Here is a 57,671-nt window from a genome sequence, read left to right on the forward strand (position 1 = left end):
GAAAGAAGTTCGGCGAAGGAAAAACTATCGAATAACAGCGCAGCATTTACGCTGGGCAATGCATGAATACATCAAGTTGGTTCACACTGCTGGGAGACCTGAATTATGAGGGGATCCCCCAGCGCCCGCATAATGGGCGGATTATGCTTGGCTAAAATCAGCGAAGAACGAGCGCCAGCCAAGCGTAAGGCGTCCATTCATTAATGCGTTTGTTATGTGCTCTCAGCTAACCAGTTACAATTCTATGCTTTTGTTTGACTGGTTCGGATAGTGACCAACCCATTTCTTTAGCAACCAGCTTGGCAAGTGACCTAATTTCATCCCAATTAGGATTTTCATATAGAGCACTATTTTCAAGGTACATGGCTGAGAATTGCGTACCTGAATGCTGAATAATGAAAACATCTAACGCTTCAATAGATGCTGCTTGTTCAGGTGTTAAGTCGCTAACTTTCAAGTTGTCTAAGCATTCACCAAACTCAAGAACCAACTCATCGCCAACAGCCGAGAAACTTGGATAAAGTGCCTCTTGGACTTTTGCTGATGCAGCAAGTGCCATAATCGAATTTTTCAGGTTATCCATATTTCTACCGGAGCACATAACATTTTATTAGTGCGCATGCGCGTTTACCTCGTTGGACCAGTGAAAACGCGCACAGTTAACTATCTGTATGTAATGAACTTATCAGCGTTTTGCCGCTTTTCATATAAGTAATCCATCTGGGAAAACGCGCATGCGCGTTTTCCAAACCTATTATCTATTTAACAAATCATCTAAGCAGTTGACTTTAAAGATATTAATTTAAACTTAAATGAGAAAACGTGCACGAACATAGAGCGAAAATCGTTCAAAACCCTAATGATTTTAATATGACTGTATACTGATCCAGTTTTTAGATTCGCTATTCACACCAAATACCGCCAAATCGAAGAGACAATAGATACCGAGTGTAGATGCATCTGCGGACGTCGATGGCAGGGATGCCATCGTCGAGCCTACAAGGAAGTATTCACGGCGTGTAGCAGATGTATCTGCACAAAAGCGAGCCGCAGGCTATTAATTACAGCGAAGGTACGACCTTCAATCGCCTCTCCAGCATCCATGCAGGTCTGAAGACGTACAGCATGTCACCAAATGCTAATCAAACAGGACGCCCTAATGACTCCCCTGTTTGTTCCATTTACGAATGACGTTTCCATGCTTATCACGCCAACCTTCAATTTCGGGAGTTGAAAGAAGGTACGCATGAAAAGTAATGATTCCGAGTGTCTTACGAACTCTCTCGGCCCAAACAACACCCGCAACAGCGCCGACACCAGCTGTGCCGTAGCAGATATTTAAGGCGGTTTCGAAGTCAAAAAGATAAAATCCAAATACACTCAACATACAAAAAATTGCGGTTGCAGAAAGTACGATTTGAAAGTACAGCCATGCAAAGATTAACCAAGCGGTTAGATCTAGATAGCCTTCCAGTGGTTTCATGATCAATTGCTTCAGAAAATTCATATAACTCCATTTATTTATTTCTGAATCTAACTCTTACCAGCTAACGCCTACGCATGCCTTACTCCCTATACCACCAAAGACTCGGCATCACTCTCACACGCTAAGCGATACTCATAGGCGGATTCCGCCGATTGGATAGTCTCGGAAATAAGCGTTTCGAATATCTCCATTTGCCCTGCGGGGATCAACTGATTCTGGATCTGTTTGCGTTTAGCCGAGTCAAACAAACGCTCGGCTAACCAGCCCACTAGATAGAGGAGAGAAAGACAGCCACCAGCGGTTGCTATGTTCCCCTCTATCACCAGGGGTAGATCCTGAACATCACCGCCCATACCTTGTAGAACCGCCTTAGCATCAGGGTTTGTCGTTTGCTTCTTCCCCTTCAGTAACCCCAGCTCATGAAGCACAAAGGAGCCCGCACATATTGAGCCAATCAACTGCCTGCTCGGGTCGAGTTTTAAGGCAGACATAAAATTCTCATCTTGCAACGCCGCGGGAATACCTCGGTAACCACTGGTGATGAGGACGACATCTTGCTCCTTTACCTCAGACACATGACCGTCAGTCTTCACCGTCATCCCTAGCTGTGAATGATGCTCAGGTTTAGTGCCGAGTATCCTGACCGTCCAGCTATCAGAGGTTCTTCCCAGCAAGTCATTCATCAAAAAGAAATCTACGTCGGTAAAGTCATCAAACAACACGATGCCAACTTTATACATAATCCCTGTACCCTTAACCACTTAGCTATGAATCGAATCACTCCTTACTGTGAATTAGCTATATCTTTGTAGCCGCATGCTAGCGTGAACATCAAAGAGGCGACACCCAGCCGCCTAAAAACCAATTTATTCAATAGCGGCAATTGGTTATCAGAGTTATATCTCACAAACAACTAAGAAAGCACTCAAAAAAACCGAGCCTCCCCCAGTTCAAACCCAGATATCGAAAAATTCAGCCTTACGACTTATTCATTCAAAGGCACCACGCCAGCAATAGACAATGCCAAATCGAAGAGACGATAGATACCGAGTGTAGATACGCCGGTGAGCTTCCGAAACAGGGATGTTTCGGTAGAGCCTAAAGGGATTTATTCACGGCGTCTCACAGGCGTATCTGCACATCCCTCGCCGGGCAGGCGTTAAGTAACCATGAAGGTACGAACTTCAATCCCCCCTCCAAGCACCATTTCGGCAAGCGCTACAGGCTAAAGAAAACCAATTTGATCTACCCCTGCCCCTGCATCAGCGCAGTAATAAACTCCCGCAACCAGCGGTTGGCGTTATCCTGATCGGCGCTGCGATGCCAGTAGAGATGCCACTCTATCGGCTCCACCTCGAAGGGCAGCTTAAGCACCTTAAGGTCGGTATTTTTCGCCAGGCTCTCGGGTACTGTGGTCGCCAGATTCGTCTCGGCCACCAGCTTGGGCGCGGCCTGATGATGCTTGGTGCGTACCTGAATGTTGCGATGCTTACCGAGACGGTTAAGCGCGGCGTCGACATAACCTACCCCCTGACGGCGGCTGGAGACATGAACATGGGAGAGGGCCAAATACTGCTCCAACGTCAGGGAGTCGCCAACCTCAGGATGATCCTTCCTCACCAGGCACACATAGGGCACAGTAACCAGTGGATGATGGTAAAGGTCGGGATGGGTGACTATGGGGGCGTCGATGGCCAAATCCAGCCTGCCGGAAACAAACTCCTTGAGCATCTCCTCCCGCGATACCGGATAGCTGGAGATAGACAGCCTGGGCGCATGCACCTGCAAGGCGGCAAGCAGGGATGGCAACATGGTCTCTTCGGTCACATCGAACATTCCCAGCTGAAAGTGATGCTCTGCAAGCAGGGGGTCGAAGCTGTCCCCAAGCTGCATGCTGCTGCTCAGCAGCTTCAGGGCTTCACGCACCTGGCCTATCATATTTTCTGCCACGGGCGTGGGCATCATGGCCTTGGGAGTGCGGATAAACAGGGGGTCGTTGAGGCTGGTTCGCAGGCGGCTCAGAGCATTACTAACCGCGGGTTGAGTGATACAGAGGCGCTCCGCTGCCCGGGTTAGATTGCGTTCGGTGTAGATGGCGTCGAACACCACAAACAGATTCAAATCAACATTTTGCAGGCGCATAGACGCTCCCGTTGGCAGCTGGATATATACATCACATGAATAGCAAGGTATCAAAATAATAAAGTACGTAAATATTAGTACAGCCACTATACTTTTTTCAACGCAAAGATCGCCAACGAACGGTCTAAACCATTATTAAAGATGCGAGGATTGAGCATCAATCCGCTACTAGTTTAGGGAGCCCAAGATGAGAGAAGCCGTAATTGTATCCACCGCCCGCACCGGGATGGCAAAGTCATTTCGCGGATCGTTAAACAACACCAAGTCCCCTACCATGCTGGGCCACTGCATCAAGCACGCCGTCCAGCGCGCCGGGGTCGAGGGCGGCGAGATAGATGATGCCATCATGGGCACGGTGCTCACCGCCGGCACCGCCGGGATGAACATCGCCCGCAACGCCGTGCTTGCCGCCGGCCTGCCTAACACCGTCTCGGCCCAGACCATAGACCGTCAATGCTCATCGGGCTTGATGGCCATCGGCATGGCCGCGAAACAGATCATCGTCGATCAACAGCAGATAGTGGTTGCCGGCGGCCAGGAAAATATCACCGCCGTACAGAATGAATATATGAAGTGGGCCGCCGATAACGCCGACCCCAAGGTGATGCAATTCGAGCCCCACGCCTACATGCCAATGCTGAAGACCGCCGAGCACGTGGCCAAGGTCTATGGCGTCAGCCGCGAGGCTCAGGACATTTATGCCTTGATGTCGCAGCAGCGCACCGCGGCCGCCCAGGAAGCCGGCTACTTCGACGACGAAATCGTGCCCTTCACCACCACCATGGCGATTCAGGACCGCGAGACCAAGGCGATCTCCTACCAGCAGGTGACCCTGGACCGCGACGAGTGTAATCGCCCATCGACCACCATGGAGAGCCTGCAAAATCTGTCGCCTGTGATCGAAGGTGGCTTCATTACTGCGGGTAACGCCAGCCAGCTCAGCGACGGCGCCTCCGCCTGTGTGGTAATGGAGCGTAAACTGGCCGAGCAGCGAGGTCTGGCGCCACTTGGCATCTACCGCGGCATTGCGGTGGCTGGCTGCGCGCCGGAAGAGATGGGCATAGGCCCCATCTACGCCATCCCTAAGCTACTGAAACAGCACGGCCTGACCATAGATGATATCGGGCTGTGGGAGATCAACGAGGCCTTCGCGGTGCAGGCGCTCTATTGCCGCGACCATTTGGGCATCGATCCCGCCCGCTACAATGTCAACGGCGGCGGTATCTCTATCGGCCATCCCTACGGCATGACAGGCTCGCGTCTGGTGGGCCATGCGCTCATCGAAGGCAAGCGCCGCGGCGTCAAATATGTGGTCGTCGGCATGTGTATCGGCGGCGGCATGGGTGCGGCCGGCCTGTTTGAAGTCGCCTAACAGGGCTCGGAACAAGACTGATGGCAGCGCTATATCTTATCCGGCACGGTCAGGCCTCCTTTGGCAGCGCCAACTATGATCAGCTCTCAAACCTGGGCACCCAGCAGTGCCTCTGGTTGGGTGAGTACCTCAAAGAGCGCAGCGTCCGCTTCGAGCGCATCATCTGCGGCGATATGGCGCGCCATCGCCAGTCGGCCGAGGCGATCTGCCAAGGGCTTGAGCACAGCCTTGAATTTGAATGCCACCCTGGCTTCAATGAGTTTGACTTTGTGACGCTACTGAAAGGCTTCGGCGAGGCAGCCCCGCAGCACGCCATCAGGGATTGGCGCAATCCCCGCGAGGTGTATTCCTGCCTCAGGCTCGCCATGTTGGCCTGGTCGGAGAACGCCCTGCCCGCCGAGGTGGCGCTGGAAAGCTGGCAGGACTTTCAGCAAAGGGTGGCCGACGGGCTGGATTTTGCCCGCAGTCAGTCTAAGGGCAACACACTGGTTGCCACCTCGGGCGGCGCCATCAGCGTTGCCCTGAGCCAAATCATGGGCTTTGGTGCCCAGACGGTTATCAACTTAAATTTACAGAGCAAGAACTCGGGGATCACCCACTGTTATTTCTCTGAAACTACCACCTATGTTACTGGCATCAATGCCACCCCCCATCTGGATCGCCCAGACCGATGGGATTCGGTCAGCTACAGCTAAAGGAATCTACCATGAACTTCGAATTCTCACCCAAAGTACAAGCGCTGCGCGAACGTCTGCTGGCCTTCATGGATGAACACATCTACCCCAACGAATCCTTGTGGGAGCAACAGGTCGAAGAAGGCGATCGCTGGGAGTCACCGGCCATCCTTACCGAGCTGAAGGCCAAGGCCAAAGACGCCGGCCTATGGAACCTCTTCCTACCCCAAGTCTATGGTGAATTCAGTCCAGGCCTGACTAACCTTGAATATGCGCCCCTGGCCGAGATCATGGGCCGAGTCTACTGGGCCTCAGAGGTGTTTAACTGCAGCGCGCCAGACACGGGTAACATGGAGGTGCTGGCCCGCTACGGTAATAAGGAACAACAGGAACGCTGGTTGCAGCCCCTGCTAAATGGCGAGATCCGCTCGGCCTTCTCCATGACAGAACCCGATGTCGCCTCCTCCGATGCCACCAACGTCGAGACCTCCATCGTCCGCGACGGCGACGAGTATGTGATCAACGGCCGCAAGTGGTATATCTCAGGCGCCTGTAACAATCACACCCAAATCCATATCGTGATGGGCAAGACAGACCCCGATAACAGCAACAAATACATTCAGCAGTCTATGATACTGGTGCCGGCCAACACCCCTGGGGTCAAGGTCGTACGCCCCATGAAGGTGTTTGGCTATGACGATGCCCCCGAGGGCCATGCAGAGGTGATTTACGACAATGTCCGCGTGCCGGTAAGCAACATGCTGCTGGGTGAAGGACGCGGCTTCGAAATCGCCCAAGGCCGCCTCGGCCCAGGCCGCATTCACCACTGCATGCGTACCGTGGGCCTGGCCCAGCGCGCGCTGGAGCAGATGTGTGAACGGGCCGAGACCCGCATCGCCTTCGGCAAGCCACTGAGCAAGCAACAGTCTGTACGTGAAACCATCGCCAAGTCGGCCTGCGAGATCGAGCAGGCACGCCTGCTGACCCTCAAGGCGGCGGCCAAGATGGATCAGGGCGGCAACAAGGCCGCCAAAGACCTGATCGCCATGATCAAGATTGTCGCCCCCAACATGGGCTGCGCCGTTATCGACCGCGCCATTCAGATCCACGGCGGCGGTGGTCTGAGTCAGGACTTCTTCCTGGCCAAGGCCTACACAATAACCCGCTCCATCCGTCTGGCCGACGGCCCGGACCAGGTGCATATGATGCAGCTGGGTCGTAACCTGGCCCGCGACATTCATGCCGCTCACCTCGGCAGCCAAAATCAGGAAGCCGTATCATGAACCGCGCCGTAGAGAGTCTGGATCTCGACACACTCCAGCCCTATCTCGAGGCCCATGTAGCCGGCTTTAAGGGGCCAATGCAGATCGAGAAGTTTGCCGGAGGCCAGTCTAACCCCACCTTCAAGCTGACGACGGCGTCTGGCACCTATGTGCTGCGCCGCCAGCCACCAGGCAAGCTGCTCAAATCCGCCCATGCGGTGGATCGCGAGTACCGGGTGCTCAAGGCGCTGGCCGACACAGATGTGCCGGTGGCCAAGGTGTATCACCTCTGTGAAGACACCAGCGTCATAGGCTCAATGTTCTACCTGATGGAGTACTGCGAGGGGCGCATCTATTGGGACGCCGCCCTACCCGAGGTGAGCCGCGAGGAGCGTGGCCAGCTGTACGATGAGATGAACCGGGTATTAGCGGCGCTGCACAGCGTCGATATCGACAAGGTGGGCCTTAGCGATTACGGCCGGCCCGGCAACTACTTTCAGCGCCAGTTCGACCGCTGGAGCAGCCAATACCGCGCCTCGCAGACCGGTCATATTGAGGCGATGGAAGCCTTGATGACCTGGCTGGGCAGTAACATTCCACAAGATGACGGCCGGGTATCACTGGTTCACGGCGACTACCGACTGGACAACCTGATGTTCCACCCAACTAAGCCAAAAGCCGTCGCCCTGCTGGACTGGGAGCTCTCGACCCTGGGCCACCCCTTTGCCGATCTTGGCTATCTCTGCATGCAGATGCGCATGCCTGCCATAGGCACTGTGTCTGGCCTTCGCGGTAAAGACCTGGCCGAGCTTGGGATCCCAGATGAGCAGGCCTATGTGAACAGCTACTGCCAGCGCACCGGCATAGACAAGATAGACAACTTCGGTTTCTACATCGCCTTTAGCTTCTTCCGCCTGGCCGCCATCATCCAGGGCGTCGCCAAGCGTGCCATCGATGGCAATGCCTCCAACAAGAACGCCGCCGAGCTGGGCCAGCATGTAGGGCCACTGGCGGAAATGGCGCTGGAAGCCATCGCCGATCAGATAAAGGAGTAACGCCATGGATAATAAATCACTGTTTGACCTAAGCGGGCGTATCGCCCTGGTAACCGGTGCCAGTCGTGGCATAGGCGCCTCCATCGCCGAGCTGTTGGCCGCCTATGGCGCCCATGTGATTGTCGCCAGCCGCAAGGCCGAAGGTTGCCAGGCGGTGGCCGAGCAGATCATCGACAATGGCGGCAGCGCCGAGGCGATGGCCTGTCATGTGGGGGATCTCGAGGCCATCCAGGCCACCTTCGAGCAGATCCAGGCCAAACACGGCAGGCTGGATATCCTGGTCAACAACGCCGCCACCAACCCCTACTTCGGCCATATTCTCGATACGGATCTCAATGCCTTCAACAAGACCATGGAGGTGAACCTGAGGGGCTACTTCTTTATGTCGGTCACCGCGGGTCGCATGATGCGCGAGCAGGGCCACGGGGTGATCCTCAACACCGCTTCGGTCAATGCGCTGCAGCCCGGGGAGATGCAGGGGATCTACTCCATCAGCAAGGCGGCCGTGGTCAGCATGACCAAGGCCTTTGCCAAGGAGTGCGCCCCGCTTGGGATCCGCTGCAACGCCCTGCTGCCCGGTTTCACCAAGACCCAGTTTGCCGGCGCCCTGTTCAGTAACGACAAGATCTATCAGCAGCTGATCGCCAGGATCCCCATGGGCCGCCACGCCGTGCCCAACGAGATGGCTGGCGCCGTGCTCTACCTAGTCAGCGATGCCAGCAGCTACACCACGGGCGAAACCTTGGTGGTAGATGGCGGCCTGACGCTCTAACAGAGGAAGAATCAATGCAGTCGAATTTTGAAGGTAAGGTGGTGCTGATCACAGGCGCCGCCAGCGGTTTTGGCAAGCTGCTGGCCCAACGTTTGGCCCCTCAGGGCGCCAAGCTGGTGCTGGGCGATATTAACGAAACGGCGCTCGACACCCTGTGCAGCGAACTGGGTGAGTGCGCGGTCGGTCTGCGCTGTGATGTGAGCATAGAGGCCGATCAGCAGGCCCTGGCTCAGCTGGCCGAGGATAGTTTTGGCCGCCTGGATATCGCCATCAACAATGCCGGTATCTCTGCGCCCATGAAGAGCCTGCTGGACACCACAGAGGCCGACATGGACCTTAGCTTCGCCATCAATACCAAGGGGGTGTTCTTCGGCATGAAGGCGCAGATCCCCCTGATGCAGCAACATAAGTGTGGGGCGATTTTAAATGTCGCCTCTATGGCCGGCATTAACGGCGCCCCCAAGCTGACCCCCTACGTGGCCGCCAAGCATGCCGTGGTGGGCATCACCCGCACCGCGGCGCTGGAGTTTGCCGCCAAAGGCATTCGGGTCAACGCTATCTGCCCCTTCTTCACCCCGACGCCTATGGTGACCGAGGGGGTAGATCCCGCGCTAATCGAGCAGCTGACCCGCGCCGTGCCCATGCGCCGCCTGGCCGATCCAAACGAAGTGGTCAGCGCCATGCTGCACATGGTCAACCCGGACAACGGCTTTATGACAGGCCAGGCCATTGCCATCGATGGTGGCGTCTCTGCCATCTGATCCTCATTCACAACAATAACAAGGGTATCCCTATGACGAACGCCACCCTGTATCAAATTCATGGACGCACCGCCGTCATCGTACTCAACCAGCCGCCGGTCAACAGCCTGGGGCTGGCGCTGCGCACCCACCTGCTGGCCGATCTCAAGAGAGCCGAAGCCGATGAGTCGGTCGACGCCATAGTGCTCGCCTCCTCGGGTAAGCTGTTTTGCGGCGGCGCCGACATCAGTGAATTCTCTTCCGAAGACGCCCTCGCCGAGCCCAACCTGCCTCAGGTCTGCGATGCCCTGGAGAACTCTCCTAAGCTGGTTGTCGCCGCCGTGAACGGCCTGGCGCTGGGCGGCGGCTGTGAGCTGACGCTGGCCTGCGACTATCGCATCGCCCTGCCTGCGGCCAAGCTGGGCCTGCCCGAAGTTAATCTCGGCATCCTGCCCGGCGCCGGCGGCACCCAGCGCCTGCCCCGCATCGGTGGCGTTCAGCTGGCCCTTGAGATGATCACCAGTGGTCGTCCCCTCACAGCCGCGGCTATGTTACAAGCAGGCGTGATCGATAATTTGTATCAAGAAGGCGGCGACTTCATCCAGGCTGCGGTCGACTTTGTCCAAGAGCTGGTCGCGCAGCACAAGCCTAAGCGCAGCTGCTTCGAGATGAGCGTGGACACCAGCAAAGTCAGCAGCGAGATCTTTAACGAGTTTCGCGCCGCCATTGCTAAGCGTAGCCGCGGCTACTACGCCCCCGAGCGCTGCATTCAGGCGGTGGAAGCGGCTTGTGAACTGCCGCTGACCGAGGGCCTTAAGCGTGAGCATCAGCTCTTCATGGAGTGCCTGAATACGCCCCAGGCCCGCGCCCAGCAACATCTGTTCTTCGCCGAGCGTGGCGTTGCCAAGATCCCTGGCATAGACCCTAAAACCACGGCGACCCGCGAGATCCGCAAGGTGGCGGTGATAGGCTCTGGCACCATGGGCGGCGGCATCGCCATGAACTTCATCAACGTAGGGATCCCCACACAGCTCCTGGATCTCAACGGCGAGGCCCTTGAGCGTGGCCTTGGGGTGATCCGCAAGAATTACGAATATACCCTGAAGAAGGGCAAGCTGAGTCAGGCTCAGCTCGATGAGCGTATGGCGCTGCTCAGCGGCACCACAGATTATGCCGACATCGCCGATGTCGACCTGGTGATCGAAGCCGTGTTCGAGAAGATGGAGATCAAGAAGCAGGTATTTAAGACCCTGGATACCACCTGTAAGCCCGGCGCCATACTGGCCACCAACACCTCCACCCTGGACGTGGACGAGATAGCGGCGGTGACCTCGCGGCCTCAGGACGTGCTCGGCCTACACTTCTTCAGCCCGGCGAACGTGATGAGGCTGCTGGAGATAGTGCGCGCTAACAAGACGGCGCCGGATGCCCTGCTCACCACTGTGCAGCTGGCACAGCGGATCAAGAAAGTTCCTGTGGTCTCAGGCGTCTGCTGGGGCTTTATCGGCAACCGGGCGACCGACTCTTACCTGCGTGAGTCCATGTCGCTGATCCTCGAAGGGGCGAGTCCGGCGCAGATAGACAAGGTACACTCAGAGTTCGGTATGCCTATGGGGCTGCCCTCAATGGTCGATCTCGCGGGTATCGACGTGGGCATCCTGACCCGGGAAGATCGCAAGGCATTCACCACAGATCTGGACCCCAGCCACTTCGCCATACTGCACAAGCTCTACGCCAAGCAGCGCTATGGCCAGAAGACGGGTCGCGGCCTCTATATCTATGAGGGACGCGACAAGCAGGAGGACCCGGAGGTGTTGGAACTGGCCGCAGAGGCCGCCAAGAAGTTCGGCGTGACCCGCCGCTCGCCTGAGCAGATAAGCGACCAGGAGATCCTCGAGCGTACCATCTACCCCATCATCAACGAAGGGGCGCGGATCCTGGAGGAAGGCATCGCCCTGCGGGCCAGCGATATCGATATCGTGCTGGCTTACGGCTTCGGCTTCCCCATCTTCCGTGGCGGCCCCATGCAGTATGCCGACGAGATAGGCCTGGAGACGGTGCTGACGGCGCTGAACAAGTACCGCGACACCCTGGATAAGGGAGAGCTGTGGTTTAAGCCTGCGCCCCTGCTGGAGCAGCTGGTGAGAGAAGGCAAGACCTTCGCCCAATACCAGGCTTAGCAGACGGTTAATCGGTGAATGGCCGTGTAGCTAACTCGCGGCCAGTAGATACTTGTTAAAAGGTAAGGCGCGCCATAGGGCGCGCTTTCGTCGTGGAGGGATTTTCCCGAGGCTGGCTTTGCACCAAACAAGAAGAGGCGATCACCAAGCTAACTGACGACCGGCCTGGTTCAGACTAGTTACTGTCGGGCTGCAGTCCGCGGAAGAAGATGGCCACCATCTCTTCGTAGGTGCGCTTATAAATCTCGCCGTTAGCCTGTTCGTCGGGCATACACAGCCAACGCTGCACTATATCGACACGAAGCAGGTCATACATCTCACAGACGAGTTGTGGAGCGATATCGCCGCGTATGAGCCCCAACTCCTGTGCCCACTTGACCCTGTCCACCCGCGGCTGACGATACTCGGGCGGGAACAGCAAATTTTTGCCGGCAGGCACCTGAGACGAATAATAGACTGAAGAAAATAACTCTGTGTGGCGCATGATAATCTGCAACACATGGCGATGGGCAATCACCCACTCCTGAATTTGAGGCAAATTTGGCGGTACTAGCGCCGAGCGAATATCTGTCACGCCTTCGGTATGCAGCGGCCAGAGGTTAACCTGGCGCAACCAGCTCAGCAGCAGCTCCTCCAGCAACTGTGCCTTACTGGGAAAGTAGTTGAAAAAAGTTTTCTGGCTGATATTGGCCCTTGCGGTGATCTCATCGACCATCACCTCCTCGAAGGGCAAGGTCGAAAAAAGCTCCTCGGCGATATCCAGCAGGGTTTGACGCATCTGCTGCTTCTTACGCTCTCTTAGACTCATCTCGGCTCTCTTACCTTCAGCTTTAACGCCAGCCTTATCTTCTGCCATGCCCTCTACCTTCCCCTCAGCCTTACTTTCTGCCATATCGTCCGCCACCTAAAACCTCACCTTGAGCACGCTTCAAGTGAAAACGCTTTTCTCGAAAACACTTTTCTTAAAAACGCTTTTTTTTCGAAAGCACATGAAAAATATCCCGGCATTCTAACTTACTGCCTTGATAAAACGAACTTTAGTTAGCTCGTCGCCAAGCCTGATCCGCCTCTGAGATGTCACGTTCGCACAACCCCAAATGTAAATTAATTTAACAATAAGTCGTAAGTATTAACATCATAATTGACATATTTTTATAGTTACTGTAATTATACATTTGCTGTATAAGTAATGCCTAATGCCGAAATCCACAGATGGCTGCCGACCAAAATCATGGTCAAAACAGCCGCGGGATAAGGCGCTTCAGCGTCAACAAGACTATAAGAAATTTCAAGCAGGACAGTTAACGGCTCCGGCTGCAAGGACTGGGTTGACTTGAATCGAAAACGCCAGGTGGTGCCCTAGGGCTAATCATGAGTTAGCACGATATGACCGGTACCGGCCCATAACAACAATAGCGAGGCAGAAACATGAACGAGCAAACCTATCTCCAGCAGGTCAAAGCACTCCAAGCCGCTAGATGGCCCAAAGGCACACCACGGGAGCCCATCTACCCCCATGGCGAAAAGCCGGTCACCGAGTATCTCTCCGCCTGGGCGAGGCTCACCCCTACCAAGGTGGCCATTCAGTTCTACGGCTATGAGCTGACCTACGCCCAGTTGGATGAGATGAGCACCCGCTTTGCTAACGTCCTCAGAGGGCTTGGCGTGGGCCAGGGTGACGGGGTAGCCGTATTCATGCCCAACTGCCCGCAGTTTCACATCGCCTTTCTCGGCATCTTAAAGTGCGGCGCCGTGCACATGCCTGTGAGCCCACTGTCGAAAGAGATGGAACTGCGCCACCAGCTGGGTGACAGTCAACCTAAGGTCGCCCTATGCTACGACGCCCTGCTGCCCACCATGCGCCCCGTCTGCCAGGAGCTGGGCATAGAGCACATCATCACCACCAGCTATACCGATGTCAGGCCCCGCGCCATCACCGCCGTGCTGCCAGATCTGTTTGAGATCCCCAAGACCCCCTTGGCAGATGGCATCATCGATTTCTTCGAGGCGATAGATAACGCGTCTAAGGAAGTGCTGGACTATATCCCGGCGCTGGACGACCTTGCGGCCATCAACTACACCAGCGGCACCACCGGCATGCCCAAGGGCGTGATGCACACCCACCGCAACATGATAGGCACCATGGCCTCTTACTATCCGGTCACCTTTGGTGAGGTCGGCCCCGAAGGCACAGATCTGGTGATGCTCAGCTTTCTGCCGGAATTCTGGATTGCCGGCGAAGACACAGGCTTACTGCTCCCCCTGTATTCGGGCGCGACTCTGGTATTGATGGCCCGCTGGGATACCAAGGCCTTTATGGAACTGGTTCACCACCACAAGGTGAATATGACCATCATGCTGATAGACAGCGTGGATGAGATCCTCAACCACCCTCAGCTCCACCAATTCGACCTCACCTCGCTAACCACAGTGCCCTGCATCTCCTTCATCAAGAAACTGAATAGAGACTACCGTCAACGTTGGCGCGAGCTGACCGGCACCACACTGTTCGAGGTGGCCTATGGCATGACTGAGACCCACACCTGCGACACCTTCACTCGCGGCTTCCAGGTAGACGACATGGATCTCTCCTTCGACCCGGCATTCCTTGGCCTGCCCGTCCCCGGCACAGAGATCAAGATCTGTGACTTTGTCACTGGCGAGCTCATGCCCCTGGGCGTGGAAGGCGAGATTCAGATCCGCACCCCAACCCTGCTCACGGGCTACTGGAATAAGCCAGATCTGAACAAAAACCTGTTTGAAGAGGGTGGCTGGTACCGCACCGGCGATCTGGGAATGATCACAGAGGAAGGCTTCTTCCGTTATCTGGGCCGCCGCAAGGAGATGCTCAAGGTCAACGGCATGAGCGTATTCCCCACCGAGGTGGAAAGCATGCTGGGCCAACATCCGGCCATCGCCTCATGCGGCGTCGTCGGTCGCCCCGACGAGCGCAAGGGTCAGGTGCCAGTGGCCTTCGTTACCCTAAAGCCCGGCTGCGATGAGACCGAAGAGTCCCTGCAGGCCTGGTGTGTGAATGCCATGGCCATCTTCAAGGTGCCTGAGATCCGCATCCAGGAGAGATTACCTATGACCGCCACCGGCAAGATCCGTAAGGTGGATCTGGAGAAAAGTTTATGACACGTGTTTTTAATCGGATCCTGATTGCCAATCGAGGTGAAATCGCTATCCGTATCGCACAGACCTGTGCCGATATGGGCATCGACAGCCTGGCAATCTACGCCGAAGACGACAGTCAGTCGCTGCATACCAAGAAGGCTGATCAGGCCGTGGCCCTCCAGGGCCGCGGCGTCAAGGCGTACCTGGATATCGAGCAACTGATTGCCGTGGCTAAGGCCCATGGGTGTGATGCCGTGCACCCAGGCTATGGCTTCCTGTCTGAGAACAGCAGCTTCTCGCGTCGCTGTCAGGAAGAAGGGATCTGCTTCATCGGCTCATCGGCCGAGCTCTTAGATCTGCTGGGCAACAAGGCCACTGCCCGGGAAACCGCCCTGCGCTCAGACACACCGCTCACCGGCGGCATCAACAAGCCCTGCAGCCTGGAAGAGGTGCAAGCCTTCTTCACCAGCCTGGGTGATGGCGCTGCCGTGATGATCAAGGCCCTGGCCGGCGGCGGCGGGCGCGGCATGCGTCCCGTCAGCCGCTATGAGGATCTGGCCGAGGCCTATCGTCAGTGCCGCGAGGAGGCAATTATCGCCTTCGGCAGCGGCGAGCTGTATGTGGAGCAACTGGTGCAACACGCCCGTCACATCGAGGTGCAGATCTTGGGTGACGGCACGGGCGCCGCGGTGCATGCCTGGGAGCGCGAGTGCACGCTGCAGCGCCGTAATCAGAAGCTGCTGGAGATCGCCCCCAGCCCAAGCCTTGACGACGCGACGCGCATGCCGATCATCGAGGCGGCATTGCAGCTCGCCTGCGACGTGAAATACCAGGGCCTTGGCACCTTTGAGTTCCTGCTGGACGCAGACGATCACAGCAAGTTCTACTTCATGGAGATCAACCCACGGATCCAGGTGGAGCACACCATCACCGAAGAGATCACCGGCCTGAACCTGGTCAAGTTACAGATACAGCTCGCCGCCGGTAAGACGCTGGCGGAGCTGTCACTGACTGAAGCACCGGTCAAACGCGGCTGCGCCATTCAGGCCCGCATCAACCTGGAGCAGATGTTACCTGACGGCAGCACTAAGCCTGCCTCTGGGGTGATCAAGGCCTACCAGGTACCTAACGGCCATAACGTGCGCGTGGATGACTATCTGTACGCAGGTTACAAGGTCAGCCCCAGCTACGACTCATTGGGCGCCAAGATCATCGCCAAGGGCGAAGACTACGGCGCCGCGCTGAACAAGGTCTACCTCAGCCTCAAGGCCCTGAATATCGACGGGGTGCAGAGCAACAAGGCGCTACTGATGAACCTGCTGCAGCGTGAAGAGGTGCAGCACAACCGTCTCAGCACCCGCTTCGTCGAGGGGCACATGGCCGAGCTGTTGGCCGATGATGACCACCACGAGCACTTCTTCAACATCGCCAGCGACCAGCAAGAAACGGTGCAGGCGGTGAATATTCCCGCCGGCTGTGAGGGGGTCAAGTCTCCCACCGCAGGCGTTCTGGTGCAGGTCAATATCGAGTCTGGCGATGAGGTATACGCCGGCCAGGAGATCGCCGTCATCGAGGCGATGAAGATGGAGATCCCGGTAAAATCTGAGCACGCAGGTACCGTCACCGAGGTGCTAACCGGCAATATCGGCGAGGTGATCGACGAGCATCAGATCTTGGCGGTGATTCAGCCGGGCGAAGTCTCGGTCACCGGCGGTCAGACCGAGATGGAGATCGATCTCGATTATATTCGCGCTAACCTGGCCGAGTTCTTCGACCGCAGGGACAAGACTTTAGATGAGAGCCGCAGCGAGGCCGTGGCCAAACGCCATAGCGAGGGCAAGCGCACCGCTCGGGAAAACCTTAACGATCTCCTCGACGAAGGCAGCTTTAACGAATATGGCCAGCTGGCCATCGCCGCCCAGCGGCAGAAGCATGCCATCGACAAGTTGGTGGAGATCAGCCCAGCCGATGGCAAGATCACCGGCATAGGTACAGTCAACGCCGATAGCTTCGGCGATGAAGCCGCGCGCTGCGCCGTGATGTCCTACGACTACACTGTCATGGCGGGCTCACAGGGCCTGGTCAACCACAAGAAGACCGACCGCCTGCTGGAACTCTGTAAGAAGTGGAAACTGCCACTGGTGATCTTCGCCGAGGGGGCCGGTGGGCGCCCCTCGGATACCGACTACCCTGGTGTGGCCTTCCTGAACCTGCACACTTTCTCCTCCCTGGGTGAGTTGTCAGGTTTGGTGCCCACCGTGGGTATCGCCGCCGGGAACTGCTTTGCCGGTAACGCGGCCCTCTACGGCGTGTGCGATCTCACCATCGCCACCCGTCAGGCCAGCATAGGCATGGCGGGGCCTGCGATGATCGAAGGGGGCGGCCTGGGCGTCTATAAACCCGAAGAGGTTGGGCCGCCGTCGGTACTCAGCCCCAACGGGGTGATCGACATCCTGGTAGAGAATGAGGCCGAGGCGGTTGCGGTCACCAAGAAGTACCTCTCCTACTTCCAGGGGGACCTGAGCGAATGGCAGGTGGCGGATCAGCGCAAATTGCGCCACCTGATCCCCGAGAACCGCATGGCCATCTATGACATTCGTGAAGTGATCGACACCCTGTGTGACAAGGACTCGGTATTGGAGCTAAGGCGCGAGTTTGCCAAGAATATGATCACCGCCATGGTGCGTATCGAGGGCAAGGCCTACGGCCTGTACGCCAACGACCCACGCTTCCTCGGCGGCGCCATAGATGCCGATGCCGGCGACAAACTGGCCCGCTTTATCCAGCTGTGTGACGCCCACGACATTCCTATGATCTCCCTGTGCGACACCCCGGGCTTCATGGTGGGCCCTGAGTCGGAAAAACGCGCCACGGTGCGCCATATCTCCCGCCTCTTCGTCCACGGCGCTAACAGCACTGTGCCTCTGTTTGCCCTGGTGCTGCGTAAGGGCTATGGCCTGGGCGTCATGGGGATGACGGGAGGCGGCTTCACCGCACCAGTGTTTACCGCCTCCTGGCCAAGTGGCGAGTTTGGTGCCATGGGCATAGAAGGTGCGGTGCGTATCGCGGCCAAGCGACAACTGGAGGCGATAGCCGACCCAGATGAACGCGAAGCCACCTTCAAGGCCATGGTGGATAAGCTCTACAGCCATGGCAGCGCCATCAATACCGCCAGCTATCTGGAGCTGGATGCGGTGATCGATCCCATGGAATCCCGTGAGTGGATCGTTCGCGGCCTGGCCTGCCTGCCAAAACCCGAGAAGCGCAGCGGCAAGAAACGTAACTGTATCGATACCTGGTAAATCCTAAGGCTGTCAAACAACTCATTTTACCGGTATCAGATAAGCCCAAAGCCAGTCAGTGCGACGCACAGGCTGGCTTTTTTTATCCCTCTCTCCTGGCACTGGCGTCTTCAATGCCTGCGCCCCCTCCCACTATCACTTCCCACTATCACCTATTCAGTTCCCCAGTCAGCTCACAACTCGGCGCCGACAGCGGGCTGCCAGGGTAACCTGTGCACTCGAGCAATACCTTGGCGCCAGATAGCAAAATGCCAGTCGGTGAGCACACGCGACTGGCATTGTTTGCTATGAGTTATCTAAGGCCACGCCTTAGGCAGCCCTTGAGCAAGCCTAGGCCTGAAACCAGGCGTCCTGCATATCGAAGGGCACACTGTTATAACTCTCCAGCAGGGCGATCTGCGGGTCGATCTCAGGTAGTTCCCACTCCAGGTAGTAACGTGCCGCCTGCAGCTTACCTTGGTAGAAGTTAGCGTCATCGACAGACAGAGAGCCCTCTTCGGCCAACTTGGCCGCGGCGATATTAGCCTGTTGTAGCCAGATCCAGCTGGCGGTGATGCGGCCAAACACGTCCAGATACAGGGTGGCGTTGGCCAGGCCCAGATCAGGGTCTTTGGCCAGCATGGGCAGCAGCACGGCATTGAGCCTGCTTAGTTTGCCAAGCGCCGCGAGCAGGGAATTCCCCATCTCGGCCGTCGCCTCTCTTGTGGCGGCCTCGGCGGCGGTGGCTTCCACCGCCTTCACGAACAGCTCATAGGCGGCCATGTTCCCCATAGGCACCTTGCGCCCCAGGATATCCAGGCCATGGATCGCCTCCGTGCCCTCATGGATTGGATTGAGGCGGTTGTCGCGATAATACTGCTCCACCGGATACTCGCGGATATAACCCGAGCCACCGAGCACCTGAATGGCCAGATCGTTGGCCTTTAGGGCGTACTTTGAGGGCCAGGACTTAACGATGGGCGTCAGCAGGTCCAGCAGCATGAAGGCCTGCTGACGAGCCTCTTGGGTATCCGCCGTGTGACTATCTTCAAACAGCGAGCTGGCATACAGACACAGCGCCAGCGAGCCTTCCACATAGGCCTTCTGCGCCAGCAACATGCGGCGCACGTCGGCATGTTGCACGATAGGGATCTGCTTGGACTCAGGATCTTTGTTCGATGGCAGACGTCCCTGGGGACGCTCACGGGCGTATTCCAGGGAGGCATTGAAGCCCTGGTAGCCCAGCACTGCCGCCGTGCTGCCGACAAAGATGCGCGCCTCATTCATCATCTGGAACATGTAGGCCAGCCCCTTGTGAGGCTCGCCGACCAGGTAACCCACGGCGCCGCCCTTCTCGCCAAAAGACAAGACGGTAGAGGTGGTGTTGCGAAAGCCCATCTTATGCAGTAGACCGGCCAGGGCCACGTCGTTGCGCTCCCCCTGGGAGCCATCGTCATTGACCAGGAACTTAGGCACGATAAACAGGGAGATCCCCTTGACGCCGGCAGGCGCGCCCTCGATCTTCGCCAGGGTCATATGAATGATATTCTCTGTGATGCTCTGATCGCCACCGGAAATAAACATCTTCTGGCCCGTGATCCGGTAGCTGCCGTCGGCCTGTGGCACCGCCTTGGTGGTGATATCCGCCAGCGCCGAGCCCTGACCCGGCTCTGTCATCGCCATGGTACCGGCGAAGCGGCCCTCCTGCATGGGGGGAATAAATTTGGCCTTCTGCTCATCGCTGCCAAAGCTCTGGATCAGGTTAGCCGCCCCCAGGCTCAGGCAGGGATAGCCGGCGGTGGCGGTATTGGCGGCGCTGAAGTAGGCCATCGCGGCGCGCAGTATGATCTCTGGCAGCTGCATGCCGCCGTCTTCGAAGTCATAGTGGGCGGCCAGAAAGCCTGCGTCGGCAAAATGATCCCAGGCCTCCTTGGTTTCCGGGATCATCTGCACCTTCTCACCGTCAAAGGTCGGCTCCTGCTCGTCCCCTTTATGGTTGTGATTGGCAAAGTATTTCTCGGCGATGGTTTTTGCCGTCTCCAGGGTAGCGTCAAACACCTCGCGGCTGTGCTCGCAATAACGGGGCCGCTGCAGTAGTCCTTCTGTGTCCAGGAATTCGTATAGCAGGAAATCCATGTCGCGGGCATTGAGTAGTGGTACTGTCATAAAGAAACTCCATTAACGGCTGCGAAAGTTGGCCTTGTGAACCGCACTCTGGCACAAAGCCCTCACGAGTGAGGGCGCTGTGGCGCGAAGGCAAGCGCTGCCCGGCCGGTATAACCTGGGTATCCTGGCCTGTGCCGATACCCGATATACTCAGTAAAATCTGTGATGAAACGGCGGCATTATCTCCGTCGTGTCATCATCCATTAGGATTAGCACGCTACATCAGTGGCAAGGCGATTTGCGATGCCTTGGCACCACCGACGCTTAAGGAGAGCTGCGCCTCGGGATAAGGCGGCGCCTCCATATTGTCTTTGTCAGCGCCCATGATGGCGACCCGCAGACGATTGCCTTTATTGATGCGATGCACCACGGGCATGATGTCGAAGTTGGCTTCGACCACCTCCCCCGGCGTCAGCAGTTGCTCATCTGCTTTTAAGGCGCGATGCCAAGGGATATCCAGGTTATTCCAGGGCGCCTTATGCTCCTTGCGCAGAGAAAGCCTCAGATTGCCTTCTGTGATGTAGTTGGAGCGACCATCGACGTCCACCTCTTCCAGCAGGGCATAGACATCGGCATCCGGCGTGCTGGCCGAGACGAAGAGTTTGACCAGCGGAATGCCGGCGATCACCATATCCTTCTCAAGGGGCAGCGTCGTAAAGGTCAGCGAATGGCCATCATTGGCCGCCATATCCGGATAGTTCACCTGAGTGCCAAAGTTGGAATCCCAGCGAGTTGCCGTTCCTGTGGTGGTCAGATTATTGACCTGATAGGCCAGTAACGCGCTGGCATCAGGCTGCTGAGTCGACAGAACCGGCACCTGAGTAGAAAGCAGGTGATCTGTCACCAAACCGCTCTTGGCGCTGGATTCGCCAAAATAGAAGCTGGTGCGCGGCTTGTTGAGAGGGAACTGGGACAGGGAGATCCACTGCCACTGCTCGCGCATGGTATCCACCTCGGCCACATGAATTTGCGGCTCATCCATCACGCCGTTTTTGATCCCCTTCAACCAGTAATCGAACCAGCGCTGAAACTCGGCGCCATATACCCTATCACGCTCCAGCTTTTCGGCCTGGTTATTGGTGATGTGAGACCAGGGACCAAAGGCCATCTTCTGCGGGCCGTGATAGTTTTCGAAATGCACTAATGTGTCAGTGGTGTAGGGATCATGCCAGGAACCGAAATGGTAGATGGCCACGCCAGACTCGTTGAGGGCCACGTTTATCGCAGAGGGCATATCCTTATACCAATCGAACTCGGGCGCGGTAGCGTCGCGCAGCTTCGCCGCACCAAGTGGCGTTATAGGGTCGAAGTTGGTGGCATGATCCTTCACGGCAGCCGCCGCCAAAGTACCATCTGTGTCGGCATCCACCGGCGTGGGCTTACGCTCCTTATCCAGGTACTGGGTGCCCTTGCCCCAACTCTCTAGCAGATCCTGACGCAATATGCCGCCACGACGAACCGCGTCATAGAGGTTAAAATAACCGTTTTCCGGGGTAATGGCCTTAAGCGCCGGATGCTTGGTGCTGGCGGCCATGTACTGGCTAATTCCCATATAGGAGAGGCCATACATGCCAATGTTACCGTCGCTGAACGCCTGCTTGGACAACCAGTCGATGACATCATAGGCATCGCGGGTCTCAGGCGCGCTAAATAGGCCCTGATAACGCCCGAAAGAGGCGCCGCCACCGCGCACATTTACACTCACAATCACATAGCCGTGCCTGGCGAGACGCTGCAAGATGGCATCGTCTTCTATATTGGTGACTCCCGGTTCAAACTCCCTGTGGTAGCGCGAATAGGTCCAGAGTACAGGCAGCTTTTCCTGTGTCACCACGCCCTGGTTGGCCGGACGCGAGATATCCGCCGCCAGCCGGGTACCGTCCCGTGTGGTGATATACTCAGAGCTGGTCACCCAGCCGTCGAAACGCTCCTGGGAATAGCCTTTGTAGTGGCCAAAGCTGGACACCTTCTTATGTTCCTTATGAGCCTGTTCGCTCTGCCCAGACTGGTTTGTTGCAGACTCGGCCGCGGCGATTGGCACTATGATTGGCGTAATAGTAACGCCTGCCGAAATCGTCAACAGGCCGGCGGCCAGCCAGCAAGCGGCGCGCTGTGGTTTTCCCCTAACTTGTTCCATGTCTCATTTCCTATCTGTTATTGATCTTATTGCGCTTACACCAACTTAAGCCATCTCCCCCCAAGGGCTATCCCTTAGCGCAGAGTTATCCCTTAGCGCAGAGTTATCCCTTAGCGCAGAGTTATCCCTTAGCGCAGAGTTATCCCTTAGCACAGAGTTATCCCTTTCTGCCTCGCCTTCGAGGCCTGGCGATGCAGACACATCGCCAGGGAAGGAATAAAAAGCGGCTCCCTGACGACAGTGTGCAGTCTTTAAGTCAGGGACGCCGGGGAAAAGCTTTGCTTTAGTAGTTGTAAGACAGGCTTACTCCAAAGGTTCGCGGCGCGTTATATTCGCTATAGCCACTGTCCAAACCATCCAGGTAGAAGCTGGTACGATAGGTCTTATCGGTCAGGTTGCGCCCCCACAGTGCCACACTCCAATTATCATCGGGACTGAATATTTCCATTCTGGCGTTGACTAAGGTATTGCCTTTTTGCCGATAAATAGGCTCATTAGACACAGACAGCCAGTAGTCATCCTTGAAGGAGGCATCCAATTGCACGAAGCCGTCCAGGTTAGCATTCAGGTTAAAGTGATAACGGGCGATCAGGTTGCCACTGAACTTAGGCGCGTTATTGAGTTCATTGCCTTGAATGTCGATCACTTCACCGAAGATGTTGGTGATGCCGACGTCCGCAGACTCAAACTTGTTGACCCTATCCACCTCGGTATCGAGCAGGCCGATAGCGGCGCGGATCTCTAAGTCCTCGGTCGCCATCCAGCGCAGATCCAGTTCGGCGCCCTGCATGATAACGTCACCCAGGTTACGCAGGCCGTTAAAGACGCCACCGGTTGATTGATCGACCTCCTGAATAGCCGACTGGAAGTCACGGTAGTCGTAGTAGAAGGCCGCGCCGTTGAGCTGAATGCGATAGTCTTCCAGCGTTGACTTGAAGCCCAATTCGACGCCGTTGTTGCGCTCCGGCTTGTAGGGGCGGATGGCATTTGGATTGGTCAGGAAGCCACCGAAGAAGCCGCCAGACTTAAAGCTGCTGCCCACACTGGCATACAACAGGGTATCCGGGGTGACCTTCCAGTCGAGGTTAACTTTCCATGACGGGTCACTCTCGTCATAGTGAGACTTATTAGCGCGCGCCAGATCGTAACGGCCGGTTACTGGGTCCCAACCAATGAAGTTGGCGCAGTAGGTGTCGCTGTCTGGGTCTGTGGTATTCAGACCATTTACGGTACAGATCCAGGTACCGTCGTTGACAAACACGTCGCCGACATAATCCTTCTTCTCCTGGGTGTAACGTAGATCCACTGTGGTCGACAGGGTATCGCTGATGGCATAGGTGAACTGGGCATAGCCTGAGGTCACCTTAGTGTCCTGGGTATAGGCCATGGTGCCGCACCCAGGGAATTGCACCCAGTCGGCATAGACGTTGGCGGCAAAGGAGCAGTTTCTCAGGTCGTCCAGGTTATCCTCGGCGTACACCAGACCCAGCATCCAGTTGAAATCGCCACCATAGTTGGACAGCAGGCGCAGCTCCTGGCTCCATGAGCTGGTATCAGAGTCATACTGGGTGACATACATCTCGTTGAGGTCACCACCATTGAGACGGCCATAGTCACGGCTGGCTTGCTCCCAGGCCTCTTGATCCTGACCTGGGCCCATGCCGACAGAGCCGACACCATTGCGATGCTTAAACTGCATCTGGGTGTAGTTAGTGATCGAGGTCAGCGAGTAATCGGAGAAATCCCAGTTCATGTTTAACGACACCGAATGGTAGGTGTCATCGTTAGGATGCACCCTGGCATCGGCGCCGCTGTATGGGTCGCCATCGGCGCTGGCGCGGTTCATGTTGATACAGCTGGCATCCGGGATACCGGTTTGCAACACGGCGTCACAATAAGCCGGCGTACCATCCTGATTGTAGGGAATATTCATCGACGGCAGGCCAGGGAAGTCCGCTAGCGGTCCCTCCCAGTAGGCGTTGCTGTCTAATAACCCTGTGACCTCGGGGATCGACGCCTCTGAGGTGTCACGGCCATAGGTATATCTGAGATCTGCCGCAAAATAGTCTGTGGGTTCGAGATGCAATGTAACGCGGGCCTGCTGCTTATCTTTGCCACCCTGGTCGCGATTCAGATAGGTGTTGTAGTAATAGCCATCGTTGGTTTCAGACTGCACGGCGAGGCGCACAGCGGCGATCTCCCCCAGTGGCAGACTGGCGCCGGCGCGGATGTTGAGCGAGTTATAGTTGCCGTAATCCACCGCGACATTGGCTTCCGTGGTCTCAAGCTCTGGTCGCTTAGAGGAGAAAGAGATGGCGCCGCCGGTAGAGTTACGTCCATACAGACCGCCCTGAGGCCCCTTGAGCACCTCTACCCTATCGGTATCAAACATGGCGAAGGCGCTATAGATGCCATAGGGCTGATAGACGTCGTCAACGACCACTGCCGTGTTAGGTGTATTGTTAGTGTTGTAGTCCTGTAGACCCACACCACGGATCACGAAGATGGGGATGCCGCTATCGTCTGAGACGGCGACCTCCATGTTGGGGATAAATTCCGCCAGGGCCGATGCCTGATAGGCACCGAGATCTTCTAGCTCATCGGCTTTAAACGCGGAGATCGCGATGCCGACATCTTGCATACGTTGCACACGTTTCTGCGCCGTCACCTCGATGACTTCAAACGCGCTGGCCTTCTGATCCTGTGATTCTTCTGGCGCCTGCGCTTCTTCAGCAAAAACTTGCCCTGAAATAGCCCCAAAAACGGCCATAGCCAAACAACTCAGCTTCATGTTGCTCCGACTTACTGCTGCTCGGGAGCGTAATAAGTGATTAGTTTTAATGTACTTTTCCATCATCCTATCCTTCCTTTATTACGTTTTATATTTATTAGGATGTTGGCGATGTGGAAATCAGCCGCACCTCCCTACCGAGTCCTGCACTAACTGCAATATTTATTGCCACAGCACCTATTCCCCCCGCGGTACATCAGGCCACAAACATAAGCAAAGACTGTTAGAATCGAGTATATGGAGCGCGTTACCAATTTTTAAATTTATTATAATGATTGTGCAACATTCATAATGGTGATGATGAATCATTCATCTGCACCCATAGCTCCCCTAAAAACCCCTATCCCTTGAAGGGGCTCGTTTTTTAAGCAAATCAGACTCTGCCACACCTGGACAAACCTAATGAAAGAGAGAGGAAAACAGCCCCATGATTGGCCCAAATACCGTGCTCATCCGAGCTGTTACAAAGAGTTAAAGCCAGTTCGACATTTAAGACAAAGGCGAGAGACTAAGACTTTAGACAAGACAGAAGAGTTTTCTTGATGAATAAGCCATAAGAAAAGGCCACAAGCAAAGGTAATAAAAAAGCAAATAGATAAAGGCAAAAGGAAAAGACCTGCAACCAGGCACTTTTTATTGGTATACACCAAGGAACTCGTTGCTTAAGAGTCGCGTTAAATAGACTCGAAAGACGCTACTCTATTGAAATCTGATATTTACCAGACTCTGGTATTTGGGCTCTGATGTTTGGACTCAGCTATTTGGGCTCAGGTATTTGAAAGCTTATGGAATACCAAGCCGCACGGTGCATCAATTGCCTGCCGCTGATAAACAGTAAAAAGTGTCGTCTTCGAGCCCACTCACTAATCTCTATGCTCTCAAAATCTATGCACTCAAAGGCTCCGCAACATAAACCACCGTTAGTCCGTTTCCTTAAAAACCGTCGGCGCCCGACGTGTCCTATCGACATGCAGCTCAAACACATCCGGGCGCGAATAGTGCCCGGCGACATCGAGCGCCCGTTTCGAGGTGGCCGCCTTCTCCACCTCGATGTCGGCGATGAGCATGCCCTTCTCTCTCGACAGCGGCCCTGAGACTATCTCGCCGCTCGGCGACACCACCACCGAATCCCCCGGATTGATCCAGGTTTCATCGACGGGATAGAGTTGGTCGAGATTGGGAAAGTCTGCTGGCAGATCTTGTCGCTCCAGCGCGACGCCACAGGAGAGCACCCAGCACTTCCCCTCTCTGGCTATGTGTTGCATGCTGCCTATCCAGGCCGCACCGCTGTCATAGGTGGGCGCTATGTAGATCTCTACTCCCTGGGAATAGAGCGCATATCTGGCGAGGGGCATGTAGTTCTCCCAGCAGACCAGGCTGCCGATCCTGCCTACCGGGGTATCGATAACATTAAGGCCGTGGCCGTCGCCTATTCCCCAAACCATGCGCTCAGGGTTGGTCGGCATGAGTTTACGGTGATGATTAACCAGCTGACCTTGGGTGTCTATCGTTACCACAGAATTGTAGAGGGTCGATTGACTGTTGGCATTGTCTCTCTCATTCATGCCGCAGACGACAGTCACGCCGTTTTGCCTGGCGGCCTCTTGCAACGGCTTGAGATCCTCTGTCGACAGATCGACGCTATTTCTCAGCAGCCTGGCATGCAGCTCCTCACAGATCCCCCAGTCACCGCCGGGCCTCAAGCGCCATATCCAGGCAGGATAGCCGGGAATAAAGGCCTCGGGAAACACGATAAGCTCGGCGCCCTGGTTGGATGCCGAATTTACCAGGCCAACCGCCTTGGCTATTGTGCCTTGCTTGTCCAGCACACAAGGCGCCTCTTGAATGATAGCTATCCTCTTCATAGATCGCTCCTTTTCATAGATCGCGCTTTTTAATCAAGAATAGAGATAACCCTCAGTATAGTTTGCCCAACCCCAGGTTTCGTGAAATCCCCCCGCTCACATTGCACAAGCAGCGAAAACAATCCATTGGAAATAAAAAAGGTCAAATCGAAGAGATAGAAGTACAGGTGTAAGCAGGCTTTTGGCCCTCGGCGACAGGACGTCGCCGTGGAGCGTATAGGGACATATTCACCGCGAGTCAAAAGTGTGCTTGCACAACCCCCGCCGGGCAGGCGTTAGATTGCCATGAAGATAAAACCTTCAAATATCTAACCAGTCGCAATAACCGTCAAAGCTACGAGCTAAAAAGGTTAATAGGGTTAACGCTAAAACCCGAGATCCATCTGGGCCCCATGCTCTTCCCCATCGGCCCCAGCTCCCACGGCCTCACTCTCGAGTCCAACCGACACCCCGAGCAGGCGAATGCCTCTGCCGGCGCGGCGCTCCAGTGCCTGAGTGAGCAGGTCGTAAAACAGCTTCACCGATACCTCGTCGCTACGCTGCTCTATGGTGGTCTGCTTGAAATCGTCAAACTTAAGCTTAACCACCTGCTTATGAATGCGGCGCGACTTGGCGCTGCGACTGATACGCCCGGACAGCTCCTGGATAAGCTGGGGCATCACCGCCTGGCACTGCTCATAGGTATAGATATCTTTGGCGAGCGTGGTCTCTACCCCAACCGATTTGCGCTCCCTGTGCGGGGAAATGCCGCGGGGGTCTATCCCCTGCGCCCTGTCGTAAAGCACGCCACCAAACTTGCCGAAGCGATCCGCCAGACTCTGACGGCTGCAGGCCTGCACGTCGGCGCAGGTGTTGAGCCCCATGGCTTCGAGCTTAGCGGCCGTCACCTTGCCGACGCCGGGTATCTTAATCAGCGGCAGGGTCTTCACAAATTCGGGGATCATCTGTGGGGTGATCACATACTGGCCATTAGGCTTGTTGAGATCCGAGGCGATCTTGGCCAGAAACTTCACCGGTGCGATACCGGCGGAGGCGGTGAGTCCGGTAGCCTCGAAGATCTCCCGACGAATCGCCTCGGCAATTAATGTGGCCGAACCCTGATGCCGGCTACAATCGCTGACATCCAGATAGGCTTCATCCAGCGACAACGGCTCGATTAATTCGGTATAGCGGGCAAACACCTCACGGATCTGCGCCGATACCTCCTTGTAGACTGACATACGCCCGGGCACCAGAATGAGATCCGGGCAGAGCTTGAGGGCATAGGCGGAGGCCATGGCCGAGCGCACACCAAACTTGCGCGCCTCATAGTTACAGGTGCTGATGACGCCGCGGCGATCGCTGCGTCCACCCACGGCGATAGGCTTGCCCCTAAGCTCGGGAAAATCACGCATCTCGACCGCCGCAAAGAAGCAGTCCATGTCTACATGAATAATCTTTTTCACCTTAATACCTCCATCGCCAAGAATACTGTACATTTAAACAGTATTCAATCACTTCCCGAGCGGTTGATAGCCTAAGCTCGAATAGCAGGCAATAAAGCATTGAATGACAGGCAGCAAAAAGCCACCTTGAGGTGGCTTTGTCTCGATTTCATCTTTGATGACTAAGGTGAAGCGGCGCGCCTTGGGCCACTTACATCTTAGACTGAAGGTAGTTCTGCAGACCTATCTTGTCGATGAGGCCTAGCTGTTTCTCTAGCCAGTACATATGGTCAGATTCGGTCTCTTCCAGTAACACCTCTAGCAGCTCACGGGAGACGTAATCTTGTTTCTCCTCGCATAGGGCGATGGCTTCACGCAGGTTAGCCGCCACCTGATACTCATAGTTGAGGTCGTTCTGCAACATCTCCTGGGGATCTTTACCTATGTTCAGCGCCTCGCGACTGGCGACATCCGGCTTACCCTCGAGGAACAAGATGCGCTGAACCAGCTTCTTGGCGTGTTCGCGCTCGTCGTCAGACTCATGAGAGATACGCTCGTGCAGCTCGTCAAGGCCCCAATCTTCATACATCAAGCCGTGGACGAAATATTGATCCATCGCCGACAACTCACCGGTAAGCAGCTTGTTGAGGGTGTCGATCACTTCCTGATTGCCTTTCATGCTTCTCTCCCTATTCCGATTCTATCTGCGACTGCAGGTAATTTTGAATGCCCGTCATCTTAATCAGATCTTGCTGCGCCTCGATCCAGTCCAGATACTCCTCCTCATCTTCGAGCAGGTCTTCGAGGATCTCGCGGCTCACATAATCTCGCTCTGTCTCACACAGGGCGATCACGCTGCGCAGTTCGACCAGCTGCTCTTCGAGCATGGTCTTGTCGCACTGCAACATCTCTTCCGGGTTCTCACCTATGCGCAGCTTCTCAAGCTGTTGCAGATTAGGCAGCCCTTCGAGAAACAGTACCCGCTCGATCAGCTTGTCGGCATGCTTCATATCTTTGATCGACTTCTTGTAGCACTTCTCATTGAGCTCTTCCAGACCCCAATTTTTGTACATGCGTGCGTGCAAAAAGTACTGGTTGATGGCCGTCAATTCGAAGGTCAGTATCTTGTTTAACTGACGAATGACGTTCGGATGACCCTTCATTTGATCTCCTTAGTAAGATTTGATCTAAATCAATATTTAAGCCTAGAGCAATTTTCACCCAATTACAAATAAACATTAAGTTTCAATCAGTTATCAAAGAAAATCGTTCTCATTCGCGCTTTGATTACCAAGGCGATTAAAGATAATAAATCCAGAGTGTTAAGACCGATAATAAGCACAATGCGCTAAGGTAGAGATGAGACTAGGTGAAGGCGAGTCTAGGTGAATAGTGATGAAAAACAGGGGTAACAAAAAAGGCCCCGAATGGGACCTTTAATAATGACGCCTCACAGGCGTGGGCTAGATGATACGATCTTTGGCCAGCTTCTCGCGACGGGCCTCTTCTTCGGCCATCTTCGCCTTACGCTTATCGCATGGATCGTCACAATCACAGGCCTTCTCGATACCCAGGGCACCCAGACCACCGCAGCTGCCGGCAACCGCCTTCTGCTTCACCAGGTAGCCGATAGACATAAGAACGAAAAACAGTAGTAATACCACAAAAGCCGCTAAAAAAGTGCTCATCACTGACTCCAGATACACATAAGTGGCTGTTTCGCTTATGTGTCTAACCATTCGCTAACTAGTCGACTAGCTCGTTGGCAAGCTATTCAACCGACATGCAAGACTGCATTTAAGAGTGCGCCTAGCCACTATATTAAGCGGGCCGGCGCACCGATGGACGCTATTCTATCACAAACCCACGTAGGGCTTAAAGGCATCGCTATAGTAGACCTTGAAACCTTGCGCTTGCTTCTCGATCAACATAATAGCCAGATGCTCACGCTCGGCCAGCGCCAGCGAGGCCTCTGTGCCCAGCACCATCATGGCGGTAGCGTAACCGTCGGCGATCATGCTTTCCTTGGCCAACACGGTAACCGAGGCTAGCTTATGGTCGATCGGGTAGCCATTGCGCGGGTCGATAATATGAGTGAAGCGTTGTCCCTCTTCCTCATAGTAGTTGCGATAGTCGCCCGAGGTTGCCATGGCGATGTTTCTAAGCTCCAGCAACTGCTGCACCACGCGCTCATCCTCATCGGGCTGCTCTATGGCGATAACCCAAGGGCTGTCGTCGGCCTTGACGCCATATAGGCTGATCTCACCGCCTATCTCCACTAGGTAGCCTTTGGGCTGATACTTACTCAGCAGCTTAGCCACCTTATCTACTCCAAAGCCTTTGGCGATGGAAGAAAGGTCAACATACAGAGCCGAGTTAGTCTTGCTCAGCTTGAGGCCATCGACATTGAGATACTCGATACCCGTCTTGGCCTTGGTCTCGGCGATCAGCTCGGCGCTCGGCACGCGAGTCGGTCTCTTATCGGGACCGAAGCCCCAGAGGTTCACCAGCGGGCCTAGGGTGATGTCCAGAGCACCATCTGTCTTACGGTAGAGATCGATACCCGTCTGAACAACCTTGGCCGTGTCCGGCGATACTACCAGGCTAGATTCGAGCGTCATCTGATTGAAGCGAGACAGCTCTGAGTCTTTGCGGTAAGTAGACATCTGATCGTTTACCTGCTCCAGCGCGAGATCGATCTCCGCCTGCAGCAGCTGCTCGTCGGGCATCTGTTTGCCGCCGACAAATTTGATGTGATAGGTGGTGCCCATGGTCTGCCCAGACAGGGAGAGCATCTTCACTGGTTGGCTACAGGCCGAAATAAAAAAGGCTAGTCCCGCCAGGACTAACCCTTTGATAAAGGTCTTATACATATTGACCATTGTCCTTAATGATAACCCGGTAACACGCTCCCTAAGGGCCTTTAGGCACCTTAGGAAGCACGATAATCACGGCAATAATATCACAAGAATGATTGCTTAGCCGCCGAAGTCATCCAGCAGGATGTTTTCATCTTCAACGCCAAGATCTTTAAGCATGCCGATAACCGCCGCGTTCATCATTGGAGGTCCACACATGTAGAACTCACAATCTTCTGGCGCGTCGTGGTCACGTAGGTAGTTTTCATACAATACGTTGTGGATGAAGCCTGTGTAACCATCCCAGTTGTCTTCTGGTTGTGGATCAGACAGGGCCACGTGCCACTCGAAGTTATCATTCTCAGCCGCCAGGCCGTCGAAATCTTCAACGTAGAACATCTCACGCTTAGAACGTGCGCCGTACCAGAAGCTCATCTTACGCTTAGACTTAAGACGCTTGAGCTGATCGAAGATGTGTGAACGCATAGGTGCCATACCTGCACCACCGCCGACGAATACCATCTCGGCATCGGTATCTTTCGCGAAGAATTCACCGAATGGGCCAGAGATAGTCACCTTGTCACCCGCCTTCAGGCTCCAGATGTATGATGACATCTTACCGCATGGCAGTGACAGGTTACGTGGAGGCGGCGTCGCGATACGTACGTTCAGCATGATGATACCTTCCTCTTCAGGATAGTTCGCCATTGAGTACGCACGGATTGTCTCTTCGTCAACCTTAGACTCTAGCTTGAAGAAGCCAAAGTGCTCCCAGTCACCACGGTATTCTTCCGGTACGTCGAAATCGGCGTACTTAACATGGTGCGCAGGCGCCTCGATCTGAATATAACCACCGGCACGGAAAGGCACAGACTCGCCATCAGGGATCGCCAGCTTAAGCTCTTTAATGAAGGTTGCCTTGTTGTCGTTAGAGACAACAGTACATTCCCACTTCTTGATACCGAAGATCTCTTCTTCCAGCTCGATCTCCATATCTGACTTAACGTTGACCTGACAAGAGAGACGACAACCGTGACGGGCATCGCCCTTAGAGATATGGTCGAGTTCTGTTGGCAGAATGTCACCGCCGCCAGACTTAACGATCACCTTACACTGGCCACAAGAACCACCGCCACCACAGGCAGACGATACGAAGATACCGTTATCAGCCAGTGCGCCCAGTAGTTTGCCACCCGCAGGTGTTTTGATTGCTTTATCCGCATCATCGTTGATGCCGATAGTAATATCGCCACTCGGAACCAGTTTTGATTTGGCGAACAGAATCACCAACACCAATACCAGTACGATGGCTGTAAACATACTCACACCGAGGTATACATCGATTGGAGTAGATTCAATAATACCCATTAACTTATCCTTTAAGGTTCAAAATCAGAAGTCGTTAGGGTGTCTCTTTAGAGAGACACACCAGAGAACGACATGAAACCTAGAGCCATCAAACCAGCAGTCACAAAGGTAATACCCAGACCACGCAGACCATTAGGAACATCAGCATATTTTAACTTCTCACGGATACCGGCCAGCAGCACAATTGCAAGCGCCCAACCGATACCAGAACCTATGCCGAACACCAAACTTTCACTCAGGTTGTAGTCACGCTCAACCATGAAAGATACCGCACCAAAAATCGCGCAGTTTACCGTGATCAGCGGTAGGAAGATCCCCAGCGCGTTATATAGCGGTGGGAAATACTTATCTAATGTCATCTCAAGGATTTGAACCAGCGCCGCGATCACACCGATGAAGGTGATGAACTTAAGGAAGCTCAGGTCCGCATCAGGAACACCAGCCCAAGCCAAGGCGCCCGGAGCCAAAATACCCTGATAGATGATTTGGTTAACAGGTACTGAAATTGCCAGTACCACGATTACGGCAACACCTAAGCCCATGGCCGTGGTGACTTTCTTAGACACAGCCAAGAAGGTACACATACCAAGGAAGAAGGATAACGCCATGTTTTCAATGAAAACAGAACGGATTAATAGACTAATATAATGTTCCATTACGCTTATCCTTTTGCTTCAACTTGCTCTGGCTTGATGGTACGGATAATCCAGATTAACGCAGCAATCAGGAAGAACGCACTCGGTGGCAGCAGAAGCAGACCGTTTGGCTGATACCAACCACCGTCAGAGATCTTGCTTAGGATCTCGACACCAAATAGCGAACCGTTACCAAACAATTCACGCACGAAGCCAACTGACAACAAGATGGCACCATAACCCAGACCGTTACCGATACCGTCCATGAAACTCATCATAGGCGGAGTCTTCATGGCGTAGGCTTCGGCGCGGCCCATTACGATACAGTTGGTGATGATCAGACCCACGAATACCGACAGCTGCTTAGCCACGTCATAGGCATAAGCTTGCAGTACCTGGTCAACCACGATCACCAGTGAAGCGATAATGGTCATCTGAACGATAATACGCACACTGCTAGGAATGTGGTTACGTATCATAGAGATGAACAAGTTAGACAAGGCCGTTACGGCAGTCAGAGCGATGGTCATTACCAGCGCGGTTTCCATCTTACTGGTTACCGCCAGGGCACTACATACACCCAGGATCTGCAACGCAATCGGGTTGTTACTAATGATAGGTCCAGTCAGAACCTGTTTAAGTTCTTTTGCATCAGCCATTAGCTCAGTCCTCCGTTGCGCGCCTTTTCAAGAAAACGTGCAAAACCTTCTTTACCCAACCAGAAATCCAGTGAATGCTGTACACCGTTACTGGTCAGTGTCGCACCCGATAGTGCGTCAACACCATGAACGCTCTCAGCAACGGCAGGGTTCTTAGTCACCTTGATAGCCAAGTTGCCTTGGTCGTCATAAAGCTTCTTACCTTGCCACTTGGCGATCCACTTAGGATTCTGTACTTCACCACCCAGACCAGGCGTTTCACCTGAACCGGTAAAGTCGTAGTAAACCAAGCTGCGAACCGTGTTCAGGTCAGACTCAACGGCGAGGAAGGCATACATGGTTGACCAAAGGCCGTAACCTTTAACCGGAATGATCACTGTCTGCAGTGCACCGGCGTCATCGCGTACCAGATAAACCACGCCCTTATTCGCCACACGCTTAACCGAAGCGATATCATTTTCAGGCTTGAAAGAGGTCTCAGGAGAACGAGCCGCTTTCTCGGTATCGAATGTGTCGGCATTGCCTTCGGCCCAGTCGCCAGACTTAAGGTCAACCAGCTTAGCTTCAACATACTTGTCGTAAGTCTCAAGAATCTGAGTCTTGCTGACTTCACCGGCGCGGGTATCTACCAGACCGGCGGCTTCAAGAATATACTTTTGCTTATCAAGCAATTTGTTTTCTTGTTGAGTTGGCTTAAGCAGTACGGCCGCAGTAGACACGAATACCGAACAGATAAAACATAATCCAACAACAACAAACAGCGTTCTACCGAACGAATCTTTATTACTAGCCACGAGCAATCCTCCGCTTGATATTCGCTTGAACCACGAAGTGGTCGAATAGCGGCGCAAATAGGTTGGCAAACAGGATGGCCAACATCATACCTTCTGGGAAAGCAGGGTTAATGACACGGATGAATACGGCCATAGCACCAATCAAAATACCGTACGCCCACTTCGCTTGGTTGGTGAAAGACGCAGAAACTGGGTCAGTCGCCATGAACATCATACCGAAGGCAAAGCCCCCCAGTACCATGTGCCAGTACCAAGGCATCGCAAACATAGGGTTGGTATCGCTACCAATTGCGTTAAGCAGCAGTGAGACAGCAATCATACCGACCATCACACCACCAACGATGCGCCATGACGCGATACGGGTATAGATAATTACCAGACCACCTAGCAGAATCGCCAGAGTAGAAACTTCACCGACAGAACCTGGGATGAAACCTAGGAAGGCGTCCCACCAAGCTTGGTTAAAGCCATATTCCAGTGTGCCCTGTGCCGCTTGGCTCAGCGCCGTCGCACCAGAGAAACCGTCTGCAACCACCCAAGTGGTGTCGCCTGACATGTTTAGCGGGTAAGCGAAGAACAGGAAGGCACGACCGGCCAATGCTGGGTTAAGGAAGTTACGTCCGGTACCACCGAAGATCTCTTTCGCCACGACCACACCGAAGGTAATACCTAGTGCGACCATCCATAGCGGAATGGTTGCCGGTAGCGTCAGGGCAAACAAGATAGAGGTAACGAAGAAGCCTTCGTTAACTTCATGGCCACGTACCGAGGCGAACAGGACTTCCCAGATACCACCCACGGCGAAGGTCACCGCGTAGATAGGCAGGAACCAACAGGCGCCATACCACATCAGGGCTGCAACACCCGAGTCAGCCGTCAGTTCGGTGCCGAACAGGCCAAACAGAGCCACTTGCCAGGTATCTGGCGTGGCAAAACCCGCCAGTAAGGCGTCTTGTGCCTGAAGACCCACGTTATACATACCCACGAACATCGCAGGGAATGCACAGGCCCAAACCGTAATCATCATACGCTTCAGGTCTAAGTTATCACGCACATGGGTACGACCCTTGTTTACGTGACCTGGGGTATAAAATACCGTGTATGCCGCTTCGAACAGCGCATACCATTTCTCGTATTTCCCGCCCTTCTCAAACTGGGGTTCAATACTTTTGAAAAACTGTTTCAAGCCCATTAGCCTTCCCTCACAATCGTATCTAGGCAGTCGCGTAGGTACGACGCGTAGTCATACTTACCAGGACATACGAAAGTACATAGTGCCAAATCTTCTTCGTCTAACTCTAACGCGCCTAAGGCAGCTGCGCCGTCGGTATCGCCTGATACCAGGTCACGCAATAGCATGGTAGGAAGAATGTCGAGAGGCATAACACGCTCATAGTTGCCGATAGGCACCATGGCACGATCTGAGCCCCCTGTGCTGGTCGTCATATTAAACAGACGAGACGGTGACAGGTGACCCAAGAAAGCACGCGTGATAGAGAACTTGTTCGCTCCAGGCATAGCCCAGCCGATAAACTCTTGCTCGCGACCTTCTTCAAGCAGAGAAACCTGATTAAAGAAACGTCCTAAGTAGGCGTGTGGGCCAGTTGCTGTCTTACCAGCAAGCACAGAACCTGCGATAACGCGTACATCGCCATCGGCGGCTTCACCGGCAGTAAGCTCGGCAATAGAGGCGCCACTGTGAGTACGAACGAGTCTAGGCTTAAGCGCCTTAGGACCCGCAATCGCTACCACGCGCTGCGTGTTTAACTCACCAGTTGTAAATAGTTGACCGATTGCGATCACATCTTGGTAGCCAACATGCCAAACGGTGCGCTTCGCCGATGCCGGCAGAACAAAATGGATATGAGTACCGGCAAGACCCGCAGGATGCGGACCGGCAAACTCTTCGACTTGTGCGTTGGCCGCAGGAATATCGGCTCCTGGCGCCTTACACAGGTACACCTTACCTTCTGTCAATCGTGCAAGGACTCTTAAGCCATTGGCAAAGTCTTCCTTGTGCTCGTTAATGATAACGGCAGGATCGGCAGCGAGCGGTTGGGTGTCGATAGCGGTCACAAAAATACCGGCAGGCGTTGAATCAACTGCTGGTGCTTTGCTGAAAGGACGCGTACGCAATGCAGGCCACATACCTGACTCGATCAGGTTGTCGCGTACAAGTTGCGGCTCTAAGGTGTCTAACGCTGCGGCATCGTACTTAGCGAAAGAAACGCTGTCGTCTCCCTCTACGTCGATGACGACAGACTGAAGAACACGCTGGGCGCCCCGGTTAATTTCTGAGATGGTGCCACTGGCTAAAGCAGTATATTTAACGCCAGGATTCTTTTTGTCTTCAAAAATCACCTGACCCTTCTGCACTTTATCACCCACTTTGATCTTCATCGTGGGGCGCAGGCCAATATACTCTTCACCCAAAGTAGCTACGTGTTTAATGGCTGGGCCATTATGGATAACTTGCTCTGGTCCACCTGTTATAGGCAGGTCCAATCCTTTCTTTATTGTAATCATATCCACAAGCACTACGTTTATGAAGGAAAGATAATGCGTCGCGTTCCTGCTAAATGAGATAGATTTCAAACATCAGCTATCGCATTGAGCTAGCGCAGATTTATTACAGAAATGCGATCGCAATCACGCTGGTCGGGCGCATTTTACCGTAAATAAATGCTTATCGCCATGAAAAATACGGGTGTTTTAAAAGGGATGCGGGGATTTTTACAGTGAGGAATAGATCACAGTTAGAGAGATTTTTATGATTTAGGTAAACGGAAATTAATTTAGCCCCCTGTCCTAGCAGGGTTATATGGAATTACGAAGTAAAATGGCTTCGCCCAGGGCATCTTTTTTTGCCCACTTTCACCGCATAAAAAACAGCCAAAAAACCGGACTGTTCGACTAAAGTTTAACCACACAATAAGCCAAATTCATCCGGAAGTCGGCGTTAACTTGAGCAATAACGCCGCTTGGCGCAGCGACCCCTAACCGCCTAAAAGAAGATACTAAGAGATAAAAAGCAGCCTAAGCTGCTTTTTATGACGTTTAGCCTTCCAAATGAAGTCAATGACCGAAATGGAATTACAAGCCTTTAAGGATCTCATCGCTGAGCTTGAGGTCATCGTTGCGATTCACATTTACCCCGGCGGCGATGATGTTCTTGGCGATCTCCTTGGCCTGCTCCAGCGAGTGCATCTCGTAAGTACCACACTGGTATTCGTTCAACTCAGGGATCTCCGACTGCTGTTTCACCTTGAGCACATCTTCCATGGCCGCCAGCCAGCATTCGGCCACCTCGGCCTCTTTTGGCGTACCTATGAGGCTCATGTAGAAACCTGTGCGGCAGCCCATGGGTGAGATATCGATGATCTCGACGCGATCGCTGTTGAGATGGTCACGCATAAAACCGGCAAAGAGATGCTCCAGAGTATGAATGCCGCGCTCGCTCAGGATCTCTTTATTGGGTACACAGAAACGCAGATCGAAGACGGTAATGGTATCGCCCTTAGGGGTGGTCATCGTCTTGGCAACGCGAACGGCAGGTGCGTTCATGCGGGTATGATCTACGGTGAAGCTGTCGAGTAACGGCATTATTATTCTCCCAAAATAGTGATGCTCAAACCATCTATTTGCCGACATGCCGAGCACCAGTATGGCGTGCGGCGACAGGATGTTTCCATGCGCCACGATAGACCTACACAATATGCGGTAGGTACCAGGGAAAGTAAAGTGAACTTAGCTCAACGCCATAAAGACAAAAACCACAAGAGTGCTAGCCCTTGTGGTCTTCAATTATCGCCCAGATTTAGGGATTAGCCTTTGCATTTAGGTGAGTTAGGCACCTGCACCTCTTGGTCCCACTCTTCGGGGGTAAAGGTATGCATCGACAAGGCGTGCAGCCCGGCGTCAAACTGCGCCTTCAGTGCCTCGTTAACCGCTCTGTGACGGCCGATGAGTCGCTGACCTTCGAACGCGGCGCTGGCGACGATCACCTTGAAATGGGTCTCGGAATTAGGCGGCACATGGTGGTTGTCGCTCTCGTTGATCACCTCAAGATGCACAGGGACTAAGACTTGGGTGAGCGTATCGATTATCTGCTGTTTCACTGACATGGCTATCGTCTCTATCGAGTAGAAAACTTAAGTGGCCGCAGAGTACTTTGAGTGGCCGCAAAGATCAACTCTCTATCGCCACACTCAGTCGGCGATCACTTAAGCCCAAATGCGACCTATTGCCTCAGGTCAGGCTGACTCTGGCGTCTTGTGAGACATTTTCCAACAGCTCGATAATGCTGTCACCACTGATCTCATCAGGCACAGACACGGCCAACTTGGCAGAGAATACCGTCTGCCCCAGGGTAGAAACATGGACCCGATTACACTCCATCTGTTCCACCTCGAGATCCAGGTTAGACAGGATATCGACTATCTCCCGCGTCAGCCCCGGCCTGTCCGAGCAGTCCACATTAAATCTCAGGCTGCGGGTGTGTTCGCTCAATACCTCGGCCATGTCGCTGAAGCTAAAGGTGAGCTCGGGAAACTGCTGCACAAAATCGGCCTGCAGGTCGGCGACCTTGTCCTCGGCGATCGCCACCTTCATCATGGCGGCAAACCAGGCATCCATCTTGATCACCTTGCTGCTCAACCACTCGCCCCCGGCCTCTCGGGTTAGATTGGCCATTGCCTTAACAACCCCAGGGGTAACGACACCCGTTACCGTGGTCACGAACATCTTATTCATAAGCAACTCCTTCTGGTGGTTATCGCGTCACACAGACATTGTGCAACACACCTGCTCACGATGAGAATAAAACTTTCATCCCTGCAAAGGTGAGAGCTAGGTTACACTTCCCACCTCGACGTTATTCACATTAGCCCTGATGAAAGTGTGGAGTTAAATGCCGATAGGTCAAGTTTAGCCTAGGCTGGATCACCTTGGCCCGTTTCGGCAGTGCATGTTGCCAGCTCGCCTGCATGGGCCAGTGCATGATCAGCAGGTCACCGCTATTGAGCATCAGCTCTACTTTGGTCTTGCTCCGATTATGACGCAGAAAGAAGGGACGACTCGCTCCAAGTGTCACGGAGGCGATATCCGAGCCCGGGACTATCTCCGCCTCGTCATCACTATGCCAGCCCATGGTATCGCTGCCGTCGCGATAGTGATTAACCAGCACGCCGTTGCTGATCAAGCCAAAATCTCGCTGAAGTTTCTCCCGCAGGCGCAGGGCATACTTGGGCCAGGGCTCGGCGCGAATGAACAGCCCTGAATAGAGATAGTCGCAGCCATCGTCGCCAAACCACACCTGACGCCTGGGAATGGCATGGCTGCGGCCAAAGAGTGTGATCTCCGGCCGACTGAAGGGATAGTGCTCGGCCTCATCGATAAGGGCACTTTGCTGGGCCTGATTGAGATAACCCGGGATCAGGGTAATAGGCGGCCTTACGGTCTGAGCCTGCTTACCCGCTTCGTCTGTGATTGCTCCGGTTTCTTTGGCTGCTTCGGATTCGTCACCGATCTCATCGAACCCAAGCGTTTGCTGTTGCATCTGTCTCTTCCTACTCGCCTCGTCGCCTAACTCACACACCGCCAGGCATATACCTCACGGGGCAAATCTGCGATAATCGCCGCCCCAATTTTCAAAGTAGCAGCCTAGCCATGACAACTCAATTCTCCGTTGCCGATATCGAGCTGAGTCTCTCCCGTTATCCTGCCAATCAGGTCTCTAACCTGCAGGCGTGGGACGCGGCGGACGAGCACCTGATAAAACATCTAAAAGAAATTGAGCAGAAGGTAGATAACACAGCAGTCATCAATGACAGCTTCGGCGCCCTGTGCGCCGCCCTCACGGCGCAGGCTACCGACTGGCCCATCTGGGTCGAGACGGATGCCAAGACGAGTCAGCTAGGCACGCTGCTAAACTTCGAAGCCAATCAGTTGAGCCATGATAACCTCACCTGGCTCAACAGCCGTGAGCTGCCACCCCAAGGCATAAATCTGGTGCTGATGAAGCTACCGAAGAATCTCAACTACTTTATCCACCAGCTACAGCGCCTGTCTCAGTCACTGGCGCCCAACACCCCTGTGTATATCGGCGCCAAGGCAAAAGCGATCAACAAGGCATTGCTGGAAACTATCGCCAAACATCTGGGACCCGCCAGCGCCAGCCTGGCCTGGAAGAAGACCCGGGTGATCACCTGCATCGCCGATGGCAAACCAAGAGCCCAGCCGAGCGAGGTGAGTTGGCCGGTGAAGGAGTTTAACCTCACCATCAGCAACCTCAGCAATGTCTTCGCCGCCAACAAGCTGGATATCGGCGCCCGCATCATGCTGGACAATCTGCCTGCAGGCCAGTTCGATACCATAGTAGATCTCGGCTGCGGCAACGGCATCCTGGGGCTGAGGGCCAAGCAGTGTTATCCGGGCGCAGAGGTGCATTTCGTGGATGAATCAGAGATGGCCATCACCTCGGCCAGGCAAAACTGGTTGGCAAATAAACTCGACAATCCAGAGCAAGCAATGCCTCAGGGCCACTTTCACTGGGACGACTGCCTGACCCATCTGGGCGATGAGATAAAACCGGACTTGGTGCTCTGTAATCCGCCCTTTCATCAGGGTGAGGCGATCACAGATCATATCGCCTGGCAGATGTTTCTAGACGCCTTTCATAAACTCAGACCCGGCGGTATGTTACAGGTGGTAGGCAATCGCCATCTGGGTTACCACATCAAGCTCAAGCGGATCTTTAAGAACTGCGAAACGGCCGCCTCTAACGGCAAGTTTGTGATATTAAGGGCCATCAAGTCACCTAAAGGCCCAATGAAGTCGCCTCAAGCTGTGGTCAAGCCGGGCGACTCAACCCAATAGCCTAGTTAACGGAGTCGATTCACTCGAATAGTGCGTTTGAAATGCAGACATAAAAAACAGGGCCTAGGCCCTGTTTTTTGTTTGACGAGTTGAGCTTAGCGGTTAGTCAGAGGAGTTCTTTTCCCCTCGATGACCAAGCGATTCCTTTATTAACCTTCCTTTATGAGGCAAGCTTGCGCTCGGGCTCGGCATCGTTAACCTCATCTTGCTGTTCGGGCGCCGCAGGCGGCGCAAGCATCAAGGCAAGGCGCTGCTTAAGACTTAGCTCAGGTGCTAAGGCCTCACGAAACATGTCGCGCCACTCACTAAAGGTCACCACCAGCGGATTAAAGCTGTTCACCGGCTTGGTGATGCCATACTCCACCGTCTCCTCTTCCTTCACATAGGTGCCAAACAGGCGATCCCAGATGATCAACACGCCGGCGTAGTTCTTATCTATATATTGGGGATTGCGTCCATGATGCACCCTGTGGTGGGAAGGGGTGTTAAACACCCACTCCAGCGGCCCAAGAGTCTTGATCGCCTGGGTATGGACAAAGAACTGCAGCCCCAAGTTAAGCAGCACGGCAAACACCACCCAGTTAGGATCGAAGCCGACCACCACCAGCGGCAGCCAGAAGAGCCACATGCCGGCAAAGGGGTACATCAGGCTCTGCCTGAAGGCGGTGCTGAAGTTCATGCGCTCCGAACTGTGGTGGGCCACATGGGCCGCCCACATCCAGCGCACCCTGTGGCTGGCGCGGTGGAACCAGTAGTAGCAGAAGTCCTGGGCAATAATCAGTGCGATAAAGCTGCCCAGCCCCATCTGAATATCGAAGAGGCGCCAGTCAAACGCCCAGAGATAAAGCTTGGCGATCAATAGCCCGGTGAGAATATCCGCCCCCTGATGCAGGCCCGCCAGGGTGAAGTTACACAGCACCTCGGGCAGATGATAACGGGCATTACCTGGCAAGCGACCACGGCGGTCCCCCAGGTACCACTCGGCCAGGATACAGACAAAAAACAGCGGCGCCAGCACCAGCAAGAGCACCTCCGGGTGCGCGATGAGTGAATTAAAATCCATCTAGTTATTCCTTTATATTCGCTAAATTATTCCCTAAACATGCCCTACCAGCGCGCAAAGTGATCTTCGGTTAAACCAAGCAGATTATCGATACGATGAGTTCGCCCCAGACCGTCGCGGATCTCGCCATCAAAATAACCCAGATACTGCCTGAAGTTGCTCTTCAGCAGCCAGAGATTGAGCCTCTCTTGGCGGCGATTCAGTGGGCGAAAGTTAAGCGCCACCCGGCCGTCCTGGGAGCTTATCTGCCAGCTGGCATCATCCTGAGACGCGGGCGCACGGCTAAAGGCAAAATGCACAGGCCCGAGCAGATGACGTTCACCGTTGATCCAAAACACGTTCTCGTTGCAACCGGTCTCATTTACCCCGGCTGCCAGATTGAGGCCGAGCAAATCGTCCCCCCGATAGCCGTTAATACTGGCCCAGCGCCAGCTGGTCTCTCGGCGCATATAACCGGCGGAAAAATCATAACCCGCCAGTGCGCGATTGAGAGGCTGTGGCTCGTGATGAATAGTCAGGCTACCGCCCACCTTGAGGCCATTGTGCTTTTGCGTATAGGTCCAGCCGCTATAACCTGTCGGATTACACATGGCCATAGGCAGGCTCAAAGGCATAGGTGTGAGCAGCAGCTCGGCCTTGATCTGCGCCGTGTCGATATTGAGCTGCCATATCCCCTCGACGATCTCTATGGTCACCCTGCCCTTACCGCTTCTAAGCTGCGCCCGCCCAGCCCAGGGCGAGTCTGCCAGCTGGCAACCCATGGCCAGCGGCTTGAGCCAGGTGGTCTCTACCAGCCGATTGGCCTTGATGTCATAGAGGTAACAGAAACCTGTGCCGGCATAGCGGATATCGGCGATGGCGACCCCAATCACGTACCTTGGCGTCACCACAGAGACAAACTGGAACTGCTTAAAATGGAAATGCCGGGCGAGATGACTGGCAGGCTTGTCCATCACATTGGTATAGCGAAAGTGCTCCAGGCCAAAGGATTTGACCGGACCATCGAAATGACCATATTGCACCTGACCCGAGCTTGAAATCAGGCTATCCGGCGCCCCCAGGGTCTGCACCGCGCCGGGTTGAATATCCATCTTCATTGCTTGTTATCTTTCTTCTCTTAGTTATCTTTCTTATCTTAGTTATCTTTCTTATCGGGCTGACAGCCTGTTGGCCGCGCCTTTTTAGTGGAATTTTTACTCTAACGCTTTCTGGTTTAAGTTAAAACCCCGGCAAGCAACAAAGCCTTAACAAACTGGGGCCCCGCTGGCATCCCATGAAGATTCTGGTATGCTGATGCCACCTTTTTACAGCATGATTTTCCGCTATGAAACGAATTATTCCCATCATCGCCTGTGCTGGCCTGCTGTTTGGCTGCGCCTCTCATACCCCGACCCATATGGCGCTCAATCCGCAGCTGCCTGCAATTGAATCTCAAGGGATCCCGGCCAAAGCCATCGCCATCGAGATGATAGATACCCGCTCGGCCAACTTTATTGCCCGCTTTAATAATGAAGGGGATGCCGCCAGGCTGGTGAGCCCATCTGAGTCGCCCCGCCGCCAGCTGGAACAGGTGTTTCGTGACGGCTTTACCAAGGCGGGATATCGCATCGACCCAAGCTCGGTGAACCATATGCAGCTGCAACTGGAAAAGCTGCTGACCGACGTCAGCGACACCACCTTTGGCTATCAGGCAACCAACGACATCATCATCAATGTCATCGCCAGTAACGAAAGCAAGACCTTTACCAAACGCTACACGGCCCGAAACCTGGTGTCGGGCCCCTTTAGCGCCGACTTTGCGACGCTTGAGCTGTCGGTCAACGATCTGCTCGGCGATCTGACGGCGAAGATCATCAACGACCCCGAACTCAACCAGTTCATCCAACAATAACTAAGATAAGGAAGTTCATATGAGAATCTGGCTTGGCGCCCTACTATTACTCGCTTTTTCCGGCCTGGCGCAGGCATTGGACATTCAGAGCGACACCATCTATCCCAAGGTCAAATTAGAAACCACCATGGGTGATATAGTGGTCGAGCTGGATCGTAAACGCGCCCCCATCACGGTAGATAACTTTCTCACCTATGTGGTCAAGGGACACTATGACAACACCCTATTCCACCGCATCATCCCTGGCTTCGTGGTACAGGGCGGCGGCCTGAATCCCAAGCTGGAAGAGAAACCCTATGGCGATCCCATAGTCAATGAGTCGGGTAATGGCCTGAGCAACAGCCTGGGCACCATTGCCATGGCCCGCGAAGACAATCCTCACTCGGCCACCGCCCAGTTCTACTTTAACGTGGGCGATAACAAGCGTCTGGATCCCTCCAAGCGCCGCTGGGGTTACGCCGTGTTCGGTGAAGTCATGGAGGGCATGGAAGTACTGGAAGCCATGGCCGAGGTGGAGACACAGATCAACACTAAGCTGGGCTGGGCAGACTTCCCGGTGAAACCTATCATCCTCAAGAAGGCTACCCTGCTACCTAGACAGTAAACGATGGCTGCAGGCTTGAGATAAATATAAGACTTTGCATTCATTCAAAATTAATGGCACTTTCATTAAAGTGCCACAAAGCAGAACATTAAATTTTTTATCTCAGACAACTGGTGGCCAATCCACTGGCTATACTTAGGCCTGTAGTAGCAAGGAGGCGAACGATGACACCAAACGAGTTCATCGATAATAAAGCGCCCCAGCTGGCTCAATATGGAAAAGCGTTTTTAAATAACCAACTCGATTCCAATGAGATCCAGCTTTACTTATGGGACACCCTTGAGGAGTGGGCTCAGTTCAATCATCAGGGTGATGCGCAAACCGATATCGAGCGAGTATTTTGGCACTTGATACACGCCTTCGACAGGTGGCCCGACTGGACAATACGGGGCAATCAGTTCTTGCGAAAGCAGATCGACGATTGCTGCGATTTTCTCAGTCTCGGCGGCACCTGCCCAAGCTGTTGTATCGGTACAAGACCCGGCTCAATGTCATAACGAGTATCTTTACTCAAAATAAGTCAAAAAAAGCCAAGCTCAGTCTCTCGGGACTGGGCTTTTTTCATGACAGATTTTTCACTTTTTATTTGCCGCGCCAGCGTTTAAGCTAACCCCACCTAGCCTGACAACGTCGACTGCCATTTTGATTGCATCCCGAGTTTCCCGATTGCGAGACGCCCTCACCATCTATTTCCACAAGCGGGTATTGATCCTGCTGTTTCTCGGCTTCTCCGCCGGTTTGCCCTTGATGCTGGTGTTCTCAACCCTCTCCTTCTGGCTGCGGGAAGCAGGCATAGATCGCACCGCCATAGGCTACTTTAGCTGGATAGCCCTCGCCTATGGCTTCAAGTGGGCCTGGTCTCCCCTGGTGGATCGCATGTCACTGCCCTTCTTCACCCAAATATTGGGACGGCGACGCGGCTGGATGCTATTCGCCCAAATGCTGTTAGTGCTCGCCATCTTAGGCATGAGCCAGAGTGACCCCTTGGCCGACCTAGAGCGCCTGGCGCTGTTCGCCCTCATGGTCGCCTTCGCCTCGGCCACCCAGGATATCGTTATCGACGCTTTTCGCATCGAATCGGCGCCGCAGAAGATGCAGGCCGCCCTGGCCGCCGCCTATCAGGTGGGCTATCGCAGCGCCATGATTGTCGCCACTGCCGGCGCCCTGACCATAGCCGCCTGGGTCGACCCAAATAGCGAGAGCTATGATCTCGCCTCCTGGCAGACCGCCTACCTAGTGATGGCGGGCCTGATGTTTATCGGTATCTTCACCACCCTGCTGAGCAGCGAGCCCAAGGTCGAGGCCAAGGAGGCGGACGAATTAGAGTCTGCCCTTAAACAGAGCTTATCTGAGCGCTACCCAAGACCCGTGGCCGCTGCCGCCTCCTGGCTCTATACCGCCAGCATACTGCCCTTCGTCGATTTTTTTAAGCGTTACGGCCGCAGCGCCATACTGATCCTGCTGCTGATCTCCTGCTACCGGATCTCGGATATCGTCATGGGGATCATGGCCAACGTCTTCTATGTGGACATGGGCTTCTCTAAGACAGAGATCGCAACCCTCAGCAAGGTCTACGGCCTGATCATGACCTTAGTGGGCGCAGGCGCCGGTGGCATGTTGCTGGCCCGCTACGGCACCATGAAGATCCTCTTCCTAGGCGCCTTTATGGTGGCCGTTACCAACCTGCTCTTCGCCTATCAGGCCATGATCGGCTACAACCTAGAGTTACTGACTCTGGTGATCTCCATCGACAACTTCAGCGCCGGAGTCGCCACAGCCGCCTTTATCGCCTATCTCTCCAGCCTGACCAGCAGTGGCTACAGCGCGACCCAATATGCGCTGTTATCTTCCATCATGCTGCTGTTTCCCAAGTTTGTGGCGGGCTTCTCGGGCCAATATATCGATGCCTACGGCTATGTGAACTTCTTCGTCGCCGCCAGCGTCATCGGCTTCCCCGTGCTGGGGCTGATCGTCTTGGTGCAGAAATACGCCCCCCATCCCAACGGCGACGAGCAGGCCGAGTCCCTAGACTCACCAGATGGGGAGCGGGCGAGAGACTAGTAACTAAAGCTCTCTCGTCTCGATAACAGGCAATAAAAAGCCCCGCTCAATCGGCGGGGCTTTTGACAACAGAGACTATGATTAGTCTCTGAAGTTATTGAACTGGAATGGCTGACCCAAGTCCGATTCGCGGGCAATCGCCATCACCGCCTGTAGATCGTCACGTTTCTTGCCGCTGACGCGAATCGAGTCGCCCTGAATGGCGGCCTGCACCTTAAGCTTGCTGTCTTTGATCAGCTTCACCAACTTCTTGGCCACCAGGCTGTCGATCCCCTCTTTAAAGGTCACCTTAAGCGAGAAGGTCTTGCCGCTGTGAATCGCCTTCTCGGCAACGTCCATGGAGGCTGGGTCCACGTTACGCTTGCTTAGCTGGTTACGCAGCATATCGACCATCTGCTGACACTGGAAATCAGACTCAGATGACAGGGTCACCTGATGATCTTTATAGGTGACTTCGCTCTCGACACCGCGAAAATCGAAACGGCTATCCAGTTCACGGCGCGTATTGTCTACGGCGTTGCGAAGTTCAACTTCGTTTACTTCCGATACGATATCCATCGAAGGCATTTTTATCATCCTCTATTAGGGCCTGTTGATCTTTACTGTTTGTTTTTGCAGCAGTTTGCAGGTGATTTATACAAGGCAGAGCCTGTGTCGTGTAGTATTCTACACAAACGGGCGATAACGCTGTAGAAATGGCCTACAAACGCTGCCCAACGGGTTCATCTAAACGCACACTGCGCTTTGTTGTTCGCCATTCACATAGAGCAACTATGCTTCATGGCTCTCGCCTCGCGCAAAACGCGTTTAGAATGAACAAAAATTAAACTTAAAAGTTCAACAGGCCCTAGCCACTTTATCTGCCCGCTAGTTTACCCGCTCGGGCCTGTAAGCGCCAAAATTTCTTAATGTTGCAACAGGCGTTTGTTAATGACTTTAAGGTGACATTTGTCCTATGATTGGACAAAACCACTCAACCTAAGCGACCCGTGAATTCTCGAAAGACCTTTTTTAAGATAGCGCTTCTTCTTGCCATCCTAGTGATCAGTTACCTGGTTTTCTCTCGCCCTAACTACCCACAAGTGATCCCGCATATGGATAAGGTTGGCCATCTGGGCAGCTTCTTCTGCCTGGCGCTATTGACCCATCTCGCCTTCGAGCCTAAGTGGTACAGCCTGGCAGGGATCCTGGCCGGCTACGCCCTCTTTATCGAGCTTGTTCAGTCTCGCCTGCCCTATCGCAGCGCCTCCAGCGCCGATTTCGTCGCCGACATGGTAGGCGTGCTCCTGTTCTACTTCGGCCTCTGGCTCTATCGCCGTTATATCAAGGCCAGCCTACTCAATAAGATCGGAGCCAAGACTCAATCATGACGGCAAGTGAAATGCCCCACGGCGGGAAGATAGCGATCCTGGGCGCGGGCGCCATAGGTCAACTGTTCTACCACCAGCTATCCGCCCACGGACTCGCCCCCGTGCTGATGACAAGAGAGGCAAGCGCCGGCAGCCAGGCTCTAGAGTTCACCGACCTCAATGGCGAGACAATTAAGCGCCAGGCACAGCTTATCGACAAGTCAGCCCTGGCCAGCTGCGAGCTACTGATTGTCTGCGTCAAGGCCTATCAGGTAGAGGAGGCCCTACAGCCTTTACTCGGCGCACTCTCTGCCGATACGCACATATTATTGCTGCACAACGGCCTGGGCCCACACCTCGCCATCGCGCCTCATCTTGCCGGTCGCGGCCTAAGCCTGGGCACCACCTCCCAGGGCGCCCTGAAACTGGGCAGATGGCAGATCAAACAAACCGGCGCAGGTCTGACGCAACTTGGTCATGGCCTGGGACCAAGACTTACAGAGAGTCTACGCCAGGCACTACTTGAGGCCATCGACGACAGCGAGTGGTGCGAGCCTATCCTACCCATGCTGTGGCAGAAACTCGCCATCAACATCGCCATCAATCCGCTGACCGCCATCAACGGCTGCCGCAACGGCGCCTTGATTGAAGATCAGTATCGCCCGACGATTCTGGCGCTAATCCAGGAGGTGCTTGCCGTGGCAAACGCCGAGGGAATAGCGCTTGAACAAGATAGGCTAACCGAGCGCGTCTATCGGGTGATCCAGCTGACCGCCAGCAACTACTCCTCCATGCATCAGGATATCCATCATGGCCGCCAGACTGAGATTGAGGCGATCACCGGCTACCTGCTGAGCCGAGCCGCCGTGCGCGGCATAGACACACCGGCCAACGAGGCCATCTACCGCCAGCTGAAGTCCCTAGAGCAGGGCGGTTAAGTTCACGTATCAGCCCAAACACCAGCCAGCCATTAGCCAGATTTAGGGCAGGACAATTTCTGCCCGCACCTCGACATAAGCGTCTAGAATTACAGTTAAAAGGCGCGAGGCTCGAGGTAATCGATGAAACGAGAGCAATGGAATTCTAGGGTAGGTTTTATTTTAGCGGCGGTGGGCTCGGCCATCGGCCTGGGCAATATCTGGCGATTCCCCTACATGGCCTATGACAACGGTGGCGGCGCCTTCTTCATCCCCTACCTGTTTGCCATGATCACCGCCGGCATCCCCTTCATGATAATGGAATTTAGCCTGGGGCATAAGATAAAGAAAACCTCGCCTCGTATCTTCGCCCAGCTCGGCCATACCCTTGGCTTCAGACTCGAGTGGCTAGGTTGGTTTCAGGTATTTATCGCCGCGGTGATCGCCGTCTATTATGTGGCCGTCATAGGCTGGACCCTCTCCTATCTCAGCTTCTCCTTCAGTCAGTCCTGGGGAGAAAACCCCAATGACTTCTTTTTTAATCAGTATCTTAAGCTAGGCAACAACTCCCCTTCTCATCTGGGAGAGTTTCAGTTCGGCATAGCCGTCGCCATGAGTACCGCCTGGCTGATGACCTTTCTTGCCGTCTTCACCGGCGTGAAGGGCGGGATCGAGCGCGCCAACAAGATCATGATGCCCATGCTGTTCATCATGGTGCTGGTACTAATAGGTCGCATCCTGTTTCTGCCCGGCGCCCTGTCGGGGTTAAACTATCTGTTCGAGCCCGACTTTAGTCGGCTGCTGGATGCCCAGGTGTGGTCGGCCGCCTACGGCCAGATCTTCTTCACCCTCAGTGTCGGCTTCGCCATCATGCTCGCCTATTCCAGCTATCTGCCAACCAAGGCCGACATCAACAACAACGCCTTCATGACGGTATTGATCAACTGTGGCTTCTCTATTCTGGCGGGGATTCTAATCTTCGGTGTGCTGGGCTATATGGCCGAAGAGCAGATGAAGCCCCTGACCGAGGTGGTCAGCTCAGGCATAGGCCTGGCATTTGTCACCATACCCACGGCCATCAACCTGATGCCGGCACCCTATATACTCGGCCCCCTCTTCTTTATCGCGCTGACGATAGCTGGTTTAAGCTCACACATCTCCATCATAGAGGCGGTCACCAGTGCCGTTATCGATAAGTTTCACGTGCGCCGCAAACCCGCCGCCGTGCTGGTATGTAGCATGGGATATCTGGTCTCCATGGCCTTTGCCACCAACGGCGGCCTACTGCTATTGGATCTGGTGGACTACTTCATCAACAACATCGCCCTACTGATGAGTTGCCTGCTGGAACTGGTGATCATCTCCTGGCTACTCAAGGTCACTGTGATTCATCAACACGCAAACGAGCATTCAGAATTTAGGGTCGGCGGTTGGTTCGTGGTCTGCCTGCGCTTCATCAGCCCGGTCATTCTGGCCACCATTTTGGCGAAAAATCTCTATAACACCTTAGTCAATGGCTATGGCGATTATCCTATGGCCGATCAGCTGATCTTAGGTTGGGGTCTGCTGGGCACCATGCTCTTCTTCGCGGTGCTGATCAACTTCACCAGCAAGTCGCCTGGCTATCCAGACAGACACTCGGGAGGTAAAACATGAGTAGCAGCGCCCTTATCATGATGCTGTTTGCCCTGACATTGACCTGGGGCGGCGCCGCCCTCTGTATCGCCATCGCCATCAAGCGCAAGCAGAGAGATGAGGCCGACGATTAGTCGGCCCCATCCCCCAAGCCATCACGGCCAGCCCTGCTATGACAGTCAGCCGAGCTGACCTATCTGTTGTAGGCTAAAGGCGGTCAAAGGGTCTATATCCTTGACCAGCTCTTCAATCTTGATGATCGCCTCGAGTGAGCCGCTATCTTTACGGTAAGAGAGATAGATGGGACGATTCCAGGGCTCTACATCCTCGACACGATGGAGCTGCTTGGACTGCAGAAAAGGCTCGACGATCGACAGCGGCAGATAGGCCGATCCCGCCTTATCCAAGATGAAATCTAGGGCGATACGCCCAGTAGAGGTACGCAGATAAGGTGGCGGCATACGATAATGTCGCTCGGCGTGCTCCGAGGCGAATCGCGTCCCCCAATCCACATAAACATATTTGTCGCTCAGCGCCTGTGCCTGATCGCAGGGCTGGGTCGATACCAACACAAGAATGAGATCGGCCACCTGCTTACACACCAACTCCTCCGACTTAAGCGGATCGAAGGCGAAGGCCATGTCTAGGGTGCGCTCCAGCAAGTTACGGTTTAACTGCTCACGACTGAGGGCTTCGGCCTGGAAGCCGTAGCCGCCGAAGGCGTCGGTCACCTTACTCAAACAATGCTGAAGATAGGCATCCCAGATATTAGGGGTTCCCGCCATGGTCAACTGCAACGCCTTGTGGCTGCTCAGGGCCAACTCGTTCTTCGCCTGCTCTAGCGTACTCACCATCACCTCGGCATAGGACACCAGACGCTCACCCGAGGTAGTGAGTTGAATGCTGTTGCGATTACGCACAAACAGGGCGGAATCGAAGAAGGACTCCAACTGCTTGATGCGGGCGCTAACGGCCGCCTGGGTGATATAGAGGTTCTCTGCCGCACGGCCGAAATGCCGGGTTCTGGCCACCTCTAAAAAAGTCTTAAATACTTTGACGTCCATTTTAGCCTCTCGGTCAATTTCACCGAGAGAATAACAACTAATCCTAATGGTGACGATAAAAAAGTTTTGTTTCTCTTTTGGCGACAAAAATCATAATTTCGCGATCGAAAAACCCTGTAGTTACAGCGTTGCTATCACAGTGAGAGGTTGTTATGTCAGAAGAGTCATTTCGTTTTGGTCAGAAGCGTTTTTTTGATGACAAAAACTTTCCCCGCGGCTTCAGCAAATCCGGAGAGTTCACCTTGTCTGAAGCTGAATTGTTAAGCCTATATGGCGACACTATGCAGGCCTTTGAAGCAGGCGCTCTAGAGCCTGAAACTGCAGAGGAAAAACACTTTGTTAAGGTACTGAAACACCCCAACAAAGCCAATACCAAGCTTGAACATGTATGGTTGAAATACACCAAGCTTACCCGCGAACCAAAAAAGTTCCACACCCTAAACAGCACGAGTAACAAGCGTGTTGAACAGTATGAGTATGTGGAATCTCCCCCAGAAGATGAGGTTGCTTAAAGAATGCACATCTGCTTTTTGATGTACCCGTGGGAGCGTATCGATCCTGAAAGCGATACCACCCTGAGATTAGTTCATGAGTGCGCGCAGCGTGGTCATACCGTTGCCATCACCACCACCAGTGGGCTCACCATTCGTGACAGTAGCGTCTACGGGTTTTGTCAAATCATCAAGAAGGGGATGAAGATATCGGACAACATTCCCCGCTTTTACCGCACAGCCGAATTCCATAAGGCGCGTCTGCCCATGGCCGGCTTCGACTGCATCTTCATGCGTGCCAATCCGCCGCTGGATAACCTGGCGCTCAACTTCCTGGATTCGGTCAAGGGCGATACCCTGATCATCAACGATCTCGAAGGTCTCAGGGTCGCCAACAACAAGCTCTACACTGCCAGCATGAGCGGCGCAGCGAGCCGCTACATACCCACCACCCATGTGTCGAAGAACCGCGACTACCTGCAACGTGTACTGGAAGAGAGCGACAGCGACAAGATGATCCTCAAGCCGCTAAATGGCTTCGGCGGTCATGGCGTTATCGTGATCGAAAAGAGCGCGCGCCAAAACTTCAGCTCGCTACTGGACTTCTATATCGGCACGGATGAGCAAAGCAACTATGTGATCCTGCAAGATTATATCGAGGGTGCCGAGGAAGGCGACAAGCGCATCCTGATGCTCAACGGCGAGCCTATTGGCGCCATGCGCCGCGTCCCAGCCAACGGCGAGTTCAGATCTAACGTCCATGCAGGCGGCAGCGTGGTCAGACACACAATCACACGTGAAGAGCGCGAGCTATGCGCCGCCATCGGTCCTAAGCTGGTGCGCGACGGCCTTTACTTCACAGGTCTGGATGTGATCGGCAACAAGCTGGTCGAGGTCAATGTCCTCAGCCCAGGTGGCATCACGCGTATCAACAAACTCAACAGGGTCCGCCTGCAGAAGCAGGTGATCGATTTTGCCGAAAACATCATCAACTCCAAAGAGCTATTGATGCAACGTAAGAGTGCATATCGTCAAGCGGTAGAAAATGCAAACCTATAGTCTCGACCAGATGATCTCCCTGATTAAACGCGGGGAGACATTCTCAGGCCTGCTGGCCTCCTCCGGCTGTGTGATCACCATCCAAGAGTATCTGCCCGTCGTGTGCACCGCGATCCACGCGGGGCACAACCTGCGCCCTGAGCTGATAAAACTATGTCAGCTGAGCGCCGAGGAACGTTATTTCGAGGAAGATCCCTTCACCGACGAGGTGATCGCCTCGCAGCCGATCACCCTGGCGGGCTGCGATTCGCGCTTCGAGTACGATCTCAATCGCCCCAAGAGCCTGAGCACCTATTACAAGTCCGCCTGGATGAAGCAGGTTTGGCGTAAACCCTTAAGCGCAAAGCAGCGCGCCATCAGCCACGCCAAACACCAGGATTTCTATCGACTCTACGAGGCGCTGATCGCCAAGTTGGAGAGCCTGTTCGGCATGGTGATAGTGTTTGACCTGCACTCCTACAACTACAAGCGTATCGAGAAGACGACACCCGTATTTAACATAGGCACCGCGCAGATCGACATGGAGCGCTGGGGCAGCGTGGTCCACAAGTTCAAGCGTGAGCTCAAGCGCATCACCCTGCCCAACGTGGAGGTGGACGCCGAACTGGATCTGGCCTTCGAGGGCCGCGGCTACCTGATCGCCCACACCAACGCCCGCTTCGATCGCACCTTAGTGCTGCCGACTGAGATCAAGAAGGTGTTCATGGATGAATTGACCGGCGAGGTCTACCCCATAGTGCTGGACGATCTCAAGCTGGGACTGAAGAACGCCTTTAGCGCCACCAGCGCCTACTTCCAGCGTAAGCTCAATCGCCAGAGCAAGACCCGCCGCGCCGACATGCTCAGCAGCGCCATCGAGCCCGAAGTCCTGGAGATAGACGCCGCCCTGTTCCGCCTGGCCCAGAAGGTCGACACCTTAAAGTATGTCAACCCGACCAACCTGGCGGCCGAGCGGCGACGCTTTATGAAGGCGCCGAGTCGCTTTAAGCCGAATTTCGCCTACCGCCAACTGCCCATAGATGCCAACGAGTTCAAGTATCGCCTCTATCGTCTGCCCATAGACAATATTGCCGACCCCGGGCTCAAGCAACTCTACAAAGATATCGTTAACAAGCTGGGCGAACAGATAGACCTCTTGACCAGTGTCGGTCAGGAGGGCTTCGTCTACAACTCGCTGCGTTATCATGGTCGGCCGGATCAAAGCGCCATCGGCAATGCCAGGTTTCTGCTGTACGCCAAGGAGATCCCCGAAGAGAAAGGGGAGAGCCTGGACGCCCAGCAGGTATGCGAAATGATGAAGCTGAGCGCCGACCAGTGGCAGATGCGCTGCAAGATTAGTCTCAGCGGGGCCATAGTCGCCCGCGCCATGGTCAGCTCAAACCCGGCGCAGCTGGCGATCAGCAGCCATGCCAAGTTCCATGAGAGCGAGGTACAGCGATTGATCCAGCACGAGCTTGGGGTCCACATGGCTACCACGCTCAACGCCAAGCAACAGTCGCTCAAGGTATTGCGTCTGGGCCTTCCCGGCTCGACCTATACCCAGGAAGGCCTGGCGATCCTGGCCGAGCTCAAGGCGGGCTTCATGGCTCACTCGCGCCTCAATACCCTGGCCGCGCGCGTGCTGGCGGTAGATTCTATGCTCAAGGAGCAGGATTTCTATCTCACCTACAGTTATCTTATCGATGAGCTGGATTTGGACAAGGAGGATGCCTTCGTGACCACGGCTCGCGTCTATCGCGGCGGTGGTTTCACCAAAGATCACCTCTACCTGAGTGGCTTCCTGGAGACGTTGCATCTGTCTCGTACTCGCAGCCTGGACAACCTGCTCGTGGGTAAGGCCAGCCTGCAGTACCTAGACCTACTCGATGAACTGGTGCAGCGCGACTGGCTTATCCCGCCTAAGTTTAACGTCTTCCCGGCCAGTAACTTAGAGGATAGCCCTAACCTCAACTATCTTATTGAGAGCCTGCGCAGCTAAGCTAATGGGTATTCGGTCACTCGTCATGGCAGGGTAACTTGCTGCCATGACGCTTACGTCTGCTTTTCTGTCACGCGCCGACAGGCACTGCGAACAAGTGCAGCGAAAACCAGCAAGCATCGACGATTGCCGCGCCAAATAAGCAGAGTGTGAAGTCGCAAACTTTGCAACACTTCAGATTTGCCTTAGGCTAGAGCTTTCTCCCCAAGATGCGCGATTCAATGTTAAAACACCTGTTTCCCCGCAGCCCTAAGGGCACTCTGCTCCTCTATGGCCTGCTACTTACCCTGGTGCTTATCTCGGTTCACTTCATAGATCGCCAACTGGCGGAGCTGATGCATGCCCAGCAGCTATCCCATCCCGCGCTAAAGCTCTTGAGTAAGACCCCCTTGCTACTGGAGTTTCTCGCAGGGCTGACCATCTTCGCCTGTGTCAGTGAGCGATTTCGCGCCAGGTTTCAGGCCCTGGCACTGGAACTGGTACTCACCCTAATATTTGCCTTCTCCATTCGCTGGGTCGCCAAACAGCTCTTTGGCCGCACCTGGCCGGAGAGCTGGATAGCCCTGGACGATGGCCACAATCCCTCCTGGGTCGCCGACCGCATCGAGGCGTTTCATCCCTTTGCTCAGGGGCTCGCCTACGACTCCTTCCCTTCGGGACATGCCCTGCTCACCTTCGCCCTGGCCTTCACCTTCTGGCGCCACACACCTAAGTTGATGCCTCTCTGGCTTGCCTGCATGCTCGCCGTCATCACAGGCCAACTGAGCCTTAACTATCACTATCTCGGGGATCTGCTGGCCGGGGCGAGCTTCGGCCTACTGGCTAGCCAACTAGCGCTGAGTCTGCACAGTTGGCTTAAAAAACGAATGTAAATTCGGCCGGGGAGGTCCTGGCGACAAACTGTGTAAAAAAAACGTTAATCCGCCCTGTATTTATAAGTAAAAAAAGCGTAATTTTAAGGAGATCGCCGCACCTTATACTACTATTGTCTAAGGCCTCAGCCTTAATTTGAGACGGAAAAAACTATGAGAGAAGTTAATTTTCGCACCATAGACAAACTCTTCATCAAGATGTCTATCAACGATAAATTTTGGGTCATTGGGGCGCTGTTTTTCATCGCCATCACCAGCCTTGGGGTCAGCCGTTATCAGGAGAGCATAGATAGGATAGAGCAAGCCTCTATGACGGCGATAGAAGCCGAGCTATCGGGCATGGTGCGCGCCCTAGAGGCCAGCGGCCAAAGCGACAAGTTTGCCAGCCTTAATATCCAACCCAGCGGCCAGGCCAGCTCCAGTCGTACCCAAGACAGCGTCACCGCCGTGGTACGCAGCGCCGCAGGGCAGAACCTGTCACTGACGCAGAATGTCGCCAGCCGCGAGCGCGACGCGAAACAATCGGCCCTCTACAGCCTACTGCTCACCTATCTCTGGTTGCTGCCATTCACCGTCCTGCTCTACTGGAACGCCACCTTCATCGGCGGCGCCCTCTGGGTACTGTGGACCACCACCAAGAACATCGCCAAGGGCGACCTCACCTCCCGCCTCGGCTTCCATCCGGGCCGCGATGAGTTTGGCACCATAGGCTGCGCCTTGGACAACGCCATGGACACGCTCACCGAACTCGTGGTCACGGTGAAAGACAATGCCGAGACGCTACATAACACCGCCAGCTCATTTGCCTCGGAAAATCAGGAGAGCGAGCGCCAGATCGAACAGCAATACCTCTCCCTCGACTCAGTCGCCACCGCCATGGAGGAGATGACGGCCTCCGCCGGCGAGGTGTCGAACATCTCCAACAGCTCGGTGGAGCAAGTGGAGCAGAACTCACAGTCTATCCGTCAGAGCTATGAGCGAGTGCAGAAGGCGATCAAGGATATCGAGCAGCTCTCGGGCTTTATCGAGCAGA

General features: G+C 54.5%; 51 protein-coding genes (1 of these 51 running past the window's edge). 23 read left to right on the forward strand and 28 right to left on the reverse strand.

Features of this window, described 5'->3' with window-relative positions:
• Window positions 1-226: 226 nt before the first annotated feature.
• From GNT65_RS15810 to GNT65_RS15825, 4 genes are all read right to left on the reverse strand, one after another.
• Window positions 227-583 carry a hypothetical protein gene (locus tag GNT65_RS15810; protein WP_160797953.1) on the reverse strand — a complete coding sequence of 119 codons (357 nt, stop codon included), beginning with the start codon at window positions 581-583 and terminating at the stop codon, window positions 227-229.
• Window positions 584-1,156: 573 nt separating this feature from the next.
• On the reverse strand, window positions 1,157-1,507 hold the full coding sequence (locus GNT65_RS15815; protein ID WP_160797955.1) for a hypothetical protein: 351 nt from the start codon (window positions 1,505-1,507) through the stop codon (window positions 1,157-1,159).
• Window positions 1,508-1,572: 65 nt separating this feature from the next.
• Window positions 1,573-2,226 carry a DJ-1/PfpI family protein gene (locus GNT65_RS15820; protein WP_160797957.1) on the reverse strand — a complete coding sequence of 218 codons (654 nt, stop codon included), beginning with the start codon at window positions 2,224-2,226 and terminating at the stop codon, window positions 1,573-1,575.
• Window positions 2,227-2,731: 505 nt separating this feature from the next.
• Window positions 2,732-3,628: a LysR family transcriptional regulator gene (locus GNT65_RS15825; RefSeq protein WP_160797959.1), complete on the reverse strand. Its 897-nt coding sequence runs from the start codon at window positions 3,626-3,628 to the stop codon at window positions 2,732-2,734.
• Window positions 3,629-3,815: 187 nt separating this feature from the next.
• On the opposite strand from GNT65_RS15825, the gene GNT65_RS15830 reads away from it, so the two are divergent.
• Genes GNT65_RS15830 through GNT65_RS15860 form a run of 7 tightly spaced genes read left to right on the forward strand, consistent with a single transcriptional unit; the run spans window position 3,816 to window position 11,683 of the window.
• Window positions 3,816-5,000 carry an acetyl-CoA C-acyltransferase gene (locus GNT65_RS15830; RefSeq protein ID WP_160797961.1) on the forward strand — a complete coding sequence of 395 codons (1,185 nt, stop codon included), beginning with the start codon at window positions 3,816-3,818 and terminating at the stop codon, window positions 4,998-5,000.
• A gap of 20 nt (window positions 5,001-5,020) precedes the next feature.
• Window positions 5,021-5,695 carry a histidine phosphatase family protein gene (locus tag GNT65_RS15835; protein WP_160797963.1) on the forward strand — a complete coding sequence of 225 codons (675 nt, stop codon included), beginning with the start codon at window positions 5,021-5,023 and terminating at the stop codon, window positions 5,693-5,695.
• An 11-nt stretch (window positions 5,696-5,706) separates the two neighbouring features.
• Complete coding sequence (locus GNT65_RS15840; protein ID WP_160797965.1) at window positions 5,707-6,957, forward strand: acyl-CoA dehydrogenase family protein; 1,251 nt, start codon at window positions 5,707-5,709, stop codon at window positions 6,955-6,957.
• Complete coding sequence (locus GNT65_RS15845; RefSeq protein WP_181006329.1) at window positions 6,954-7,991, forward strand: phosphotransferase family protein; 1,038 nt, start codon at window positions 6,954-6,956, stop codon at window positions 7,989-7,991. The genes GNT65_RS15840 and GNT65_RS15845 overlap by 4 nt, the downstream gene beginning before the upstream one ends.
• A 4-nt stretch (window positions 7,992-7,995) precedes the next feature.
• A complete protein-coding gene (locus GNT65_RS15850) occupies window positions 7,996-8,763 on the forward strand; it encodes an SDR family oxidoreductase (RefSeq protein ID WP_160797967.1) in 768 nt (255 codons plus the stop codon).
• A 14-nt stretch (window positions 8,764-8,777) separates the two neighbouring features.
• Window positions 8,778-9,524, forward strand: a complete 747-nt coding sequence (locus GNT65_RS15855; RefSeq protein ID WP_160797969.1) for an SDR family NAD(P)-dependent oxidoreductase — start codon at window positions 8,778-8,780, stop codon at window positions 9,522-9,524.
• Window positions 9,525-9,556: 32 nt separating this feature from the next.
• Complete coding sequence (locus GNT65_RS15860; protein WP_160797971.1) at window positions 9,557-11,683, forward strand: 3-hydroxyacyl-CoA dehydrogenase NAD-binding domain-containing protein; 2,127 nt, start codon at window positions 9,557-9,559, stop codon at window positions 11,681-11,683.
• A gap of 175 nt (window positions 11,684-11,858) precedes the next feature.
• Here the strand turns inward: GNT65_RS15860 and GNT65_RS15865 are convergent, their stop codons facing one another.
• Window positions 11,859-12,575 (reverse strand): TetR/AcrR family transcriptional regulator, encoded by a 717-nt coding sequence (locus tag GNT65_RS15865; protein WP_160797973.1) that lies wholly within the window; start codon window positions 12,573-12,575, stop codon window positions 11,859-11,861.
• A 536-nt stretch (window positions 12,576-13,111) separates the two neighbouring features.
• Here GNT65_RS15865 and GNT65_RS15870 point away from each other — a divergent pair.
• Window positions 13,112-14,821, forward strand: coding sequence for an AMP-binding protein (locus GNT65_RS15870; RefSeq protein ID WP_160797975.1), 1,710 nt, complete (start codon window positions 13,112-13,114; stop codon window positions 14,819-14,821).
• Window positions 14,818-18,102 (forward strand): carboxyl transferase domain-containing protein, encoded by a 3,285-nt coding sequence (locus GNT65_RS15875; protein ID WP_160797977.1) that lies wholly within the window; start codon window positions 14,818-14,820, stop codon window positions 18,100-18,102. The genes GNT65_RS15870 and GNT65_RS15875 overlap by 4 nt, the downstream gene beginning before the upstream one ends.
• A 330-nt stretch (window positions 18,103-18,432) precedes the next feature.
• Here GNT65_RS15875 and GNT65_RS15880 read toward each other — a convergent pair whose 3' ends face one another.
• The 19 genes from GNT65_RS15880 to GNT65_RS15970 form a co-directional block, all read right to left on the reverse strand.
• A complete protein-coding gene (locus GNT65_RS15880) occupies window positions 18,433-20,247 on the reverse strand; it encodes an acyl-CoA dehydrogenase (protein WP_160797979.1) in 1,815 nt (604 codons plus the stop codon).
• A gap of 217 nt (window positions 20,248-20,464) precedes the next feature.
• Window positions 20,465-22,384, reverse strand: a complete 1,920-nt coding sequence (locus tag GNT65_RS15885; protein ID WP_160797981.1) for a CocE/NonD family hydrolase — start codon at window positions 22,382-22,384, stop codon at window positions 20,465-20,467.
• A gap of 283 nt (window positions 22,385-22,667) precedes the next feature.
• Window positions 22,668-25,175 (reverse strand): TonB-dependent receptor, encoded by a 2,508-nt coding sequence (locus GNT65_RS15890; protein ID WP_160797983.1) that lies wholly within the window; start codon window positions 25,173-25,175, stop codon window positions 22,668-22,670.
• Between the two features lie 920 nt (window positions 25,176-26,095).
• Window positions 26,096-27,040 (reverse strand): carbon-nitrogen hydrolase family protein, encoded by a 945-nt coding sequence (locus GNT65_RS15895; RefSeq protein ID WP_160797985.1) that lies wholly within the window; start codon window positions 27,038-27,040, stop codon window positions 26,096-26,098.
• 365 nt (window positions 27,041-27,405) lie between these two features.
• Window positions 27,406-28,485 (reverse strand): DNA polymerase IV, encoded by a 1,080-nt coding sequence (dinB, locus tag GNT65_RS15900; protein WP_160797996.1) that lies wholly within the window; start codon window positions 28,483-28,485, stop codon window positions 27,406-27,408.
• 190 nt (window positions 28,486-28,675) lie between these two features.
• On the reverse strand, window positions 28,676-29,143 hold the full coding sequence (gene bfr / locus GNT65_RS15905; RefSeq protein WP_041509078.1) for a bacterioferritin: 468 nt from the start codon (window positions 29,141-29,143) through the stop codon (window positions 28,676-28,678).
• A 10-nt stretch (window positions 29,144-29,153) separates the two neighbouring features.
• Complete coding sequence (gene bfr, locus GNT65_RS15910) at window positions 29,154-29,627, reverse strand: bacterioferritin (RefSeq protein WP_160797998.1); 474 nt, start codon at window positions 29,625-29,627, stop codon at window positions 29,154-29,156.
• Window positions 29,628-29,927: 300 nt separating this feature from the next.
• Window positions 29,928-30,152 (reverse strand): (Na+)-NQR maturation NqrM, encoded by a 225-nt coding sequence (gene nqrM / locus GNT65_RS15915; protein WP_011866671.1) that lies wholly within the window; start codon window positions 30,150-30,152, stop codon window positions 29,928-29,930.
• Between the two features lie 168 nt (window positions 30,153-30,320).
• Window positions 30,321-31,337, reverse strand: a complete 1,017-nt coding sequence (locus tag GNT65_RS15920; RefSeq protein ID WP_160798000.1) for an FAD:protein FMN transferase — start codon at window positions 31,335-31,337, stop codon at window positions 30,321-30,323.
• 105 nt (window positions 31,338-31,442) lie between these two features.
• Entirely contained in the window at window positions 31,443-32,690 is a 1,248-nt protein-coding gene (gene nqrF / locus GNT65_RS15925) for an NADH:ubiquinone reductase (Na(+)-transporting) subunit F (RefSeq protein ID WP_160798002.1), read from the reverse strand.
• A gap of 47 nt (window positions 32,691-32,737) precedes the next feature.
• Window positions 32,738-33,346, reverse strand: coding sequence for an NADH:ubiquinone reductase (Na(+)-transporting) subunit E (gene nqrE / locus GNT65_RS15930; protein WP_160798004.1), 609 nt, complete (start codon window positions 33,344-33,346; stop codon window positions 32,738-32,740).
• Window positions 33,347-33,351: 5 nt separating this feature from the next.
• Window positions 33,352-33,984, reverse strand: a complete 633-nt coding sequence (locus tag GNT65_RS15935; RefSeq protein WP_160798006.1) for an NADH:ubiquinone reductase (Na(+)-transporting) subunit D — start codon at window positions 33,982-33,984, stop codon at window positions 33,352-33,354.
• A complete protein-coding gene (locus tag GNT65_RS15940; protein WP_160798008.1) occupies window positions 33,984-34,778 on the reverse strand; it encodes a Na(+)-translocating NADH-quinone reductase subunit C in 795 nt (264 codons plus the stop codon). Before GNT65_RS15940 ends, GNT65_RS15935 begins: the two co-directional genes overlap by 1 nt.
• Window positions 34,771-35,970 (reverse strand): NADH:ubiquinone reductase (Na(+)-transporting) subunit B, encoded by a 1,200-nt coding sequence (locus tag GNT65_RS15945; protein ID WP_160798010.1) that lies wholly within the window; start codon window positions 35,968-35,970, stop codon window positions 34,771-34,773. Before GNT65_RS15945 ends, GNT65_RS15940 begins: the two co-directional genes overlap by 8 nt.
• The gene (locus GNT65_RS15950) at window positions 35,970-37,304 is read right to left on the reverse strand and encodes a Na(+)-translocating NADH-quinone reductase subunit A (protein ID WP_160798135.1); all 1,335 of its coding nucleotides are present in this window, start codon (window positions 37,302-37,304) and stop codon (window positions 35,970-35,972) included. The genes GNT65_RS15945 and GNT65_RS15950 overlap by 1 nt, the downstream gene beginning before the upstream one ends.
• Before the next feature lie 567 nt (window positions 37,305-37,871).
• Window positions 37,872-38,381, reverse strand: a complete 510-nt coding sequence (gene luxS, locus GNT65_RS15955; RefSeq protein WP_011866679.1) for an S-ribosylhomocysteine lyase — start codon at window positions 38,379-38,381, stop codon at window positions 37,872-37,874.
• A 221-nt stretch (window positions 38,382-38,602) separates the two neighbouring features.
• Window positions 38,603-38,902 carry a BolA family protein gene (locus GNT65_RS15960; protein WP_160798012.1) on the reverse strand — a complete coding sequence of 100 codons (300 nt, stop codon included), beginning with the start codon at window positions 38,900-38,902 and terminating at the stop codon, window positions 38,603-38,605.
• Window positions 38,903-39,026: 124 nt separating this feature from the next.
• Complete coding sequence (locus GNT65_RS15965) at window positions 39,027-39,530, reverse strand: ACT domain-containing protein (protein WP_160798014.1); 504 nt, start codon at window positions 39,528-39,530, stop codon at window positions 39,027-39,029.
• A 130-nt stretch (window positions 39,531-39,660) separates the two neighbouring features.
• A complete protein-coding gene (locus tag GNT65_RS15970) occupies window positions 39,661-40,335 on the reverse strand; it encodes an alpha-ketoglutarate-dependent dioxygenase AlkB family protein (protein ID WP_160798016.1) in 675 nt (224 codons plus the stop codon).
• A 110-nt stretch (window positions 40,336-40,445) separates the two neighbouring features.
• Here GNT65_RS15970 and GNT65_RS15975 point away from each other — a divergent pair, with 110 nt between their 5' ends.
• The gene (locus GNT65_RS15975) at window positions 40,446-41,654 is read left to right on the forward strand and encodes a methyltransferase (RefSeq protein WP_160798018.1); all 1,209 of its coding nucleotides are present in this window, start codon (window positions 40,446-40,448) and stop codon (window positions 41,652-41,654) included.
• Window positions 41,655-41,814: 160 nt separating this feature from the next.
• Here the strand turns inward: GNT65_RS15975 and GNT65_RS15980 are convergent, their stop codons facing one another.
• Window positions 41,815-42,717, reverse strand: coding sequence for a sterol desaturase family protein (locus GNT65_RS15980; protein WP_160798020.1), 903 nt, complete (start codon window positions 42,715-42,717; stop codon window positions 41,815-41,817).
• Window positions 42,718-42,761: 44 nt separating this feature from the next.
• Window positions 42,762-43,814: a DUF2804 domain-containing protein gene (locus GNT65_RS15985; protein WP_160798022.1), complete on the reverse strand. Its 1,053-nt coding sequence runs from the start codon at window positions 43,812-43,814 to the stop codon at window positions 42,762-42,764.
• A gap of 227 nt (window positions 43,815-44,041) precedes the next feature.
• Between GNT65_RS15985 and GNT65_RS15990 the strand changes: the two genes are divergently transcribed.
• The 4 genes from GNT65_RS15990 (at window position 44,042) to GNT65_RS16005 (ending at window position 47,273) form a co-directional block, all read left to right on the forward strand.
• Window positions 44,042-44,608 (forward strand): YajG family lipoprotein, encoded by a 567-nt coding sequence (locus GNT65_RS15990; RefSeq protein ID WP_160798024.1) that lies wholly within the window; start codon window positions 44,042-44,044, stop codon window positions 44,606-44,608.
• Window positions 44,609-44,627: 19 nt separating this feature from the next.
• The gene (locus tag GNT65_RS15995; protein ID WP_160798026.1) at window positions 44,628-45,212 is read left to right on the forward strand and encodes a peptidylprolyl isomerase; all 585 of its coding nucleotides are present in this window, start codon (window positions 44,628-44,630) and stop codon (window positions 45,210-45,212) included.
• A 164-nt stretch (window positions 45,213-45,376) separates the two neighbouring features.
• The gene (locus GNT65_RS16000) at window positions 45,377-45,709 is read left to right on the forward strand and encodes a hypothetical protein (RefSeq protein WP_160798028.1); all 333 of its coding nucleotides are present in this window, start codon (window positions 45,377-45,379) and stop codon (window positions 45,707-45,709) included.
• Between the two features lie 145 nt (window positions 45,710-45,854).
• On the forward strand, window positions 45,855-47,273 hold the full coding sequence (locus GNT65_RS16005) for an AmpG family muropeptide MFS transporter (RefSeq protein WP_160798030.1): 1,419 nt from the start codon (window positions 45,855-45,857) through the stop codon (window positions 47,271-47,273).
• A gap of 81 nt (window positions 47,274-47,354) precedes the next feature.
• Here the strand turns inward: GNT65_RS16005 and GNT65_RS16010 are convergent, their stop codons facing one another.
• A complete protein-coding gene (locus GNT65_RS16010; protein WP_160798032.1) occupies window positions 47,355-47,840 on the reverse strand; it encodes a YajQ family cyclic di-GMP-binding protein in 486 nt (161 codons plus the stop codon).
• A gap of 422 nt (window positions 47,841-48,262) precedes the next feature.
• On the opposite strand from GNT65_RS16010, the gene GNT65_RS16015 reads away from it, so the two are divergent.
• From GNT65_RS16015 to GNT65_RS16030, 4 genes are all read left to right on the forward strand, one after another.
• Window positions 48,263-48,643: a VanZ family protein gene (locus tag GNT65_RS16015; RefSeq protein ID WP_160798034.1), complete on the forward strand. Its 381-nt coding sequence runs from the start codon at window positions 48,263-48,265 to the stop codon at window positions 48,641-48,643.
• Window positions 48,640-49,560, forward strand: coding sequence for a ketopantoate reductase family protein (locus tag GNT65_RS16020; protein WP_160798036.1), 921 nt, complete (start codon window positions 48,640-48,642; stop codon window positions 49,558-49,560). The genes GNT65_RS16015 and GNT65_RS16020 overlap by 4 nt, the downstream gene beginning before the upstream one ends.
• A 123-nt stretch (window positions 49,561-49,683) precedes the next feature.
• A complete protein-coding gene (locus GNT65_RS16025; protein ID WP_160798038.1) occupies window positions 49,684-51,195 on the forward strand; it encodes a sodium-dependent transporter in 1,512 nt (503 codons plus the stop codon).
• Window positions 51,192-51,308 carry a MetS family NSS transporter small subunit gene (locus GNT65_RS16030; protein ID WP_160798040.1) on the forward strand — a complete coding sequence of 39 codons (117 nt, stop codon included), beginning with the start codon at window positions 51,192-51,194 and terminating at the stop codon, window positions 51,306-51,308. Before GNT65_RS16025 ends, GNT65_RS16030 begins: the two co-directional genes overlap by 4 nt.
• A gap of 45 nt (window positions 51,309-51,353) precedes the next feature.
• Here GNT65_RS16030 and GNT65_RS16035 read toward each other — a convergent pair whose 3' ends face one another.
• Complete coding sequence (locus GNT65_RS16035; RefSeq protein WP_160798042.1) at window positions 51,354-52,238, reverse strand: LysR family transcriptional regulator; 885 nt, start codon at window positions 52,236-52,238, stop codon at window positions 51,354-51,356.
• 152 nt (window positions 52,239-52,390) lie between these two features.
• On the opposite strand from GNT65_RS16035, the gene GNT65_RS16040 reads away from it, so the two are divergent.
• The 5 genes from GNT65_RS16040 to GNT65_RS16060 form a co-directional block, all read left to right on the forward strand.
• Window positions 52,391-52,750: a MaoP family protein gene (locus GNT65_RS16040; RefSeq protein ID WP_160798044.1), complete on the forward strand. Its 360-nt coding sequence runs from the start codon at window positions 52,391-52,393 to the stop codon at window positions 52,748-52,750.
• 3 nt (window positions 52,751-52,753) lie between these two features.
• Window positions 52,754-53,788 (forward strand): glutathione synthase, encoded by a 1,035-nt coding sequence (gene gshB, locus GNT65_RS16045; protein WP_160798046.1) that lies wholly within the window; start codon window positions 52,754-52,756, stop codon window positions 53,786-53,788.
• Window positions 53,775-55,766: a flavohemoglobin expression-modulating QEGLA motif protein gene (locus tag GNT65_RS16050; protein WP_160798048.1), complete on the forward strand. Its 1,992-nt coding sequence runs from the start codon at window positions 53,775-53,777 to the stop codon at window positions 55,764-55,766. The genes gshB and GNT65_RS16050 overlap by 14 nt, the downstream gene beginning before the upstream one ends.
• Before the next feature lie 221 nt (window positions 55,767-55,987).
• The gene (locus tag GNT65_RS16055; RefSeq protein WP_244952206.1) at window positions 55,988-56,638 is read left to right on the forward strand and encodes a phosphatase PAP2 family protein; all 651 of its coding nucleotides are present in this window, start codon (window positions 55,988-55,990) and stop codon (window positions 56,636-56,638) included.
• A 153-nt stretch (window positions 56,639-56,791) separates the two neighbouring features.
• Window positions 56,792-57,671: the 5' portion of a methyl-accepting chemotaxis protein gene (locus tag GNT65_RS16060; RefSeq protein WP_160798052.1), read on the forward strand. It continues 560 nt past the right edge of the window; 880 of the gene's 1,440 nt are visible here — the first part of the coding sequence; it begins with the start codon at window positions 56,792-56,794; its stop codon lies beyond the right edge, outside the window.

Source organism: Shewanella insulae (assembly GCF_009831655.1).
GTDB lineage: Bacteria > Pseudomonadota > Gammaproteobacteria > Enterobacterales > Shewanellaceae > Shewanella > Shewanella insulae.

Coding starts and splice junctions, on each gene's coding strand:
- GNT65_RS15810 (WP_160797953.1), bottom strand. CDS start 583: ATGGATAACCTGAAAAATTCGATTATGGCACTTGCTGCATCAGCAAAA.
- GNT65_RS15815 (WP_160797955.1), bottom strand. CDS start 1,507: ATGAATTTTCTGAAGCAATTGATCATGAAACCACTGGAAGGCTATCTA.
- GNT65_RS15820 (WP_160797957.1), bottom strand. CDS start 2,226: ATGTATAAAGTTGGCATCGTGTTGTTTGATGACTTTACCGACGTAGAT.
- GNT65_RS15825 (WP_160797959.1), bottom strand. CDS start 3,628: ATGCGCCTGCAAAATGTTGATTTGAATCTGTTTGTGGTGTTCGACGCC.
- GNT65_RS15830 (WP_160797961.1), top strand. CDS start 3,816: ATGAGAGAAGCCGTAATTGTATCCACCGCCCGCACCGGGATGGCAAAG.
- GNT65_RS15835 (WP_160797963.1), top strand. CDS start 5,021: ATGGCAGCGCTATATCTTATCCGGCACGGTCAGGCCTCCTTTGGCAGC.
- GNT65_RS15840 (WP_160797965.1), top strand. CDS start 5,707: ATGAACTTCGAATTCTCACCCAAAGTACAAGCGCTGCGCGAACGTCTG.
- GNT65_RS15845 (WP_181006329.1), top strand. CDS start 6,954: ATGAACCGCGCCGTAGAGAGTCTGGATCTCGACACACTCCAGCCCTAT.
- GNT65_RS15850 (WP_160797967.1), top strand. CDS start 7,996: ATGGATAATAAATCACTGTTTGACCTAAGCGGGCGTATCGCCCTGGTA.
- GNT65_RS15855 (WP_160797969.1), top strand. CDS start 8,778: ATGCAGTCGAATTTTGAAGGTAAGGTGGTGCTGATCACAGGCGCCGCC.
- GNT65_RS15860 (WP_160797971.1), top strand. CDS start 9,557: ATGACGAACGCCACCCTGTATCAAATTCATGGACGCACCGCCGTCATC.
- GNT65_RS15865 (WP_160797973.1), bottom strand. CDS start 12,575: ATGGCAGAAAGTAAGGCTGAGGGGAAGGTAGAGGGCATGGCAGAAGAT.
- GNT65_RS15870 (WP_160797975.1), top strand. CDS start 13,112: ATGAACGAGCAAACCTATCTCCAGCAGGTCAAAGCACTCCAAGCCGCT.
- GNT65_RS15875 (WP_160797977.1), top strand. CDS start 14,818: ATGACACGTGTTTTTAATCGGATCCTGATTGCCAATCGAGGTGAAATC.
- GNT65_RS15880 (WP_160797979.1), bottom strand. CDS start 20,247: ATGACAGTACCACTACTCAATGCCCGCGACATGGATTTCCTGCTATAC.
- GNT65_RS15885 (WP_160797981.1), bottom strand. CDS start 22,384: ATGGAACAAGTTAGGGGAAAACCACAGCGCGCCGCTTGCTGGCTGGCC.
- GNT65_RS15890 (WP_160797983.1), bottom strand. CDS start 25,175: ATGAAGCTGAGTTGTTTGGCTATGGCCGTTTTTGGGGCTATTTCAGGG.
- GNT65_RS15895 (WP_160797985.1), bottom strand. CDS start 27,040: ATGAAGAGGATAGCTATCATTCAAGAGGCGCCTTGTGTGCTGGACAAG.
- bfr (WP_041509078.1), bottom strand. CDS start 29,143: ATGAAAGGCAATCAGGAAGTGATCGACACCCTCAACAAGCTGCTTACC.
- bfr (WP_160797998.1), bottom strand. CDS start 29,627: ATGAAGGGTCATCCGAACGTCATTCGTCAGTTAAACAAGATACTGACC.
- nqrM (WP_011866671.1), bottom strand. CDS start 30,152: ATGAGCACTTTTTTAGCGGCTTTTGTGGTATTACTACTGTTTTTCGTT.
- GNT65_RS15920 (WP_160798000.1), bottom strand. CDS start 31,337: ATGTATAAGACCTTTATCAAAGGGTTAGTCCTGGCGGGACTAGCCTTT.
- nqrF (WP_160798002.1), bottom strand. CDS start 32,690: ATGGGTATTATTGAATCTACTCCAATCGATGTATACCTCGGTGTGAGT.
- nqrE (WP_160798004.1), bottom strand. CDS start 33,346: ATGGAACATTATATTAGTCTATTAATCCGTTCTGTTTTCATTGAAAAC.
- GNT65_RS15935 (WP_160798006.1), bottom strand. CDS start 33,984: ATGGCTGATGCAAAAGAACTTAAACAGGTTCTGACTGGACCTATCATT.
- GNT65_RS15945 (WP_160798010.1), bottom strand. CDS start 35,970: ATGGGCTTGAAACAGTTTTTCAAAAGTATTGAACCCCAGTTTGAGAAG.
- GNT65_RS15950 (WP_160798135.1), bottom strand. CDS start 37,304: ATGATTACAATAAAGAAAGGATTGGACCTGCCTATAACAGGTGGACCA.
- luxS (WP_011866679.1), bottom strand. CDS start 38,381: ATGCCGTTACTCGACAGCTTCACCGTAGATCATACCCGCATGAACGCA.
- GNT65_RS15960 (WP_160798012.1), bottom strand. CDS start 38,902: ATGTCAGTGAAACAGCAGATAATCGATACGCTCACCCAAGTCTTAGTC.
- GNT65_RS15965 (WP_160798014.1), bottom strand. CDS start 39,530: ATGAATAAGATGTTCGTGACCACGGTAACGGGTGTCGTTACCCCTGGG.
- GNT65_RS15970 (WP_160798016.1), bottom strand. CDS start 40,335: ATGCAACAGCAAACGCTTGGGTTCGATGAGATCGGTGACGAATCCGAA.
- GNT65_RS15975 (WP_160798018.1), top strand. CDS start 40,446: ATGACAACTCAATTCTCCGTTGCCGATATCGAGCTGAGTCTCTCCCGT.
- GNT65_RS15980 (WP_160798020.1), bottom strand. CDS start 42,717: ATGGATTTTAATTCACTCATCGCGCACCCGGAGGTGCTCTTGCTGGTG.
- GNT65_RS15985 (WP_160798022.1), bottom strand. CDS start 43,814: ATGAAGATGGATATTCAACCCGGCGCGGTGCAGACCCTGGGGGCGCCG.
- GNT65_RS15990 (WP_160798024.1), top strand. CDS start 44,042: ATGAAACGAATTATTCCCATCATCGCCTGTGCTGGCCTGCTGTTTGGC.
- GNT65_RS15995 (WP_160798026.1), top strand. CDS start 44,628: ATGAGAATCTGGCTTGGCGCCCTACTATTACTCGCTTTTTCCGGCCTG.
- GNT65_RS16000 (WP_160798028.1), top strand. CDS start 45,377: ATGACACCAAACGAGTTCATCGATAATAAAGCGCCCCAGCTGGCTCAA.
- GNT65_RS16010 (WP_160798032.1), bottom strand. CDS start 47,840: ATGCCTTCGATGGATATCGTATCGGAAGTAAACGAAGTTGAACTTCGC.
- GNT65_RS16020 (WP_160798036.1), top strand. CDS start 48,640: ATGACGGCAAGTGAAATGCCCCACGGCGGGAAGATAGCGATCCTGGGC.
- GNT65_RS16025 (WP_160798038.1), top strand. CDS start 49,684: ATGAAACGAGAGCAATGGAATTCTAGGGTAGGTTTTATTTTAGCGGCG.
- GNT65_RS16030 (WP_160798040.1), top strand. CDS start 51,192: ATGAGTAGCAGCGCCCTTATCATGATGCTGTTTGCCCTGACATTGACC.
- GNT65_RS16035 (WP_160798042.1), bottom strand. CDS start 52,238: ATGGACGTCAAAGTATTTAAGACTTTTTTAGAGGTGGCCAGAACCCGG.
- GNT65_RS16040 (WP_160798044.1), top strand. CDS start 52,391: ATGTCAGAAGAGTCATTTCGTTTTGGTCAGAAGCGTTTTTTTGATGAC.
- gshB (WP_160798046.1), top strand. CDS start 52,754: ATGCACATCTGCTTTTTGATGTACCCGTGGGAGCGTATCGATCCTGAA.
- GNT65_RS16050 (WP_160798048.1), top strand. CDS start 53,775: ATGCAAACCTATAGTCTCGACCAGATGATCTCCCTGATTAAACGCGGG.
- GNT65_RS16055 (WP_244952206.1), top strand. CDS start 55,988: ATGTTAAAACACCTGTTTCCCCGCAGCCCTAAGGGCACTCTGCTCCTC.